Consider the following 56,649-nt stretch of genomic DNA (forward strand, 5'->3'; position numbering starts at 1 on the left):
CGACGAACCCGCCCGATTTGACCGCAATCGGGCGGGTTCGTGGGAGATTGGGGGAGGCTGGGTCAGTCGGCGACGTCGCCTCCGGACACCACGACCTCGGCCACCGTGCGCATCGACATCCGACGGTCCATCGAGGCCTTCTGGATCCAGCGGAACGCCTCGGGCTCGGACATCCCGTACTTCTCCTGCAACACACTCTTGGCACGATCGACCAGCTTGCGCGTCTCCAGCCGCTGGGTGAGGTCGCCGACCTCACGCTCCAGGGCGGCCAGTTCGGTGTAGCGCGAGACGGCCATCTCGATCGCCGGGACGAGGTCGCCCTTGGTGAACGGCTTGACCAGATACGCCATCGCACCGGCGTCCCGGGCCCGCTCCACCAGCTCGCGCTGGGAGAAGGCGGTCAACATCAGCACGGGGGCGAGGCGGGCCTTCGCGATCTGCTCTGCAGCCGAGATGCCATCGAGTATCGGCATCTTCACGTCCAGGATGACCAGGTCGGGCCGGCACTCGTGGACCAGCTCCACGGCCCGCTGGCCGTCTCCGGCCTCACCGACGACGTGGTACCCCTCTTCCTCCAACATCTCTTTCAGATCGAGCCGGATCAGCGCCTCGTCCTCGGCAATGACGACACGGGCGCGGTGGCTGTCCTGCGATGCGGCGGGCGGCTGCGTGGCGGCGGTCACGTCGCTCCTCGATCAGGGAAATGGTGCGGACACGAGGGTACCGAGAGGCGGTATGGTGTTCCTCGTGCAGGGGGCGACCTCGTTTGATACGAGGCGTTCCCAGGTCAGCGCCCCGGTAGCCCAATTGGCAGCAGGCAATGGATTCAAAACCCATACAGTGTCGGTTCGAGTCCGACTCGGGGCACCAACTAGTCCGATCGAGTGAATCGCACTCGAACATCTGAACTAGCGAGTGGCTGCGGCACACCGTGGTTCCATGCATGACCCCGATCTCCGTCGCCAGGCAATCACTCTGCTGCGGGCAGGCGTCTCCAATGCCGACGTGGCTCGCAGGCTGCGTATCCCGCCAGGGACCGTGGGCTCTTGGCTACACACGGAGCGTTTTCGTCACGGCGACCTCCCTGTACGACGCCGGGCCCTTTGCTTCCGTTGTCTGGAACTCGACGTCGATCGCCCGGCATACGCCTACCTGCTCGGCCTCTATCTCGGCGACGGCCACATCGTGGCCGGCCCCCGCGCGTACAGCCTCAGAATCTCCTGCGCCAACGCGTGGCTGGGCCTGATGCGGGAATGCGCCGATGCCATTGCGCGCGTCCTCCCGGGCTCCGCGTCGAACTTCGTACCCCGCCGAGGGTGTACAGACATCAAGCGCTACTCACAACACTGGCCATGCCTGTTCCCCCAGCACGGCCCCGGCCGCAAGCACGAGCGGTCGATCGTCCTCGAATCCTGGCAACAGAACATCGTCCGAGCCGAGCCCTGGGCCCTCGTGCGCGGCCTCATCCACTCCGACGGCTGTCGGAACATGAACTGGACCACCCGCATGGTCGCCGGCGAGCGCAAGCGCTACGAGTACCCGCGCTACCTGTTCACCAACGAGTCCACGGACATCATGCGCATCCTCACGACCACGCTGGACCAACTCGGTGTCGAGTGGAGGTTCGCCCGGCGCAACAACCTTTCGGTCGCCCGCCGTGCCTCCGTCGCACTCATGGACGAACACGTCGGCCCCAAGTACTGACGGCCCGTCACCCAGTGGGTGACGGGCCGTCGGTACTACGACAGGGTCCTACTCGTTGGGCAGATCCCCTATGTGGTGCAGGCGGATCAGGTTGGTCGATCCGGGAACGCCGGGCGGGGAGCCGGCCGTGATCACGACCAGGTCGCCCTTCTTGCAGCGGCCGATCGCGAGCAGTGCCGCGTCCACCTGACGAACCATCTCGTCGGTGTGGCTACACAGCGGCCCGAGGAAGGTCTCCAGGCCCCACGTGAGCGCCAGGCGGCTGCGCACCGCCGGCTCCGGGGTGAAGGCCAGCATCGGGATCATCGAGCGGTACCGGGACAACCGGCGGCCCGTGTCACCGCTCTGGGTGAACGCCACCAGGTACTTGGCGTCCAGTCGTTCGGCGATCTCGATCGCGGCCTTCGCGATCACGCCGCCCTGGGTGCGCGGACCGGCCAGACCGCGGATCTCCTCCTGCATCGCGGAGGAGTCCTCGGCCGCGACCACGATCCGCGCCATGGTCTTGACGGTCTCGATCGGATACTTGCCGACCGAGGTCTCGCCCGACAGCATGACCGCGTCCGTGCCGTCCAGGACGGCGTTGGCGACGTCGGACGCCTCCGCCCGGGTGGGGCGCGAGGCGCTGATCATCGAGTCGAGCATCTGGGTGGCGACGATGACGGGCTTGGCGTTGGCCCGGGCCAGTGTGATCGCGCGCTTCTGCACGATCGGCACGGCCTCCAGCGGCATTTCGACGCCGAGGTCGCCGCGGGCGACCATGATGGCGTCGAAGGCGTGGACGATCTCCTCGAGGTTGTCCACCGCCTGTGGCTTCTCGATCTTCGCGATCACCGGGAGTCGGACGCCGACCTCGTCCATGATCTTGTGGACGTCCTCGATGTCCTTCGCGGCGCGCACGAAGGACAGCGCGATCATGTCCGCACCGAGGTTGAGGCCCCACTTGAGGTCCTCGATGTCCTTCTCGGACAGCGCGGGCACGCTCACGGCCACACCGGGGAGGTTGAGCCCCTTGTGGTCGGAGACCATGCCGCCCTCGATGACGATCGTGTGCACGCGCGGGCCCTCGACGTCGACGACCTCCAGGGTGACCCGGCCGTCGTCGATGAGGATCCGCTCGCCCTTGGTGACGTCGGCGGTCAGCCCCTTGTAGGTGGTGCCGACCTCGTGCTTGTCGCCGGGGACGTCCTCGGTCGTGATCGTGAACTCGTCGCCGCGCTCCAGGAGCACGGGGCCTTCGGCGAAGGTCTCCAGGCGGATCTTGGGGCCTTGGAGGTCGACGAGGATGCCGACGCTGCGACCGGATTCGTCGGATGCCCGACGGACGCGGTGATAGCGCTCCTCGTGCTCGGCGTACGCGCCGTGGCTGAGGTTGAAGCGGGCTACATCCATGCCTGCGTCGACCAGCGTGCGGATCTGTTCATACGAATTGGTGGCAGGGCCCAGGGTGCAGACAATTTTGGCTCGACGCATGGTCAGAGCCTAGTTCCTACCGCCCGGTAAGCCGTACCCGCGTCCGGTATATGGCGCTTTTCCAACATGCGGAAAGGGCGTCGCAACGGCGACGCCCTTTCCTGTTCACGCGACTTTCGTCACATATTCAAACTCGTACCGCGCGATCACACCGCGTCACGCCGGGTCGGTGCGGATCCGCACGGATCCGCACCGGATCCGCGCCCGATCACACCGTGAGCGGCCGATCGGTGGGCCGGATCGGCGTCGGCAGGTTGGTGCCGCCGGTCAGCCACGCGTCCACCGCGGCCGCGCACGAGCGGCCCTCGGCGATCGCCCAGACGATCAGCGACTGTCCGCGCCCGGCGTCGCCGGCCACGAACACGCCGTCCACGTTGGTCGCGAAGCTCTCGTCGCGTGCCACGTTGCCGCGCTCGTCCAGGGCGAGTCCGAGCTGTTCGACCAGCCCGTTGGAGCGGTCGGTCCCGGTGAAGCCCATCGCCAGGAACACGAAGTCCGCCGGGATCTCCCGCTCGCTGCCGGGTACCGGCACGAAGCGGCCGTCCTTGAACTCGACCTCGACCAGCTTGAGCGCCTTGACCCGGCCGTCCTCGCCGGCCACGAACTCCTGGGTGTTGACCGCGTACACACGCTCGCCACCCTCCTCGTGCGCGCTGGCCACCCGGTAGGTCATCGGGTACGTCGGCCACGGCTGCGCGGCGGGCCGCTCCTCCGAGGGCCGGGGCATGATCTCGAGCTGGGTGACCGAGGCCGCGCCCTGGCGGTGCGCGGTGCCCAGGCAGTCGGCACCGGTGTCGCCGCCGCCGATGATCACCACGTGCTTGCCGGCCACGTCGATCGGCGAGGCGACCAGGTCGCCTTCCTGCACCTTGTTGGCGAACGGCAGGTATTCCATCGCCTGGTGCACACCGCCGAGTTCGCGCCCGGGGATGGGCAGGTCACGTGCGGCGGTGGCGCCGGCGGCGATCACCACAGAGTCGTAGCGCCGGCGCAGCTTGGCCGCGTCCAGGTCGGTGCCGATCTGCATGCCGGTGTAGAACTTGGTGCCTTCCGCGCGCATCTGCTCGATGCGCCGGTTGATGTGCCGCTTCTCCATCTTGAACTCGGGGATGCCGTAGCGCAGCAGTCCGCCGATCCGGTCGGCCCGCTCGTACACGGCGACGGTGTGGCCGGCCCGGGTGAGTTGTTGGGCGACGGCGAGGCCGGCGGGGCCGGAGCCGATCACCGCGACGGTCTTGCCGGAGAGCCGGTCGGGCGGTTGCGGGGCGACGTTGTTGTCGTCCCAGGCCCGGTCGATGATCGAGACCTCGACGTTCTTGATGGTGACCGGGGGCTGGTTGATGCCGAGTACGCAGGCGGCCTCGCACGGGGCGGGGCACAGTCGGCCGGTGAACTCGGGGAAGTTGTTGGTCGCGTGCAGTCGTTCGCTCGCGGCCTGCCAGTCGTCGCGCCAGACCAGGTCGTTCCACTCGGGGATGATGTTCCCCAGCGGGCAGCCGTTGTGGCAGAACGGGATGCCGCAGTCCATGCAGCGGCCGGCCTGTTCGGTGATGATCGGGAGCAGTGTGCGCTCCTCGTACACCTCCTTCCAGTCCCGGATGCGCACGTCGACGGGGCGACGCTTGCCGAGCTCTTGGGGCGTGGTCAAAAAGCCCTTCGGGTCAGCCATGAACCGCCTCCATCATCTTCTGGACGATCTCGGTCTCGGTGAGACCGGCTCGCTCGGCGGCGTCCTTGGCGGCGAGCACTGCCTTGTAGTCCCTGGGCAGGATCTTGGTGAAGCGCCGGGAGGCGGCGTCCCAGTCGGAGAGCAGGGTCTCGGCGACGGCCGAGCCGGTCTCCTCGTGGTGCCGGCGCACAACGTCGTGCAGTTCGGCGCTGTCGAGGGCGTCGAGTTCCTCGACGCCGACGAGTTCGGTGTTGATGTTGTTCGGGTCGGCGTCGAGCAGGTAGGCGACGCCTCCGGACATGCCGGCGGCGAAGTTGCGGCCGGTGCGGCCGAGGACGACGGCCCGGCCTCCGGTCATGTATTCGCAGCCGTGGTCGCCGACGCCTTCGACGACGGCGGTGGCGCCGGAGTTGCGTACGCAGAAGCGTTCGCCGACGACGCCGCGCAGGTAGATCTCGCCGCCGGTGGCGCCGTAGCCGATGACGTTGCCGGCGATGATGTTGTCCTCGGCGGCGAAGCCGGCGGAGCGGTGCGGGCGGACGGTGATCCGGCCGCCGGACAGGCCCTTGCCGACGTAGTCGTTGCCGTCGCCTTCGAGGCGCAGGGTGATGCCCTTGGGCAGGAAAGCGCCGAAGGATTGGCCGGCGGAGCCGGTGAGGGTGATGTCGATGGTGTCGTCGGGCAGGCCGGCGCCGCGGTAGCGCTTGGTGACCTCGTGGCCGAGCATCGTGCCGACGGTGCGGTTGGTGTTTTGCACCGGGAGGTTGATGACGACCCGCTCGCCGTTCTGCAGCGCGTCGGCGCTGAGTTGGATGAGTTGGTTGTCCAGGGCCTTGGCCAGTCCGTGGTCCTGCGGGCTGGTGTGGTGCAGGGCCGTGCCCTCGGCGAGCGCGGGCACGTGGAAGAGCGGCGCGAGGTCGAGGCCTTCGGTCTTCCAGTGTCGGATCGCCGCGCTGGTGTCGAGGAGTTCGGCGTGGCCGACGGCCTCTTCCAGGGTGCGGAAGCCGAGTTCGGCGAGCAGTTCGCGGACTTCTTCGGCGATGAACTCGAAGAAGTTGACGACGTGGTCGGCTTGGCCGTTGTACCGCTCGCGCAGCACGGGGTTTTGTGTGGCGACGCCCACGGGGCAGGTGTCGAGGTGGCAGACGCGCATCATCACGCAGCCGGAGACGACGAGGGGCGCGGTGGCGAAGCCGTATTCCTCGGCGCCGAGCAGGGCGGCGACCAGCACGTCGCGGCCGGTCTTGAGCTGGCCGTCGGTCTGCACGACGATGCGGTCGCGCAGGCCGTTGAGCAGCAGTGTCTGCTGGGTTTCGGCGAGGCCGAGTTCCCAGGGGCCGCCGGCGTGCTTGAGCGAGGTGAGCGGGGAGGCGCCGGTGCCGCCGTCGTGGCCGGAGATGAGCACCACGTCGGCGTGTGCCTTGGACACGCCGGCCGCGACCGTGCCGACGCCGACTTCGGCGACCAGCTTCACGTGCACCCGAGCCGCCGGGTTGGCGTTCTTGAGGTCGTGGATGAGCTGGGCGAGGTCTTCGATCGAGTAGATGTCGTGGTGCGGCGGCGGCGAGATGAGGCCGACGCCGGGGGTGGAGTGTCGGGTGCGGGCGACCCACGGGTAGACCTTGTGGCCGGGCAGTTGGCCGCCTTCGCCGGGCTTGGCGCCCTGGGCCATCTTGATCTGGATGTCGTCGGCGTTGACCAGGTATTCGCTGGTGACGCCGAAGCGTCCGGAGGCGACCTGCTTGATCGCCGAGCGCCGCTGGGGGTCGTACAGCCGCTCGGGGTCCTCGCCGCCTTCACCGGTGTTGGACTTGCCGCCGAGCCGGTTCATCGCGATGGCCAGCGTCTGGTGCGCTTCCATCGAGATGGAGCCGTAGGACATGGCGCCGGTGGAGAAGCGCTTGACGATCTCGGAGATCGGCTCGACCTCGTCGATCGGGATCGACTCGCGGGCGCCGGTCTTGAACGCGAACAGGCCGCGCAGCGTCATCAGCCGCTTGGACTGCTCGTCCACGCGCTCGGTGTACTTCTTGAAGATGTCGTAGCGCCGGGTGCGGGTGGAGTGCTGGAGGCGGAAGACCGTTTCGGGGTCGAACAGGTGCGGTTCGCCTTCGCGGCGCCACTGGTACTCGCCCCCGATCTCCAGTCGGCGGTGCGAGGGGGCGATGCCGGTGGGCGGGTAGGCCTTGGCGTGCCGGCGGGCGACCTCCTCGGCGACGACGTCCAGGCCGATGCCGCCGAGCTTGCTGGTGGTGCCGGTGAAGTATTCGGCGACGAAGTCGGCGGCGAGGCCGACGGCTTCGAACACCTGGGCGCCGCGGTAGGAGGCGACGGTGGAGATGCCCATCTTGGACATCACCTTCAGCACGCCCTTGCCGAGTGCCTTGATCAGGTTGCGGATCGCCTGTTCGGGGGCGATGTCGCCGAGGAAGACGCCGTCGCGGACCAGGTCCTCGACGGATTCCATCGCGAGGTAGGGGTTGACGGCGGCGGCGCCGTAGCCGATGAGCAGCGCGATGTGGTGCACCTCGCGCACGTCGCCGGCTTCGACGATCAGGCCGACCTGGGTGCGGGTCTTGGTGCGGATCAGGTGGTGGTGTACGGCGGAGGTGAGCAGCAGCGAGGGGATCGGCGCGTGCTCGGCGTCCGAATGGCGGTCGGAGAGGACCACGATGCGGGCACCGTCGGCGATCGCGCCGGTGGTCTCGGCGCGGATCTCCTCGAGGCGCTTGGCCAGTGCCGCGCCGCCGCCGTCGACGGGGTAGAGCCCGGAGATGGTGACGGCCTTCAGGCCGGGCTGGTCGCCGTCGAGGTTGATGTGGATCAGCTTGGCGAGTTCGTCGTTGTCGAGCACCGGGAAGGGCAGGACGACGTTGCGGCAGTCGGCGGGCTGGGCGTCGAGCAGGTTGCCCTCGGGGCCGACGAAGCTGCCCAGCGAGGTGACCAGTTCCTCGCGGATGGCGTCCAGCGGCGGGTTGGTGACCTGCGCGAAGAGCTGGACGAAGTAGTCGAAGAGCAGTCGCGGCTTGGCGGACAGCGCGGCGATCGGGCTGTCGGTGCCCATCGAGCCGAGCGGTTCGCCGCCGGAGCGGGCCATCGGCGCCAGGATGACGCGCAGTTCTTCCTCGGTGTAGCCGAAGGTCTGCTGGCGGCGCGAGACGGAGGCGTGCGTGTGCACGACGTGTTCGCGCTCGGGCAGGTCCTCGAGGTTGATCAGGCCCGCGTGCAGCCATTCCTGGTAGGGGTGTTCGGCGGCGAGCGCGGTCTTGATCTCGTCGTCCTCGACGATCCGCCGGGCCTGGGTGTCCACGAGGAACATCCGGCCGGGCTGGAGCCGGCCCTTGCGCACGATCCGCGCCGGGTCGATGTCCAGGACGCCGACCTCGGAGGAGAGCACGACCAGGCCGTCGTCGGTGACCCAGTAGCGCGAGGGTCGCAGGCCGTTGCGGTCCAGGACCGCGCCGATCAGGGTGCCGTCGGTGAAGGTGACGCAGGCCGGGCCGTCCCACGGTTCCATCACGGTGGCGTGGAACTTGTAGAAGGCGCGCCGGGCGGCGTCCATCGTGGCGTGGTTCTCCCACGCCTCGGGGATCATCATCAGCACGGCGTGCGGGAGCGGCCGACCGCCCAGGTGGAGCAGTTCCAGCACCTCGTCGAAGGACGCGGAGTCGGACGCCTCGGGGGTGCAGATCGGGTACAGCCGGCTCAGGTCGCCGGGGATCAGGTCGGTGGCGAGCATCGACTCGCGCGCGGCCATCCAGTTGCGGTTGCCCTTGACGGTGTTGATCTCGCCGTTGTGCGCGATGAAGCGGTACGGGTGGGCGAGCGGCCAGGCCGGGAAGGTGTTGGTGGAGAACCGCGAGTGCACGAGGCCGATCGCGGATGCCAGGCGCCGGTCGGACAGGTCCGGGAAGAACGGCTCCAGTTGCCCGGTGGTGAGCATGCCCTTGTAGACGAGGGTGCGCGCGGAGAGCGAGGCGAAGTAGACGTCGACCTCGCGCTCGGCGCGCTTGCGCAGCGCGAACGCGAGCCGGTCCAGGGCGATCCCGGTGACGGTGTCGTCGACGCCGGCCACGAACAGTTGGGCGAAGCGCGGCATGGTCTCGGCGGCCATGGTGCCGACCAGGCCGGGCGTGGTGGGCACCTCGCGCCAGCCGAGCACGCGCAGGTTCTCCTCGGCGGCGATGCGCTCGATGGAGGACTTGGCGCGGCCGGCGTGCACGTCGTCGTCGGGCAGGAAGGCGATGCCGACCGCGTAGCCGCCGGCGGCGGGCAGGTCGAAGCCCGCGCTCTCGCGCAGGAAGGCGTCCGGGACCTGGATGAGGATGCCCGCGCCGTCGCCGGTGTCGGCCTCGGCGCCGGTGGCGCCCCGGTGCTCCATGTTCCGCAGGACGGTCAGGGCCTGGTCGACGATGTCGTGGCTGGGCTCGCCGGTGAGCGTGGCCACGAATCCGACACCACAGGCGTCGTGCTCGTTACGGGGGTCGTACAACCCCTGTGCCGCGGGAATCGCGGAGAAGAGGGGGCCCGGAGTTGCGGGCATGGCAGGAGGCATGGGCGCTCCCGTCGTCGTCGTGGCGTGTGGTGCGCAACAGGGACGACGTTGGCCCTCTGCGATTTCGTGCAGGTTACACGATCAGTACGTGTATCCGGAACCCGGGACAAACCCGTCTCACCATGCGGTCTCCAGGGTGATCCGGCCGGGCTGTCGAGCGCTGCGCCGCGCCGGTCGCCTTGGCATATCAGCTGGCTCATTCCCGACCATCCCGACACCGAAACTGGGTGTCCGACCCGTGGAATCGGTCGTTTCCGGGTGAGGTCGCCGGGCTACGGCCGTGTTACGTATGCCTCACCCGTCACACCTGTCGGCCGATCAGCAGGCCGAGCAGGTAGGTCAGTCCGCCGGCGGCGGCGCCCAGCACCAACTGGCGGGTCCCGCCGAACCACCACGGCCGGGCGGTGACCCGGGAGACCGCGGCGCCCGCGCCGAACAGGCCGAGCGCGGTGAGCAGCAGGGCGGGGGTGAGCGTGGTCGCGCCGAGCAGGTACGGCAGCAGGGGCAGCAGCGCGCCGATCGCGAAGAAGGCGAACGAGGAGCCGGCCGCGAGCCACGGCGAGGGCAGGTCGTGCGGGTCCACGCCGAGTTCCTCGCGGGCGTGGATCTCCAGGGCCAGCTCGGGGTCGCGGGAGAGTTGGCGGGCGACCTCGACGGCCAGGTCCTCGTCCAGGCCCCGGGCGATGTACAGCTCGGCGAGTTCGCGTTGTTCGGCCTCGGGGCTGCGGCACAGTTCGCGGCGTTCCACCTCGACCTCGGCGCGGGCCAGTTCACCCTGGGAGGCGACCGAGGTGTACTCCCCCGCCGCCATCGAGAAGGCGCCGCCGGCCAGGCCGGCCAGGCCGGTGATCACGACGGTCTTGGGCGTGGCGTCGCTGCCGACGACGCCGGCGATCAGCGCGAAGTTGGAGACCAGGCCGTCCATCGCGCCGAACACGGCCGGGCGCAGCCAGCCGCCGCCGATGTCGCGGTGGGTGTGGTCTATGCCGTCCTGGTGTCCGAGGGCCGGGGCACCCGTGCTGTCGGCGGCTGTGTCGGTGGTCTTCAAGGTCGTTCGGCCCTCTCGTCACGCTGGGGCGACGACGCTACCGTTTCGGCCGGACCCGCCGCCGGCCAGGAAAGGCTGTCCGAACCCGGAGAGGCTGCCCGAACCCGCAGGTGGAAGCGGGTCGGGGCAGCCTCGGGTAGAGCGGGGTCAGCCCTTGTCGGCGGGCTTGCGCACGACCGATGCGGCGGGCTCGGCATCCGTGTCCGCGCCGGGGTCGGCGTCGGTCGCGGCCTCGGCCGGCCCACCGGGTTCGTGGTCGGCGCTCTCGGCATCCTTCACGAGCTTCACGGGCTTCGTGGCTTTCGCGTCCGCCGCGTCCTCGGTGCCCCCGGTGTCCTCGGTCGCCTTCGCCTTCTCGGCCTTCTCGGCCCCGTCGGCGTCCTCGTCCTCAGCGTCCTCGTCCATCCCGCGGTCGTGCCCGCGCAGCGTGGCCGGGTCCTCGCGGCCGGGGTGCTTGCGCGCCGAGATCCAGATGTAGGCGAGCGCGCCGGCGAACACGACGATCGAGGTCCAGTTGTTCAGGCGCATGCCCAGCACGTGCTCGGCGTCGTCCACGCGCATGTACTCGATCCAGAACCGGCCCACCGTGTAGCCCGCGACGTAGAGCGCGAAGGCGCGGCCGTGGCCCAGTTTGAACCGGCGGTCGGCCCAGATCACCAGCGCCGCGACGCCGACGCACCACAGCGACTCGTACAGGAACGTCGGGTGGAAGGTGCCGGCCTGGCCGGGGTCGATCACGTTGTGGTCGCCGTCGATCTTCACCGCCCACGGCACGTCGGTCTCGCGGCCGTAGAGCTCCTGGTTGAACCAGTTTCCCCAGCGGCCCACGGCCTGGGCGAGGACGATGCCGGGGGCGAGCGCGTCGGCCAGCGCGGGCAGCGGGATGCCCCGGCGGCGGCAGCCGATCCAGGCGCCCACCGCGCCGAGGGCGATCGCGCCCCAGATGCCGAGGCCGCCCTTCCACACGGCGAACGCCTGCATGGGGTCGCCGCCGTCGCCGAAGTACGGCCCCGGCGTGGTGATGACGTGGTAGATGCGGCCGCCGACGAGGCCGAAGGGCACCATCCACACGGCGATGTCGCCGACCGTGCCGGGGCGACCGCCGCGGGCGACCCAGCGTCGCTCGCCGAGCCAGATCGCGAGGACGACACCGAGGATGATGCACAGCGCGTAGCCGCGCAGCGGGATCGGACCGAGGTCGATCTGGCCGCGGGAGGGGCTGGGAATGAATGCGAGGTCCATGGCGGGTACGACGCTACCGGGTGTGGGGGCGAACGTGTGCGGGCGGGCACATGCGAACGGGCGCGACACCGGAAAATGTGGTGTCGCGCCCGTTCGATGTGCGACGGACGGTGACTACTTGATCGCTGCCAGGATCTGGGCGCGCACCTCGTCGGGGGTGGCCAGGCCGCGACCCTTGACGATCAGGTCGATGGTCTTGCCGTTGATGCCCGCGGTCGGGGTGCCGGTGACCGGGGTGTCGCCGATCTTGGCGTTCTGGAACGCGTCCTCGACCTTGTTGACCCAACCCGCGACGCTCAGGTCGTTGACGCAACTGTCGAAGGTCGGCGAGCGCAGGCCCTCGACCTTGCCCGCGAGGTCGAGCAGGTAGGAGCGGCTGCCGAACTTGTCGTCCAACTCGTCGGGCTGGTTCGCGAAGAGCGTGTCGTGGTACTGCGCGAACTTGCCCGCGGTCTGCGCGCAGCCGGCGGCGTTGGCCGCGTACTTGGAGCCGTTGCCGCCGAGTTTGCCGTCCAGGAAGGACGCGATGTGGTAGTCGATCTTGATGGTGCCGGCGTCGGCCATCTGTCGCAGGGTGGGGCCGAGGGCCTTCTCCACCTCGTGGCAGATCGGGCAGCGGAAGTCCTCGTACATGATCAACGAGGGGGCGTTGGGGTTGCTGCCCACCGAGATGCCCAGGCCGTCCGCGGACAGGTTGGCGGGGGCGCTGAACGGCTTGGCGAGCGCGTCCTTCCAGGGCCCCTTCTTCTTGTTGGTCTTGGACATGCCCACGACCACGCCGATGATGGCGACGACCGCGAGGACGGCCACCACGGCGCCGGCGATGACGATGACGCGCTTGCGCTTGTCGATCGCCTGTTGGCGCGCGCGCTCTTGGGCCATGCGCTCGCGCGCGGTGCGCTTGCCTTCGGAATTCTTCGAGCTCACGTGATCTCAGGGCCTTTCGGTTCCCGGGTTCCGGGGTTCGGGTTCGCGTCCCCGCGGTACTCGTCCGCGTCGGCGTTCCGCTCGTCCTCGTCCTGGTCCGGGTCCTCGTCGTCCGCGTGGTGGTCGAGGTAGGACTGCTCCTCGGGGAACAGCCAGGCGTCCGCGGACAGGCGGGTTCGGGGGAAGACGATCAGCCAGATCGCGAGCAGCATGAAGCCGCAGTCCCGCAGGATCTCCTCGAGGTACGCGGTCTTGTCCGGCTCGACCGGGCCGCCGCCGCCGAAGCAGCCGCAGTCGATCGCCAGGCCGCGGGCCCAGGCCTGGGCGATGCCCGCGATGAACACGAGCAGGAGCAGCGCGGACAAGGACGCGACCAGTCGGGTGCCGAGCCCGATCACCAGGAGCAGGGCCAGGCCCAGTTCCAGGTAGGGCAGGGCGTAGCCGACCGGCTCGACGAGGTTGTCGGGCAGTACGTCGTAGCCCCGGACCGCGTAGGCGGCCTGGTCGGGGTCGAGCGCCTTCTCCCAGCCGGCGTATGCCCAGACGAAGGCCAGGCCCAGTCTGGCGGCGAGGCCGATCCAGGGCGCGATCGCGCGCAGTTTCGCGGGCGGGCCGCCTGTGGCGGTGCCGTTCGCGCCGGCCGTCGTGGTCGTCACAGGGCCACCGGCTCGATCGTTTTGCTTCCCAAGGTCTGACCTCCGTCACGACAGGTGAGGTGCGGGGACCCCGGTCCGGTTCTCCCCCGCACCCCGGACCGGCACATGTCCTGTCTAACCGGCGGAAGGTGCTTGAGGTTCCTCTCCGAGCGCCGCCTTACCACTACCGGGGTTCTCCAGGCGTTGGTCGAGCAGTTCACGAAGGTTGTCGGGCGAACGCATGGCCGAGTTCCCGCTGTCGAGAATTTTTCCGTCCACCGCGATGGCGGGCGTGGCCGAGACGCCGGAGCTTTCGAACGCGGTTTCGGCGGCACTGACCCACGCGGCGTTGGCGTCGGTGTTCACGCACGTGTCGAACGCCTCGCCGCGCAGGCCCGGGACCTGGTCGGCGAGTTCGAGCAGTCGCGCGGCGGTGTAGCCGTCCTCGGATTCCTCGGGCTGGTTGGTGAACAGCACCATGTGGTAGGCGGCGAACTTGCCCGCGTCCACCGAGCAGCGGGCGGCGTTGGCGGCCTTGACGGAGCCGGTGCCGCCGAGTTTGCCGTCCAGGAAGGAGGCGATGTGGTAGTCGACCTTGATCTTCCCGGCCTCGGCGTAGTCGGCGAGCAGTGGGCCGAAGCCGGTCTCGAAGCGCTTGCAGAACGGGCAGCGGAAGTCCTCGAACACGGTGACCGTCACCGGCGCGGAGGCGCTGCCGACCCGGATGACGCCGTCGGGTCGCACGGCGGCGGGCAGCGTGGCCGGGTCGACGGCGCGGATCGCCGACTTGGGGCCGGTCGCCGAGTTGTTCTCGCCGGCGTCGTCCTTGTCGTCGTCGCCGGTGGTGAGCACGACGCCCAGGACCGCGGCCAGGACGGCGGCCACGAGCACGCCGACGACGGCCAGGATGACGGGTGTTCGATTGGTCCTGGGGTTGGCGCTCAACGCGGGTTCCTCCGATGCGGGTGGGGGCGGGCATGGCAACGGCCGCCGCGGGAGTGCTGCGGCGGCCGTCGTCCAGCCGGTTCACATTTTGGCGTGTTTTTACACGGGATGGATGATTTCCGAGGGTGTCAGCGGCGTACGCCCTCGGCGAGGTCGGCGGCGAGGGCGCGGACGGCGTCCAGGCCGGCCTGTTCGTCGGGCGCGTCCAGCAGGGCGCGCACGAACGCGGAGCCGACGATGACGCCGTCGGCGTAGGCGGCGACCTCGGCCGCCTGGGCGGCGGTGGAGACGCCCAGGCCGACACAGACCGGCAGGTCGGTGGTCTTGCGGGTGCGCGCGACCAGGTCGCCGGCCGCGGAACTCACCGAGGTCCGGGCGCCGGTGACGCCCATGACGGACGCGGCGTAGACGAAGCCGCCGCAGTGGCGGGTGGTGTAGGCGATGCGTTCGTCCGAGGAGGACAGCGCCACCAGGAAGATCCGGTCGAGGTGGTGCCGGTCGGTGGCGGCGATCCAGTCGTGCGCCTCGTCCGGGATCAGGTCGGGGGTGATCACCCCGCTGCCCCCGGCCGCGGCGAGTTCGCTCGCGAACCGCTCGACGCCGTAGCGTTCGATCGGGTTCCAGTACGACATCACCAGCGTCGCGGCGCCGGTCTCGGCGACGGCGCGCACGTTGTCGATCACGTGGTGGGTGTTGGTGCCGTGTGCGAGCGCGTGTTCGACGGCGCGCTGGATGACCGGGCCGTCCATCTGCGGGTCGCTGTAGGGCAGGCCGACCTCGATGATGTCGCACCCGCCCTCGACCATCGCGCGCATCGCGGCGGCGGAGCCCTCGACGGAGGGATAGCCCGCCGGGAGGTAGCCGACGAGTGCGGCGCGGTTCTCGGCGCGGGCGGCGGCCAGCACCTTCGTCAGCCTGGTGGTGGTGTCGGTGCCGGTCACGACTGCTCCGCTTCCGCGTCGAGGAGATCGAAGTACTTGGCGGCGGTGTGCATGTCCTTGTCGCCGCGCCCGGAGAGGTTGACCAGGATGGTGGCGTCCGGGCCGAGTTCGCGCCCGACCTCGATCGCGCCGGCCAGGGCGTGCGCGGACTCGATCGCCGGGATGATGCCCTCGGTGCGGCACAGCAGCCGGAACGCCTCCATCGCGGGGGCGTCGTCGATCGGCCGGTAGGTCGCCCGGCCGGTCTGGTGCAGCCACGCGTGCTCGGGCCCGACCGCCGGGTAGTCCAGGCCGGCCGAGATCGAGTGCGATTCCATGGTCTGCCCGTACTCGTCCTGGAGCAGGTAGGTGCGCGCGCCGTGCAGGACGCCGATCGAGCCGCCGGTGATCGAGGCGGCGTGCCGGCCGGTCTCCACGCCGTCGCCGCCCGCCTCGAAGCCGTACAGGCGCACGCCCTCGTCGGGGATGAACGCGTGGAAGGCGCCGATCGCGTTGGAGCCGCCGCCCACGCACGCGCAGACCGCGTCCGGCAGCTTGCCGGTCAGGTCGAGCACCTGCTGTCGGGCCTCCACCGAGATGACCTTGACGAAGTCGCGGACCATCGCCGGGAAGGGGTGGGCGCCGGCGGCGGTGCCGAGCAGGTAATGGGTGTTGTCGACGTTGGCGACCCAGTCGCGCAGCGCCTCGTTGATCGCGTCCTTGAGGGTGCGCGAGCCGATCGAAACCGGGATCACCTCGGCGCCGAGCACGCGCATCCGGGCCACGTTCAGCGCCTGGCGCTGGGTGTCGAGTTCGCCCATGTAGACGACGCAGTCGAGGCCGAGCAGCGCGCACGCGGTCGCGGTGGCCACGCCGTGCTGGCCGGCGCCGGTCTCGGCGATCACCCGGGTCTTGCCCATGCGCTTGGTCAGGATGGCCTGACCGAGCACGTTGTTGATCTTGTGCGAGCCGGTGTGGTTGAGGTCTTCGCGCTTGAGGATGATCCGCGCGCCGCCGGCGTGTTCGGCGAAGCGGGGCGCCTCGGTGATGATGCTCGGGCGCCCGGCGTAGTCGCGCAGCAGGCCGGCGAACTCGGCCTGGAACTCCGGGTCGTCCTTGGCCTTCTCGTAGGCGGCGGTCAGTTCGTCGAGGGCGGCGATCAGTGCCTCGGGCAGGAAACGCCCGCCGAAGACGCCGAAGTGGCCGGAGGGGTCCGGCTGTTGGGCAGTGCTGGACATGCGAGGTCCTTGTCGGTGTGGCATGCCGTGCGGACGGCACGTTGCTGACGGTGGGTCAGGAAACGTGTCGGCGCCATCGGCTGCCCGGCACCTGGCCGGGCTCGCAACCGATCACATAGCGCACCCGGCGGCCGCGGACCCGCCGCGCGGGCGCGCGGCAGCCACGGGGCTTGCAGCCCCTGGCCAGTCGCGGATCCATGCTCATCGCCGCACGCGCTCTCAGCCGCGCCCGTGCCGGATCGCCGGGTGGGCGCCCGCGGCGACCAGGTCGGCGACCGAGCTGCGCGGGTCGCGACCGGTGACCAGGGACTCGCCCACCAGGACGGCGTCGGCGCCGTTGTTGGCGTACGCGATCAGGTCGTGCGGGCCGCGTACGCCGGACTCGGCGATGCGCACGCACGAGTCCGGGATCAGCGGGGCGATCCGGGCGAAGTTGTTGCGGTCCACCTCGAGGGTCTTGAGGTTGCGCGCGTTGACCCCGATCACGGTGGCGCCGGCGTCGAGCGCGCGGGCGGTCTCCTCCTCGTCGTGGACCTCCACGATCGTGGTGAGACCGATCGAGCGGGACCGCTCGATCAGCGAGATCAGCGCGTTCTGCTCCAGGGCCGCGACGATCAGCAGGGCGACGTCCGCGCCGTGTGCGCGGGCCTCCCAGAGCTGATAGCTGGTGACCATGAAGTCCTTGCGCAGGACCGGGATGTCGACCGCGGCGCGGACCGCGTCGAGGTCTTCGAGCGAGCCGCCGAATCGGCGCTGCTCGGTGAGCACGCTGATCACCGAGGCGCCGCCGGACTCGTAGTCGGCGGCCAGGCCGGCCGGGTCGGCGATCGCGGCGAGTGCGCCCTTGGAGGGGCTGGAGCGCTTGACCTCGGCGATGACGGCGATGCCGTCGCCGCGCAGGATGCTCTCCGCGTCGCGGGGTGCCGGCGCCTGGGCCGCGAGTTCCTTGATCTCGTCAAGGGATACGCGGGCCTGTCGTTCGGCGAGGTCGGCGTTGACACCGTCGATGATCTCGTCGAGAACGCTCACGCCCTACATCCCCTCGTTTGTCCGGAGAACCTGCTCCCCCGGCTCTTCGATGGTATAGGCCGATTCGAACAGACCCGTCCACGCCGCACCGCCGAAGAGGTGGGGGCAGCATACGGCGTCGCACGGTGGGTCCGTGCGCACGGTCCGGCCGGCGGAACCGCCGGCGATCACTGTGCGTCAGGGCGCGAGCGCCGCACCGAAGGGCAGGTCGCGGACGATCCAAAAGAGCAGCACGACCACCAGCAGAGCCCGCAGCGGGCGGGGGTCGGCGAGCGCCCGACGCGGGCGCGCGCGGGCGGTGCGCACCGCCCAGCGCAGCCACAACACGCCGATCAGCGGGAACAGCGCGACCGCGAGCGCGTTGTAGCCCAGCGCGGCGGGCAGGTCGAGGTGGGTCAGCGCGTGCACACAGCGCAGGCCGCCGCAGCCGGGGCAGGGCAGGCCGGTGAGCAGCAGGTAGGGGCACGGCGGATAGTGGCCGCTCTCGCGCGGATCGACCAGCCCCACATAGGCGGTCGCGGCACCGAGCAGGGCCAGGCTCACGGCCGGCAGTCCGAGGTTGCGCAGCCGGAAGCCGGTGCTCGGCGCGGGCGGGGCGGGGGTGTTCACCGACCCATTGTGCGGTCCGGACGCACCGTCAGAGGTCACCCAGCGTGTCTTTCCAGCCGAGCAGGAACACACCCACCATCCAGGTGGTCCAGAAGATCACGCCGAGCAGCACCGTGCCGATGGTCCAGTTGCGGGCCCGCAAGGAAGCGAGCCGGGCGCCCGCGACGTCGCCGCGCTGCCAACGCTCGTTGACACTGGTGGCCGCGAGCAGCGCGGGCACGCCCGCCAGGAAGCAGCAGAAGACCGTGGCCACGACCGCCCACGCGAGGTAGTTCTCCGGCGGCCCGGGTGGCGGTCCGGCGGGCGGCGGCGTGGTCGGCGGTCCATAGGGCATGGCGTGCCCGAACGGTCGAGCCGGCGCGTTCCACTCCCGCGTCCGATCCGGCCGCTCCTCACCGCCTCCGGAAGCCCCCGGATAGCCGTAGGCCACATTCCCCCCTAGGCACAACGCCGCACCGGCGAGCCCACCCTAGAACAGCCCCGGGCCCGCCACACCAAACCCCAACCACCGCCCGAGCCAACCGACGCCCGAACCGGCCCGGCAGGCGCTTGAGCCCACATCAGCCCGGCCGGCGCCTGAGGCCAACCCAAGCCAACCGAAGGCCCGAGGTCAGCCGCACATCAGCCCGGCCGGCGCCTGAGGCCGACCCGAACCGACCGAACGCCCGAGGTCAGCCGAAAACCAGCCCGGCCGGGGCCGAACGTCAGCGCCGCGCAGGAGCCGTGCCGAGACCACCCATCCGCATGCCCGCACCGGCGACGCACCCCACCAAAACCACAACCGCACCGACCCAGAACAACATCACGTTGGCCGCGATCATCGCGACGCCGGAGATCGTGCAGCCGATCAGCGCCAGTATGGTCACGGTCCAGGCGGCGGGGGTACTGCCGTGGTTTCCGGCTTGCGACGACATCGCTCAACTCCTTCGGCTTCACATTCACACGCTTGTGCGCGGCTGCCGCGACACCGTCCTGGGCGCCGCGATCACAACCGCGCGAGTCTTATTGTCACCCGTCGAGAGCAGTGCTCAGCGCGTGGGGTCCTCGCCGCGGTCGAGCGCGTTCCACAGATCGGCGTTGCGGACCGGGCCGCGCTTGACGGCGGCCGCCTTGCCGGCGGGGGCCTCGTAGCGGTTGGACATCCCGGGCCAGCGCCGGCCCCGAAGCACCACGAACAGACCGGCCAGCAGGATCAGCGCACCGCCCACGGCCGCGAACCACGGCCAGATCGTGTGGCTGACGTCCACCGCGCGAACCCCCTCGACGGCCGCCTTGCCCGCCGCCTCGGAGTTCACCGCCGAGGTGTCGCCGGCACCTTGCACGGCCAACACCGTGACCCCGAGCCCGGCCAGCGTCACCAGCACGCCGATGACGGTTCGCCCGATCGTGCGGGTGGCGAGCACCGCGAGGCCGCCGGCCAGGCCGAGCAGCGCGAGCGCGGAGCCGGCCTTGTTGATCGTATTGCCGCTCGCGTGCACCGCGATCCGCGAGCCGTGCACCGGCGCGGTGCCCTCGGCCCACGTACGCCCCGCCGCCGAGAGCACCACGGCCGCGCCGACCAGGGCCAGCAGCACCGCGACGGTCAACTCCCGGCGGGCCGCCCTGCGCTCCCGCGACGCCGCCGCGTCCGCCGTATCGCCCGCGCCGGCCGCGGTCGCGGGCTCCGCGATCGCTCGGTCGTCCGTCTCGGTGCCACTGCGCGCTGCGCCGGCCTCGGTCCTCGCGTCGGTCATGTCACCAGCATGACCCACGCCGCCGAACGGCTTGACCCGGGGCGGGTCGGCGCGGTCCCCCTGCCATCCCGGACGAGGCCCGAGCCGGGCCCGAGAACCAGCCCCGGCCGGTTCGAGGACGAACTCCTACCGGGTCCCGAGACCCGCCCTATACCTCGTGCGCCGGCGTCAACGTCCCCGCGATGGCGATCGCGCGCAGCACCGCCGCCGCCTTGTTGCGGCACTCGATGTCCTCGGCCTCGGGCGAGGAGTCGGCCACCACGCCCGCACCGGCCTGGACGTACGCCACACCGTCGCGGATGAGCGCGGTGCGGATCGCGATCGCGGTGTCCAGGTCGCCGGCGAAGTCGACGTAGCCCACACAACCGCCGTACAGCCCGCGCCGGGTCGGCTCGAAGTTCTCGATGATCTCCATCGCGCGCGGCTTGGGCGCGCCGGAGAGGGTGCCCGCCGGGAAGCACGCGGCGAACACGTCCAACGCGGTGCGCTCCGGGGCCAACTCGCCCACCACGGTGGACACGATGTGCATCACGTGGCTGTACCGCTCGACCGACATGAAGTCGATCACCTCGACCGTGCCGGGTGCGCAGACCCGGCCCAGGTCGTTGCGGCCCAGGTCGACCAGCATCAGGTGCTCGGCGCGTTCCTTCGGGTCGGCGAGCAACTCCTCGGCCAGGTCGGCGTCCTGCTGGGGGGTGGCGCCGCGCGGGCGGGTGCCCGCGATCGGGTGCAGCATCGCGCGCCCGTTCTCGACCTTGACCAGCGCCTCGGGGCTGGAGCCGACCACGTCGAAGCCGCCCTCGGCGCCGCCGTCCGGGCCCGGCAGCCGGAACAGGTACATGTACGGACTGGGGTTGGTCGCGCGCAGGATCCGGTACACGTCCAGCGCGCCGGCCTCGGTGGGCATCTCGAAGCGCTGGGACAGCACGATCTGGAACGCCTCGCCGGCCCGGATTTCCTCCTTGGCCGCCTCCACCGCCTTGCGGTAGGCGGGTGAGCCCCACGGGCCGACCGCCTCCGCCGGCGCGGCGCGCTCGAACGAGGCCGCGGCCAGTCCGGTCGGCCGGGCCAGGTCGGCCGTCATCGCGTCGAGCCGGGCCACCGCCGCGTGGTAGGCCTCGTCGACGCCGGACTCGCGGTTGTCGTGGTTGATCGCGTTGGCGATCAGCAACACGCTGCCGTCCACGTGGTCGAGCACCGCGAGGTCGGTGGCCAGGAACATCATCAGTTCCGGCACCCGCAGGTCGTCCACGGTCGCGTCGGGCAGCCGTTCCAGCCGGCGCACCACGTCGTAGCCGAGGTAGCCGACCATCCCGCCGGTCAGCGGTGGCAGTTCCAGGCCCGGGACGCCGTGCGGGGTGTGCAACGCGGCCACGGTGGCCCGCAGTACCTCCAGCGGATCGCCGTCCACCGGCACGCCCACCGGCGGGGTGCCCAGCCAGCGGGCCCGTCCGGCCGCCTCGGTGAGCACCGCCGCGCTGCGCACGCCCACGAACGAATAGCGGGACCACGAGCGGCCGTTCTCGGCGGACTCCAGCAGGAAGGTGCCGGGCCGCTCGGCGGCGAGTTTGCGGTACAGCCCGACGGGGGTGTCGCCGTCGGCCAGGAAGCTCCGGGTGACGGGGATGACCCGCCGGTCGCGCGCGAGCGCCCGGAAGGTGTCGAGGTCGGGGGTGACGGTTCCGGTGGTCATGGCGTGCGCAATCTCCCGGGCAGCGAGGTCGGGCGGAGCCGGGGCCACGCGGGCCCGGGGTCGGCGGCGGTCAGTCGGAGACGGGCAGGACGTCCGCGTCGAAGCACGTGCGGTCGCCGGTGTGGCACGCGGCGCCGGTCTGCTCGACCCGCACCAGCACGGCGTCGCCGTCGCAGTCGAGCGCGACCGAGAGCACCTTCTGCACGTGGCCGGAGGTGTCGCCCTTGACCCAGTACTCCTGCCGGCTGCGGCTCCAGTAGGTGCATCGGCCGGTGGTCAGCGTGCGATGCAGGGCCTCATCGTCCATCCAGCCGACCATCAGCACCTCGCCCGTGTCGCCGGCCTGCGCGACGGCGGCGATCAGGCCGTCGGGGTCGCGCTTGAGGCGTGCGGCGATGGTCGGGTCGAGGTCGGACGGCCGCGCGGGCGGGTGGGTGGCACCGGTCATGCGCGCATTGTCGCAGACCCGCGCGGGCCGACCGGTTCGGTGTTCACAGGCCGGTACGGGCCGTACGCAGGGTGTCGATCGCCGCCGGGTCGCCGTCCAGCTCGACCCGGGCCCGGTCCTTGCGGCCGAACAGGTACAGGAGCAGTTCGCCCGGGTGTCCGCTCAGGGTCACCACGGGCGTGCCCTTGTGGATGGTCCTGGGCTGTTCGTCGGGTCCGGTGTCGGTGCGGCGCAGCGCCACGCCGACCGGGACGCCGCGCAGCGCGATCCGCGAGGAGCCGACGGCCCGCTTCCACAGGATCTCGGTGAGCGCGGGGTCCAGTTCGCGCGGCTCGGCGCCGCCGGGCTGCGCGCGGCGCACGTCCTCCAGGTGGATGAAGTACTCCATCGTGTTGGCGGCGGCGTCCACACCGGGGATGCCGAACACGGACAGCCGCGGCGGGCCGTCGGCGACCAGGCGCACGGTCTGTTCGTACGGCTTGGCCGCCTGCCGCAGCCGGACCTTCTCGGTGTGGCCGGCGAGCGCCTCGAACATGATGCCCGGCGCGGAGTCGGGGCGCCGCTCGCGGATCACCAGGTGCGCCGCGAGGTCGCGGGTGGTCCAACCCTCGCACAGGGTGGGCGCGTCCGGGCCGAGCACGCGCAGGAGTTCGGCGAGCGCGGCACGTTCGGTGCGGGCGTGGGAAGTCGGCATGTGCCGATCCTTCGGCCCGCACCGGGCGCGGTCAAGGGGGCGCGGTCACGGGTGTGCGGTCACACGTGTGGGGTCGGGGCATGCGGTCGGAGCGTCCCGTCGGCGGTGCGGTCACGGCGACGCGGCGATCGGCGCGGAGTCCTTGGGTTGGTCGGTGTTCTGTTGCGTGCTCATCCAGCGCAGCGCGTCCGGCAGGACCGCCTGCCAGGTCTTGAAGTTGTGCCCGCCGGTGGGCAGGAGCAGCGTGTCCACCTTCAGCGGCGGTTTGGCCAGTCGCTGGAACTCCTTGGTGTCGGCCAGGTTCGGCTCACCGCTCTCGCTGCTGGTGAGCAGCAGGCTGACGGGTGGCATCGGCATGTTCTTCAGCCGCCACATCAGGTCGTGCTGGTTGCGGTACGCCTTGCTGCCGCCGTACAGGTCGCCGGTGTCGCCGTCCATCGGCGCGCCGTAGTCGGCGGACAGCGCGACGCCCGCGCCGATCCGGTCCGAGTGCAGCATCGCGAGCTTGGCCGCGCAGTAGCCGCCGGTGGAGTCGCCGAGCATGCCCCAGCCGCGCGGTCCGGGGGCGACCCGGTAGGCCTGGCTGATCGCCTCGGGCAGGTCCTGGCTGAAGAACATGCCCACCTGCGGCCCACCGGGCACGTCGGTGCACTCGGTGTCGCGGGCGACGCCGACGCTCGGTTTCATCATCACGTAGATGGTGGGCTGGACCCGGCCGGCGGCGATCTCGGTGGCGGCGAACTTGGGCAGTTCCAGGCGGGTGACCAGGTTGCGCTCGTTGCCGGGGTAGCCGGTGAGCACGACCACGACCGGGAAGCGCCGGTCCTTGTACTGGGCCTGGAAGTACTGCGGCGGCAGGTAGACCAGCGCGGCCGTGCCCAGCCCGCTGCGTCGCCCTGCCACGTCCACCTGCATGATCTGGCCCGCGGCCTGCGGGTTCTTGCCCTGCGGGACGTCTATCGTCTCGGTCCCGTTCTCCTTGACCAGCTTGGGCACGTCACCGGGACCGTTGGTGCCGAAGTTCACCACCGGCTTGCCGGTGTGCCCGAGCAGGTCGTCCCAGGTCGTGTAGAAGACGAAGTAGCGGTTGCCGATCACCGCGACGGTGGCCATCAGCAGCACCTGCGTGCTCAGCAGGATGCCGACCCGTCCCAGGATCGGCAGTACCCCCTGGCGGGACAACTTCGGCCAGAAGTACACGGCGGCCGCGGCCGCCGCGAAGGCGACGACGCCGAGCAGGATTATCAGTTTGAGGCTGGTCAGGCCCACAGCGGCGTCCTCGGTCCTATGGATCATGGTCAGGGCACGCCCGTGGAGACGAGACCGGCCCGGGGTTTGGTTGCGGATGCCGGCGACACTCCGGCACGGCCGGCGGGGAACGCCCGAAACAGGGTGACATGCGGGAAAGGTGCGGTCCAAGCCGAGCCGGGTGCGTCGATCCTGATCGAACCGAGGTCCGCGCCGGGGAATCCGGGCCGTCCGACGTGCCTTGTACTTTCATTGGACAACCATCCTTCGAGAGCCCCGTTCGCGGCGGCCGGATTCCCGTGAAAGTGAGCCCCGTGGCGGACAAGGTCGTGCTGCGACAAGGACTGCGCGTCATCGGTGTGGCGATCCGCGAGGAACCGCGGATCTTCGCCGCCGCGGTGGGCGCGAGCGCGGTGTACGGCGTGATGACGGTCGGCTCGGCCCTGGTGCTGGGCCGGGTCACCGACGAGGTGATCATTCCCGCGTTCCGGGACGGGCGGACCACGGCCGGTGCGCTGATCGGCGCGTTCGCGGCGGTCTTCGGCATCGCGCTGCTCAAGGCGTTCGGCGTGATCGGGCGCCGCCTGTGGGCGGGTGTGATGCAGTACCGCCTCCAGGCCACCTACCGGCGTCGGGTCACCCGGCAGTACCTGCGGCTGCCGCTCGCGTGGCACCACCGCCACCCCACCGGGACGCTGCTGTCCAACGCGAACGCCGACGTCGAGGCGGCCTGGAATCCGGTCGCGCCGCTGCCGATGGCCACCGGCGTGGTGGTGATGTTGTTCGTCGCGGCGATCTCGATGGTGCTCACCGACTGGGCGCTCGCGCTGGTCGGCTTCGTGATCTTCCCGGCGATCGCCCTGCTCAACGTGATCTATCAGCGCAAGCAGGGCCCGCTGGCGATGCGCGCGCAGGAGTTGCGTGCCGACGTCGCGGAGATCGCGCACGAGAGCTTCGACGGCGCGTTGGTGGTCAAGACGCTGGGCCGCGAGACCGAGGAGACCACCCGCTTCGCCGCCGCGTCGCGCGAGTTGGCCGACGCGAACATCGCGGTGGGCCGGGTGCGGGCGCTGTTCGACCCGATCCTGGAGGCGCTGCCCAGCTTCGGCGTGCTGCTGGTGCTGGTGGTCGGCACAGTCCGGGTCTCGCACGGGGACCTGGCCCCCGGCGACCTGGTCCAGGTGGCCTACCTGTTCACCCTGTTGGCCTTCCCGGTCCGGGCGATCGGCTGGCTGCTGGGCGACATGCCGCGCTCGGTGGTCGGCTTCGACCGGGTCAAGGGGGTGCTGGAGGCCGAGGGCGAGCACGCCTACGGGGCGATCGAGGGCGGCGACGCCTCTGCCGGTCCGGCCCGCCTGCAGGCCCGCGCGGTGCGCTTCGGCTACACCGACGACACCGACGTGCTGCACGACGTGGCCTTCGACGTCGAGCCCGGGCGCACCATCGCGGTCGTCGGCCCGACCGGGTCCGGCAAGTCCACGCTGGTCTCGCTCCTGGTGCGCCTGGTCGACCCGGTCGACGGCGCGATCCTGCTGGACGGCACCGACCTGCGCGACTATCGGCGTGGCGGGATCGCGGCCACCGCGGCGCTGGTGCCGCAGCAGGCGTTCCTGTTCGACGACAGCGTGCGCGACAACATCACCCTGGGCCTGGACCTGGACGACGCGGCGGTGCAGGAGGCGCTGCGGATCGCCCAAGCCGACTTCGTCACCGCGCTGCCCGAGGGCCTGGACACCCAGGTGGGCGAGCGCGGGACCACCCTCTCCGGCGGCCAGCGCCAGCGCATCGCGCTGGCCCGGGCGCTGGTGCGGCGCCCGCGCCTGTTGGTCCTGGACGACGCCACCTCTGCGGTGGACCCGCGGGTGGAGGCGGCCATCCTGCACGGGCTGCGCGACGCGGGCCCCGCGACGGTGGTCGTGGTGGCCTACCGCAAGGCCACCATCGCGCTCGCCGACGAGGTGATCTACGTCGAGGGCGGCCGGGTGCTCGACCGCGGCCCGCACCACGAGTTGCTGGACCGCTCGGTGGGCTACCGCCGACTGGTCAACGCGTACGAGCGCGCCGCGCGCGAGGGCGCGGACGAGGATCTCGACATCGACGTCAGCGAGGCCGAGGAGGCCACGGCTTCATGAGTATCGCCACCGTCACGGCCAAGGCGCCCGAACCCGAGCCGAAGGCCGCGTCGCGGATCGGCGCCGACCCCGCGTCGACCCGGCCGACCGAGTCCGGATGGAGCGTGCTGCGCCGGGGCCTGCGGTTGACCCCGGAGTTCACCGAGGGCTGGATCGTCACGCTGTTGCTGGCCGTGGTGGGCACGGCCGGCCGGATCGTGGTGCCGCTGGCCGTCCAGCAGACCATCGACCGGGGCCTGCGCGCCGACGCCGGCCCGGACCTGACCGTGGTGCGCACGATGGCCGCGCTCGCGGCGCTGGCGGTGGTGGTCACCGCGGTGTCCGCGTACGCGATGAACGTGCGCCTGTACCGCACCAGCGAGCGCGGGTTGTCCACCCTGCGGGTGGCCGCCTTCCGGCACATCCACGACCTGTCCACGCTGCACCAGCAGTCCGAGAAGCGCGGCTCGCTGGTCTCGCGGGTGACCGGCGACGTGGACACGATCAGCCGCTTCATCCAGTTCGGCGGTCTGCTGCTGATCGTCAGCGTCGGGCAGATCGCGCTGGTGACGGTGCTGATGTTCGTCTACTCGTGGCAGCTCACGCTGCTCGTGTGGGTGTGCTTCGCGCCGCTGTACTTCTTCATGCGCGCGGTGCAAAAGCGCATCGCCGCCGCCTACTCGCACGTGCGGGTGGCCATGGGCCGGATGCTCGGCGCGATCGCGGAGCCGGTGGTGGGCGCCGCGATCGTGCGCGCGCACGGCATCGAGGACCGCACCGCGCGTCGGATCGACGCGTCGGTGGACGCGCACCGGGACGCGCAGACCCGCGCCCAGTTGTTCGTCGCGTTGACCTTCCCGATGGGCGAGTTCGTGGTCGGCCTGGCCAACGGCCTCGTGGTGGTGGTGGGTGTGTGGCTGGGCATCGACGGGCAGCTCAGCGTCGGCGAACTGGTCGCCTTCCTGTTCCTGGTCACCCTGTTCGTGGGCCCGGTGCAGATGGGCGTGGAGATCCTCAACGAGGCGCAGAACGCGCTCGCGGGCTGGCGCCGGGTGCTGGAGGTGCTGGACGCGGAGCCGGACATCGCCGACCCGGGCGACGCGGGCGAGGAACTCCCGCGCGGCCCGGTCGAGGTCGCCTTCGACCACGTCTCGTACGGGTACCCGGGCGGGCCGCGGATCCTGCACGACGTGGACGTCACGCTCGCGCCCAGGACGAGGATCGCGGTGGTCGGCGAGACCGGCTCCGGCAAGACCACGTTCGCCAAGCTGCTCACCCGCCTCGTCGACCCGGACGAGGGTCGGGTGCTGCTGGACGGCGTCGAACTGCCCCGGGTGCGCTTCTCGTCGCTGCGCGCCCGGGTGGTGATGGTGCCGCAGGAGGGCTTCCTGTTCGACGCCACGCTGCGCGAGAACGTGCGCTACGGCCGGCCGGACGCGGACGACGCGGCCATTCGCACCGCGTTCACCGACCTGGGGTTGGCCGATTGGTTGGCCGGGCTGGCCGCGGGCCTGGACACCCCCGTGGGCCAGCGCGGCGAGTCGTTGTCGGCGGGCGAGCGGCAACTGGTCGCGCTCGTGCGGGCCTACATCGCCGATCCCGACCTGCTGGTCCTGGACGAGGCGACGTCGGCCGTGGACCCGGCCACCGAGGTACGGATCGGGCGGGCCCTGGACGGGCTGACCCGGGGCCGCACCGCGGTGTTCATCGCACACCGGATGTCCACCGCCGAATCGGCCGACGAGGTGCTCGTGTTCGACGCGGGCAAGCTGGTCGAACGCGGGCCGCACACCCGCCTGGTCGGGGCCGGCGGGATCTACTCGCGGCTGCACGCCTCGTGGACGGCGCAGCAGAAGACGTCGCGCTGAGCCGAGCCCGGTCTTGGGCCGGTCGCCCCCGAGGGTCGGACGGGCCGTGCGGCCCCGTCCGGCCCTCGGGTCCGTTCGCGGTCCCCTGCGGTCCTATCGCAGGGGCGCCGTCAGCTTCTTGGTCTCGTCCACGTAGGACACCAGGCACTGCACCTCGCGGTCGCCACTGATCCAGCCCGATTCCTTCGGGTAGATGTAGAGCCAGGTCAGCTGCTCCGCCTCGGGTTGGCGGGCGATCACGGGTTCGGCGATCGGCTTGCACACCGCGGACGCCTGGGTGTCCATCGCCGCGTCGCCGGGCCAGGTGCCGTCCGGCAGCGCGACGTTCCGGACGTGCTGCCCGTCGTGCGGCGCCGTGCACGCGACCTTGTCCACGTCCGTGCCGACGGCCGCGAACGAAATGCAGTCGCCCGGGCTGAGCGGGACCTTCTTGACCGCGACGCTGCCGTTGGAGTTGGTCGCCTGGGGCGTGACGGCCCGGGTACTCGGCGGCTCGCTCGACGGCGGCTCGGGGGTGTCCGTGGGCGGCGGAGTGCTCGCCGGCGCGCTCGTGCGCCCGGTCGCGGTGTCCGCCGGGCCGGCCTTGTCGCCCTTGTCGTCGTCCCCGCCCAGGCTCAGCACCAGGGCGATCACGCCGCCGGCGATCACCAGCGCGACGACCACCACGATCGCCACCACGCGCCCGCCGCCCCGCCCGCCGGAGGGGCCGCCGGGACCGCCCGGGCCGTAGGGCGGTCCGCCTCCGTACGGTGGGCCGCCACCACCGTACGGAGGGCCGCCGCCGTAGGGCGGGCCGCCGATCGTCGGACCGTCGTAGGGCGACGGCGGGTTCGTGGGCGGCGGCCCCGCGGGGCCGCCGGGATAGCCGCCCGCACCGCCGCCGTACCCGCCCCCGCCGTAGCCGCCGGAACCGTGGTTGCCGCCCGGGTATCCGCCGGGAGTGCTCATCACGTCGATCCCTCCCCCAAGGGCCGGGCGCTCGGGTCAGCGCAGTGGCTTGGTGAGTGTCTGCCCCGACTTGTACTTCGCGATGCAGGTCACCTTGCGGCGACCGATGTCCCACCCCGGCTGCTTGGGGAAGGTGTAGGTGAAGGTGAACTGCGAGGCGTCGGACCGGCCGCTGAGCGCCGTGCTCATCGCGGGCGTGCACTTCGACTCGGTCTGGTCGGTGATCGCCGCCTCACCCGGGTAGGTGCTGCCGGTGAGCTCGTAGGTCAGGAAGACCTCGCCGGTGTGCGTGCTGTTGCAGGACGTCTTGTCGATGGTGCCCGACGTGGCGTCCAGGGTGACGCAGTCGCCCTTGGACAGGTCCACGTACCGGACCTCCGAGGGCAGGTCCGGGTCGGACGTGCCGGACGTGGTCCGCGGCGGGGTCGGGCGGCTGGTGGTCGGGCGGCCGGTGGGGGTGCTCGGCGCGCTCGTGCTGCTCGTCGGCTTGGAACTGGACGAGGTGGTCGCGCTGTTCGTGGGCCCGGCCTTGTCGTCCTTCTTGTCGTCCCCGCCCAGCACCACGACCAGCGTGGCGATGATGCCACCGACCACGACGATCGCGGCGATCACCACGGCGATCAGCGGGCCCTTGCCGGAGCCGCCCTGGTTGGGGCCGGGCGGCATGCCGCCGCCGTAGCCCCCGCCCCCGTAGTTTCCGGGGTACTGCGGTCCGCCGCCGGCCCCCGGGTACTGCGGCGCGCCGCCGTACGGGTTTTGCGGAGGCGGATACTGCTGCCCACCCTGTGGGTACTGCTGCCCGGGGTACGGCTGGTTGCTCGGATAACCCTGGCCGGGTTGCTGCCCGTAGCCGGGGTAGCCCCCCTGTCCGGGTGATGGCGGCATCGTCATGTGCCTAGCCTGCCCGATCGGGTGAACCCACCGCTCGGCCGGGCCCAACTACTTGACTCCGGGTCAGATGATCGTTGTGGGACCGGAATCCTTCCGTGACCCGATTTCGCGTCTGCCGGCCGGAGTCCGCGCCGGCGGCGCCTCACGGTCGGCGGCGAAACGCTCCGCTCACGAGCGCCAGGAGCACCCCCAGGAGCATCGCGCCGCCACCGGCGGCGAACACGACCGAGGGGCCGTGGGCCGACGCGAGCATGCCGCCGACGGGGTACAGCAGCGGGATCAGACCGACCCCGAACAACATCTGGAGCGCGGTCACCCGACCCAGCGCGCCGGGCGCGCACGTGGTCTGCACCAGGGCGCTCCCGGCACCGCCGACCACGCCGGTGCCCACACCCAGCGCCACCGCGCACGCCACGCCCGCTCCCAGGCCGGGCGCGTAGCCCAGGCCGACCAGACTCGCGGCCATCACGACCATCCCCACCGGCAACACGAGCGCCGGGCGCGGCACCCGGCCCGCGACGGTCAGTGCCAGCGCGCCGATCGCCGCGCCGATCCCCCACGCGCCCAGCACCACGCCCATCCCGCCCGGCCCCCAGCCCGCGTCGTCGGCAAGCAGCACGATGCCGATGTTCATCGGGATGGTGAAGCCCAACTCCATCAGCGCGGTGACCGCCAGCAGCGGCCCCAGCACCCGATGCCGGACCACGTACCGCAGGCCCGCACGCAGGCCCAACTCCGGCTCCTCCTGCCCCGGTTCCGCCTCGGGCGCGGGTCCCGGACGAAGCCGCCACAGCAGTGCGAGGGAGAGCGCGAACAGCGCCGCGTTCAGTGTGAAGGCCGCCGTCGCGCCGCCCATCGCCAGCGCCGCGCCGCCGATCGGCGCGGACACCACGGTGGCCACCCGCTGGGACAACGAGCGCATGCCCTGCACCCGGACCAGTTGCGTACGCGTGGTCAACCGCGCCGGCAACGCGCCCACGGCGGGCATGAACAACGCGTCCACCGCGCCGAACAGCAGCGCGATCAGCACCAGCAGCCCGATCCCGGGGCTGCGCGCGAGCACCGCGAGCGCGGCAACCAGCATCACCGCGCAGCGCACCAGGTCGCTGCCGAGGACCACCCGGCGCGGTCCGTACCGATCCGCGATCGCCCCGCCGGGCAACATCAGCAGGGCTCGGGGCAGCGATCCGGCGGCCAGCACCCACCCGGTCTGCGTCGCGTCGCCGCTGCGCACCGCCGTCCAGGACAGCGCCAGGAACCAGATCTGATCGCCGATCAGCGACGCGGTGTAGGCGCCGAGCCAGGCCAGTACGCGCGGGTCGCGATGGGCGAGCCGCGGTGTCGCGCCGGCGGTCCCGGTGATGGCCATGCTCGTCCCCGTTCCCGTGTGTGTGCGGTGCGTGCGGTCTGTGCGGCGCCGACGGCGCGTGGCGGGCGGCGTCCAGGGGCTCCCGCCCCGTCCGCGGATCACAGCCGGTAGGGGAAGCCGCGGTAGTAGATCTCCACGTGTTCCGCGCCGGGTGTCTCGCGGTCGCGGTAGCCGTCCACGAGGTCCTGGATGGCACCCGCGAGTTCGCGCAGTTCGGCGGCGGTCAGCCGGAGCGTGGGGGCGCCGCTGAAGGCCGCGCCGGCCCACTCCGCCCCCCACACCTGCATCTCGTCCAGGAAGCGCCGGTAGCGGTCCTCGGACTGCGAGCCCAGCACCCGCGCGATGCTCGCGGACAGGTCCCGGCCGACCCGGTCCTCGGCGAAGTCGCCGAACGAGAAGGTGAGGTCCTCGACCACCTTCCACCAGCGCTCGCGCCCGTCCTCGGCGTGCTCGGGGTCCTCGACCACGAAGCCGTGGCCGGCCAGCGTGCGCACGTGGTAGCTGACCAGCGCCGGCGTCGCGTCCACCCGCTTGGCCAGCATCGACGCGGTGGCCGGACCGCCGGCGTGCAACATCCGCAGCAGGCTGATCCGCAGCGGGTGGGTGAACACCTTGAGGGTCTGTACGTCCTTGATCATCCGGCGCGCCGGCGGCTGCTCGCTCATGAGCCCACCGTAGATCCGAAGGAATCTTTTCGCAATGAATCTTTCGAAAGAATCCCTTCGCATTCGGTCACGAAAAAGCCGACCGCGGGTGCGGTCGGCTCCTCGTGGCCCGCGCGTGCTCAGCGCACCGAGTGGCCCGTCGCCCGCAGCACGTCCTTGACCTGCGGGATCCGCAACAGGCCGAAGTGGAACACGCTCGCCGCGAGCACCGCGTCCGCGCCCGCGTCCACGGCCGGCGCGAAGTGCTCCAACGCGCCCGCGCCGCCGGAGGCGATCACCGGGATGCCCACTTCGGCCCGGACCAGTCGGGTCAGCTCCAGGTCGTAGCCGTCCTTGGTGCCGTCCGCGTCCATCGAGTTGAGCAGGATCTCGCCCGCGCCGAGCTCGGCCGCCTTCGCGGCCCACCCCACCGCGTCGATGCCGGTGCCGGTGCGCCCGCCGTGCGTGGTCACCTCGAAGCCCGGCGCACCGTCCCGGCGCCGCCGCGCGTCCACCGAGAGCACCAACACCTGCGAACCGAACCGGTCTGCGATCTCGGCGATCAGCTCGGGCCGTTGGATGGCCGCGGTGTTCACGCCCACCTTGTCCGCGCCCGCCCGCAGCAGCTTGTCCACGTCCTCGACCGCGCGCACCCCGCCGCCGACGGTGAGCGGGATGAACACCTGCTCGGCGGTGCGCCGGACCACGTCGTACGTGGTCTCCCGGTTGCCCGAGGACGCGGTGATGTCGAGGAAGACCAGTTCGTCCGCGCCCTCGGCGTCGTACACCCGGGCCATCTCGACCGGGTCGCCCGCGTCCCGCAGGTTTTGGAAATTGACGCCCTTGACCACCCGGCCGGCGTCCACGTCCAGACACGGAATCACCCGTACGGCCAACGTCACGAGGCCCTCCCCCGGTACGCGTCCACCTCGACCTCGACCAGCATCCGCGAGTCGATCAGCCCGGCCACCACGACCATTGTCGCGGCGGGCCGGGTCTCGCCGAACAGCTCGCCGTGCGCGCGGCCCACGTCGTCCGAGTCGCGGGCGTGGGTGATGAACATCCGGGTGCGCACCACGTCCGCGGCGCCGAGCCCGAAGTGCGCCAGCGCGTCCAGCGCGATCGCGAACGCCGCGAGCGTCTGGTGGTGCGGGTCGCCCTCGTGCGCGAGGTTGCCCTCGACGACCGCGGTGCAGCCCGACACGTGCACGTAGTCGCCGACCGCGACGGCGCGCGAGTACCCGAAGGTCTCCTCCCACCGCCCGCCGGACGAATACCGCTCGATATTGCCCGAGTTGTCACTGCCCAAATTGTCACTGCCCGTCACCGGGACACCGCCTCCAACGCCTCTTCGAGGGTGAACGCCTGGGCGTACAGCGCCTTGCCGACGATCGAGCCTTCCACACCCAGCGGCACCAGTTCGGCGATGGCGCGCAGATCCGCCAACGAGGACACCCCGCCCGAGGCCACCACCGGGCGGTCCGTGGCCGCGCACACGTCCTTGAGGAGTTGCAGGTTCGGGCCGGTCAGGGTGCCGTCCTTGTTCACGTCGGTGACCACGTAGCGCGCGCAGCCGTCCGCGTCCAGGCGGGCCAGCGTCTCGAACAGCTCGCCGCCCTCGCGAGTCCAGCCGCGCCCGGCCAGCGTGGTGCCGCGCACGTCCAGGCCGACCGCGATCCGGTCCCCGTGCCGGGCGATCGCCGAGCGCACCCAGTCCGGCGTCTCCAGCGCGGCGGTGCCCAGGTTGACCCGCCGGCAGCCGGTGGACAGCGCCGCCTCCAGCGACGCGTCGTCGCGGATGCCGCCGGACAGCTCGACCTGGACGTCGAGCCGGCCGACCACGTCGGCGAGCAGCTCGCGGTTGCTGCCCTTGCCGAACGCGGCGTCCAGGTCGACCAGGTGGATCCACTCGGCGCCGGCGCTCTGCCAGGCCAGGGCGGCGGTCAACGGGTCACCGTAGGAGGTCTCCGACCCGGCCTCGCCCTTGACCAGGCGGACGGCCTGGCCGTCGGCGACGTCGACGGCGGGCAGCAGTTCGAGGCGGTGGGTCTGGGTCATGACGGTGGGGATCCTCAACAGTTCGTACGGACGATGCGTTCAAGGGCGCGGCGCGAACACGGCACGGCGGGGACTTGCGAAAGAGCGGGCCTACAGGGTCGCGAGCCAGTTGCGCAGCAGTTGCGCGCCGGCCTCGCCGGACTTCTCCGGGTGGAACTGGGTGGCGCTGAGCGCGCCGTTCTCGACGGCGGCCACGAACGGCGTGCCGTGCGTGCTCCAGGTGACGTCCGGCGGGATGTGCGGGCCGTCCTGGACCACCGGCATCTCCCACGTGCGCACCGCGTAGGAGTGCACGAAGTAGTACCGCGTGTCCGGCGTGACATCGCGGAAGAGCACGCTGTCCGCGGGTGCCTCGACGGTGTTCCAGCCCATGTGCGGCACCACCGGGGCGGCGAGGCGCTCGACCGTGCCGGGCCACTGCGCGCAGCCCTCGGTGGCCACGCCGTGCTCGACGCCGCGCGCGAACAGGATCTGCATCCCGACGCAGATGCCCAGCACCGGCCGGCCGCCGGCGAGTCGCTTGTCCACGATGGTGTCCCCGCGGACCGACTTGAGGCCCTGCATGCACGCGGCGAACGCGCCCACGCCGGGCACGAGCAGTCCGTCGGCGTTCAGCGCCGCCTTGTGGTCGGCGCTGATCTCCACGTCGGCGCCCGCGTGCGCGAGCGCCCGCTCGGCCGAACGCACGTTCCCGAAGCCGTAGTCCAGGACGATGACCTTCTTGGGCACGCGGCTATCCGATCTTCAGGACGCCGGCCGCGATCGAGAAGAACGCGCCGACGGCGAGCAGGGCGATCACACTCTTGGGCAGGCCCTGCTTGACGAACGAGATGCATCCGCCGACCAGGAACAGCCCGAAGACGATCAGGACCATCGCGCCGGTGCTCACAGCGCGCCCTTGGTGGAGGGGATCACGCCGGCCCGGCGCGGGTCGAGCACGCACGCGTCGGACAGCGCCCTGGCCAGCGCCTTGAACTGCGCCTCGACGATGTGGTGCGCGTTGCGCCCGTACGGCACGTGCACATGCAGGCAGATCTGCGCCTGGGCGACGAACGACTCCAGGATGTGCCGGGTCAGCGTGGTGTCGTAGTCCGGGCCGATCATCGGCGCGATGTTCTCCGGCTCCGAGTGCACCAGGTACGGCCGGCCGGAGAGGTCCACGGTGACCTGCGCGAGCGCCTCGTCCAGCGGCACCGACGCGTCGGCGAACCGGCGGATGCCCTTCTTGTCGCCGAGCGCCTGGCGGAACGCGGCGCCGAGCGCGAGCGCGGTGTCCTCGATCGTGTGGTGCGCGTCGATGTGCAGGTCGCCGCGGGTCTTGACGGTCAGGTCGAACAGGCCGTGCTTGCCGAGCTGATCGAGCATGTGGTCGAAGAAGCCGACGCCGGTCGCGACGTCGACCTTCCCCGAGCCGTCCAGATCGATTTCGACCTCGACGGAGGTTTCCTTGGTGGCGCGTTCGACGCGACCGATTCTTGCCATGGCGGTGATTCCGACTTTCTCTCAGTCCTTCAGGACGCGGCGCATCGCATCCAGGAAGGCCGTGTTCTCGGCGTCCGTGCCGGCGCTCACGCGCAGCATGCCGGGGACCCCGTTGTCGCGAACCAGGACCCCGTGTTCGAGGATCCGCGCCCAGACCGCGTGCGGGTCCTCGAATCGGCCGAACTGAACGAAGTTGGCGTCCGAGGCGGTCACCTCGCAGCCCAGCGCGCGCAGTTCGACGACCAGCCGGTCGCGCTGCTCCTTGAGTTCGCGGACGTAGCCCAGCAGCGTGTCCTCGAACTCCAGGCAGGCCAGCGCGGTGGCCTGGTTGACCGCCGAGAGGTGGTACGGCAGCCGGACGAGCTGGACCGCGTCGACCACGGCGGCGTCCGCCGCGAGGTAGCCCAGGCGCAGGCCGGCCGCGCCGAACGCCTTGGACATGGTCCGGGTCACCACCAGGTGCGGCCGGCCCGCCAACAGCGGCAGCAGCGACTCGGTGTGCGCGAATTCGACGTACGCCTCGTCCACGATCACCAGCGAGGGCCGCGCGGCCTGCGCGGCGTCGTACACCTTCTCGACCACCTCGCCGGCCAGCGCGGTGCCGGTCGGGTTGTTCGGCGAACACAGGAACACCACGTTCGGGCGGTGTTCGGCGATCTGCGCCGGCGCGTGTTCCGGGTCGATCCGGTAGTCCGCGTCACGCGAGCCGGAGATCCACCCGGTGCCGGTGCCGCGCGCGATCAGCGCGTGCATCGAGTAGGACGGGTCGAAGCCCAGCGCGGTGCGCCCGGGGCCGCCGAAGGCCTGGAGCAGTTGTTGGAGCACCTCGTTGGAGCCGTTCGCCGCCCACACCTGGGCAGGGCTCAGCGGGTGGCCGCCGGTCCGGGTCAGGTAGGACGCGAGCGCGGTGCGCAGCTCGACCGCGTCCCGATCCGGGTAGCGGTTCAGGTCGCGCGCGGCGACCGCGACCCGCTCGGCGATCCGGGCCACCAGCGCGTCCGGCAGCGGATACGGGTTCTCGTTCGTGTTGAGCCGGACCGGGACGTCCAACTGCGGGGCACCGTACGGCGACTGACCGCGCAGTTCGTCGCGGATCGGCAGGCTGTCCAGGTCGGTCACCGGCCCTCCTCCCACGCCGCGAGACCGGCCACCTCGCCGGCCGCGAACCGGGCCCGCACCGCCGCGCCGTGCGCGGGCAGGTCCTCCGCGTCGGCGAGCACGCTCACGTGCTCGGCGACGTCGGCCAGCGCCGCGCGCGAGTAGTCCACGACGTGGATGCCGCGCAGGAAGGACTGCACCGACAGGCCCGAGGAGTGGCACGCGCAGCCACCGGTGGGCAGCACGTGGTTGGACCCGGCGCAGTAGTCGCCGAGCGAGACCGGCGCGAACGCGCCGACGAAGATCGCCCCCGCGTTGTGCACCCGGGCCGCGACGTCGGCCGCGTGCGCGGTCTGGATCTCCAGGTGCTCGGCGCCGTACGCGTCCACCACCCGCAGGCCGTCGTCCACCGAGTCGACCAGCACGATGCCGGACTGGCGGCCGGCCAGCGCCTCGATGACCCGCTCGCGGTGCCTGGTGGCGTCCACCCGTACCTTGAGCTCCTCGACCACCGCGTCGGCCAGCGACGCGGAGTCGGTGACCAGGATCGACGCGGCCAGCGTGTCGTGCTCGGCCTGGCTGATCAGGTCCGCCGCGACGTGCCCGGCGTCCGCCGTGTCGTCGGCGAGCACGGCGATCTCGGTCGGACCGGCCTCCGCGTCGATCCCGATCCGGCCCTTGAGCAGCCGCTTGGCGGCGGCGACGTAGATGTTGCCGGGACCGGTGACCAGGCGCACCGGGGCGCACGAGCCCGCGCCGTAGGCGAACATCGCCACCGCTTGGGCGCCGCCGACCGCGTACACCTCGTCCACCCCGAGCAGCGCGCACGCGGCCAGGATGGTGGGGTGCGGCAGGCCGCCGAAGTCGGCCTGCGGCGGCGAGGAGACCGCCATCGAGGCAACGCCGGCCTCCTGTGCGGGGACCACGTTCATGATCACCGACGACGGGTAGACGGCGTTGCCGCCCGGTACGTACAGCCCGACCCGCTCGACCGGGACCCACCGCTCGGTGACCGTGCCACCGGGCACCACCTGCACGGTGACGTCCCGCTGGCGCTGTTCGCGGTGCACGATCCGGGCCCGGTGGATGGACTCCTCCAGGGCCGCTCGCACCTTGGGCGCGAGCGTGTCCAGCGCCGAGGCGATCGCCTCGGCGGGCACCCGGATGTCGCTCAGCCGCACACCGTCGAAACGCTCGGTGATCTCCACCAGCGCCTCGACGCCGCGATGACGCACGTCCTCGCAGATCGGGCGCACCTTCTCCAGGGCCGCCTCGACGTCGAGTTCGGCTCGGGGCAACACGTCGCGCAGTGCGGCGGGGCTGTCCAGGACAGCCCGCGAGGCGGGACCGCGCAGGTCGATACGGGAGATCACCTGCCCCAGTGTAGAGACGGTGCCGAATCGAACGTCCTCGCGTGTCGGACAGTGAGACACGCGATCATGGGGCACTCAGCAGCCTTCCAGTGTCGGGGGACCACGGATGAGCACACCGCCAGGACATCTGACCGCGATCGAGGCGCGCGTATGGGAGGCGTACCGGCGCGGCGAGCGGCTGGATCTGAGCACGGGTGTACCGGCCGACGACGACCCGCGCGCCGGCGCGGCGTGGGGCGCGGACCGCACCGTCCGGGCCCGGGTGCTGGCCCGGTTGCTGCTCCAGCCGCCGGACGCCGAGCCCGGCCACACCGCGGCGCTGCGGCTGAGCGGGGCCCGGATCGTGGGCGCGCTGGAATTGGGCGGCGCGCGCCTGGACGTGTACGTCTCCTTGATCGACTGCCGGATCGAGGACGAGATCGTGCTGAACGTCGCCTCGACCCGCACGATCATCCTGCGCAACTGCGTGCTCGCCGCGCTGTCGGGGCGCAACATGCGAGTGGACGGCGACCTGTCGCTGCGCTCCTGCGAGGTGGCGGGCGGCCTGCGGATACTGGACGCGCGGGTGGACAACGACCTGCGGATCGACGACTGCGTGATCGGGCCGGATCGGCACGGCGGCGCGCTGCACGGCAACGGCCTCCAGGTCGGCGCGGACACGTCGATGGACAACACGGTCTTCACCGGTCAGGTGAGTCTGTACGGCGGTCGCTTCGGGGGCCGGGTGACGCTGTACGGCTCGACCGTCGACCGCCCGGGCGAGTTGGCGATGGATCTCGGGCGGATCAGGGTGGAGCACTCGCTGCACCTGAGCGTGGGGTTCGCGGTGCGCGGTTCGATCCGGATGAACGACGCGCGCCTGGGTGGCGGCATCGTGCTCAGTCGGGCGGTGGTGTGCGCCGAGCCGGACGAACTGTTGACCATGTGGCGGGTGGCTGCGGAGGGCCTGCACATGGCCCTCGCGCAACCGCCGCGCGGGCGGATCGTGCTGGCCAACGCGACCTTCGGCACGCTGACCGACGCGCCGAACACCTGGCCGGCGCCCGGGGACCTGGACCTGTCCGGGACGCGGTACTCGGTGCTGCGCGCCGAACAGCCGATGAGCGTGGAACAGCGGGTGGACTGGGTCGAGCGCGGCACTCCGGAGTACACCCCGCAGCCGTACGACCAGCTCGCCGGCGTGTACCGGGCGGCGGGCGAGGACGAGGTGGCGCGGACCGTGCTGCTGGCCAAGCAGCGCCGGCGGCGCGCCGGACTGGGCCCGGCGGGCCGGTTGTGGGGCCACGTGCAGGACGTCGCGATCGGTTACGGCTACCGGCCCGCGCGCGCCTTCGGCTGGTTGATCGCGCTGATCGCGGTCGGTACGGCGGTCTTCGCGGCCGACCCGCCCGCGCCGCTCAAGCCCGGCGAGGCGCCGCACTGGAACCCGTTCTGGTACACCCTGGACCTGCTCCTGCCGGTGGTCACCCTGGGCCAGGACGCCGCGTGGAAGCCGACCGGCGCCGGGCAGTGGCTCGCGTACACGCTCATCCTGCTCGGCTGGGTGCTCGCCGGGGCCGCCGCGGCGGGCGCCACACGGGTGCTCAATCGCGCCTGAGATCAATGATCGACGCGGTCCGGCGGTCAGGCCCTACTCTTGGTCACCGTGACCGACCGGCTTCCGCTCTTCCCGCTCAACTCGGTGCTCTATCCGGGTCTGGTGCTGCCCCTGCACATCTTCGAGGAGCGGTACCGCACGCTGGTCCGGGACCTGGAGGTGCTGCCCCAGGCGGAGCAGCGGTTCGGGGTGGTCGCGCTGCGTACCGGGCGCGAGGTGGGCGACATCCAGGGCGATCCGCTCGACGTCCTGCACCCGGTGGGCTGTACGGCGGAGATCGCCACGATCAAGACGCACGAGGACGGCCGCTACGACCTGGTGGCCACCGGGGCGACCCGGTTCCGGCTGGTGTCCGTGGACGACTCGGGTCCGTACCTGTACGCCGAGGTGGAGTACCTGGAGGACCCGGTCGGCGAGCGGGCCGACGTGCTCGGTCTGGCCGCGACCCGGGCGTTCGCCGAGTACCAGCGTCGGCTGCTCTCGGCCCAGCAGCGCACCCCGATGAGCCTGCCGGAGTTGCCGGACGACCCGGTGGTGCTGTCCTACCTGGTGGCCGCCGCGGTGGTGCTCGACCCGCACGACAAGCAGCGGCTCCTGGAAGCCGAGGACGCGACCACCCGGTTGACCGCCGAGGTGGAGCTGCTGCGCCGGGAGGCGGCACTGCTGGACCGGCTGCCGTCGTTGCCGGCGGTCGAGCTGTTGCGGCAGAGCATCGAACCCAACTGACCGATCGAGGGGTCGCCGACATGGCGAAGGGCAGGAGCAAGGGCGGACAGGGCACGCCGGCGACGGTGGCGCTGACCCGCGAGGGCGTCACGTTCAGGGTGCACGCGTACGAGCACGACCCGAACGCGGCGTCCTACGGCGAGGAGGCCGCGTCCGTGCTCGGCGTCCCGACGGAGCGGGTGTTCAAGACGCTGCTGGCGGACGTGGACGGTGCGCTGACGGTCGCGGTGGTCCCGGTGGCGGGCCGACTCGACCTCAAGGCGCTCGCGGCGGCGGTCGGCGGCAAACGCGCGGCGATGGCGGACCCCGCCGCGGCCGAACGGGCCACCGGCTACGTGCTGGGCGGCATCAGCCCACTGGGCCAAAAGCGCCGACACCCCACCGTGCTGGACGACTCCGCCCTCACCCTGCCCACGATCTACGTATCGGCCGGCCGCCGCGGCCTGGAAATCGAACTCGCCCCCACCGACCTGATCCGCCTCACCACCGCAACCACCGCAAGCGTGAGCCGAACCTGACCCCCGACCTGAAACACCGGCCGGGCTGAACCCACCCCATGCGGCGCTCGACCACACCAGCCGCCGGCGCACTCGAGCCAATCAGCCCGGCCGGCGCCTGAGCACACCAGCCCGTGCGGCGCCTGAGCACAAACAGCCCGGCCGGCGCTTGAGGCCAAACAGCCCGTGCGGCGCCTGAGCACACCAGCCCGGCCGGCGTTTGAGGCCAATCAGCCCGGCCGGCGCTTGAGGCCAAACAGCCCGTGCGGCGCCTGAGCACAAACAGCCCGGCCGGCGCTTGAGGCCCAGCGGGCCGCAGGCCGGCCAACCCCGCCCCGGCCGGATTCAGCCCTCGTCCGAGTCCCGCTTGGTCAAATCCACACGCGGCAGAGGCGCAGCCGTGTGCGCCCAAGGAAAACCCTGCCCGCCCGGCGGAGAAGGCGGCCACCCGTACGGCCCCGGACCCGCCACCGGTTCCTCCCGATCCGCCGGCGCGAACCCCGCCGACAACCCCAGAAAGATCACCATCGACGCGATCGGCCACAACAGCAGCACGCCCTTGGCCTTGAGGTCGAGCGGCTGGTCGAACCGCTTGCCCAGCCCGATCCGCCGCACCTGCTCCATGATCCCGTCCGGCCCCAGCCGCACGCCGACCTTGAACGCCAGATAGGACCCGGCCAGCCCGCCGACGGTCAGCGCGAGCGCGGTGGCCACGCCCTGCCGGCGAAAGCGCCAGAACGCGAGCGGCGCCAGCACGATGCCCGCGATCACGCCGCACACCGCGAACCAACCGTCCAGCGCGATCGAGGTCTCGGTCTCCGGTGAGGTCTGGAAGACCCCCTCCTGCGTCGCGAGCAGCGGTACGCGCGGCGTGATCTGCTCCCAGATCAGGCCCACGATCGCCCCCACGACCAGGCACGCCGCGACCACGACGGCGAACGCCACCGCGTCGGCGCGATAGCGCCGCCACAACGTGGGGGGCGCCTCGGGCCCGGGCGCGAAGCCCACGTGCGCGCCCTCGGGCGAGGGGTAGGGGGCGAAATCCCCGGCAGACGTCATCTGGTCAGCGTCCCATGTGCGGATCGAGCCGGCGGGACGACCCCGCGCGGCGGTGTGTCTGGTGGTCGCGGCGACGAGGGCCGGAGCGCTACGCGCGGGTACTGCGCCGGAAGGACCACGTGGCCGACGAGAGCATCACCACGCCGACCGCCGCGCACACCGCGAGGTTGCCCGCCACCGCCGCCCAGTCCGGGTCGCCGTAACTGGCGATGAACGCGTCCACACCGTAGGAGGACGGCAGCACATCGCGGGCCAACACGATCGCGTCGGGCATCCGGTCCTCGGGCAGCACGCCGAGCAGGAGCGCGGCGGACATACCCAGTTGGCCGAGCAGGGTGGCCAGTTCGGGACGCGGCGCGAGCAGGCCGAGCACCGCGCCGATGCCCGCCAGCGCCGCGCCGGACAGCGGCACGACCAGGAGCAGCACCCACAGGTTGGCCAGCGGCAGTTGGAACATGAGCGCGCCGATGACGGCGGTGGCCACGGTGCCGGGCAGCGTGAAGGACGCGTACGCGGCGGCGATGCCCAGCACCACTGCGGCCGGGCGTACCGGCAGGGTCAGGTAGTAGTCGAGCGCGTTGGCCGCGCGCAGGTTGCCGAAGTGCTGGGCGAGCAGGTTGAGCGCCACGAAGGCGACCACGAGCACGCTGGAGCCGGCGACCACCGCCTGGCGCGCGCTGTCGCTGCCGGTGTCCACCACGCCGCGCATCAGGATCATGATGCCGACCGACTGGAACACCGCGACGAACAGCAGCGGGACCCGGGAGACCCGCACCCGGGACAACTGCGCGCGGTAGACGGTCAGCAGCCCCGCGCCGAGCGACGTGGCCGGGGCGGGTACCACCGCCTCGGCCGGATTCGCCGGCACGGCCTCGATGCTCGCTGCACTCACCGGTGTCGACACTCTCATCCCTTGACCAGTCCCTGGTGGCGCCCGCCGAGCGCGAGGTAGACGTCCTCCAGGCTCGGCGTGGACAGCGTGAAGTCGTCGAGCGCCTCGAACGCGGGCCCGGAGGTGACGCCGGCGAGCAGTTCGCGGGCCACCCCCGGTTCCATCCGGGTGCTCCACCGCCTGCCGGTGCGCACCGCGGTCTGCGCGAGCATGCTCACCGCCGGGTCGTCCATCGGCGGGTCGGCCCGCCAGACCAGATCGAGCCGCACCTCGTCGCCGACCATGGCCTTGAGTCCGCCGGGCGTGTCGCACGCGATCACCCGGCCCTCGTCGAGCACCGCGACCCGGTCCAGCACCGTCTCCGCCTCGATCACGTTGTGCGTCACCAGGAGCACGGTGGCGCCCTGTTCGGCCCGGCGGCGATCCACCGCGGCCCACACCGCGCGGCGAGCGACCGGGTCCATGCCGGTGGTCGGCTCGTCCAGGACCAGCACCGGGCGGGCGCCGACCAGCGCGGTGGCAACGCACGCGAGTCGGCGCTGGCCGCCGGAGAGCTTCTTGAGCGGTCGGTCCGCGATCGCACCCAGGTCGAGTTCCTCGAGTACCGCGTCCCGCTCGGCCCGGGCCCGCGCGGCGTCCAGGGCACGCAGCCGGGCGGTGGTCTCGATCGCCAGTGCGACGGTCAACTCGTCCAGCGCGCCGGACTCCTGACCGAGGTAGGCGACCAGCCGGGCGGCGATCTCGGGGCGGCGCACCAGGTCGTGGCCGAGCAGGTCGATCGTGCCGGTGTCCGGTCGCAGCAGGCCGGTGAGTTGGCGGACCAGGGTGGATTTGCCCGCGCCGTTGGGGCCGAGCAGGCCGAAGATCTCGCCGCGGCGCACGTCCAGGTCGATCGCGTCGTTCGCGGTCAGCACGTGCCGGCTCTTCCGACGCCCGGTGCGATATGTCCTGGTCAGCCCGCGCACCGTGAAGCACGGTTCGGCCCTCGCGCGCTCGCCGGGGATGGTCACGCTCCGCTCGTCCGTTCCGGGCAGCTTGTACATCCGACCCCGCGCGTCGTCCTGAAGGTGGTGGAGATGGCGTGCGACCCGCGTCGAGTGCGCGGCCGGGTGACACACGACGAGACGACTCTACGCGGTCCCCTCGCCCGCCCGGCCGCCCGCCTCCTTGGCGAGCAGCACCCGGGCCCGCTGCCACTGCTCGCGCGGGATCACCGCACGCCAGTCGATCGCCGCGAACGCGGCCTCGCGCTCCGGGTCCAGGCGGCGGCCGACCCGGGCGGCGGCCACCTTGAGCAGCGCGAGCGGCCGGCTGGGCAGGCCCACCCGTTCGACCTCCCGTTTGAGGTTGGGCCACCACACCGTCGCCGCGTCGGTCATCTCGTTCTCCGCCGCGCCCAGGCGGTGGAAGGCGGCGAGCCGACCGATCCCGCGCGCGATCACCCACTGCACCAGCGCGGCGAGGCCGAACAGCACCAGCAGCACGATTCCCGCCGGCGGGAACAGGAACAGCAGCGGCAGGCCCGTCACGAGCAGCAGGTACTTGAGCAAAAACACGAACTCCAGCCGGCCCAGCACCACCTTGCCCGCCAGATAGCGGATCAGCAGCGCCGCCTGACGCGGGGTCAACCGGGTGTCCACGTCCGGGTCGAACGCGGTCGCACCACCGGCGGCGGAACGTTCCGCCGCCGCCCGGGACGCGCTGCGAAAGCGTTGTCCGCGCCGCACCGCGCCGAATCCGGCCTTGCCGATCCTGGTCCACTTGGACATCGCGGGTCCTCCGTACGGTCCACTGCCTGACTCGCACGTTAGCGCCCCGCGCGGGCTGCGGTGGCCGGCGCGCGCGGGACGGACGCGTGGGTGAGCCCGTCCCGCTCGGGTACCGTACGGGTTTGACCACAAGCCCCCTAGGAGGCTCTCGACGTGGACGTGTGGCACATACTTCGCCCCTTGATCGTGCTCGTCTCGGTGATCGCCTTCACGGGTCTGGTGACCTGGGGAATGGCTCGCCTGGCCCGCGAAGTACAGACCCGCAAGCCGCTGACAGGACCCCTCTGGTCGATGATGCGGCGCGGCCGTGCGTCGATCGTGGCGACGCTCGGCACCTCGGTCCTGTTGCTCGCCGAACCCGCGGCGGCCCTGCCCGACAAGAGTCGCGGGATGGTCCGGCACATCCTGGTCCTCACCGTGATCGCCGCGTGCGCGTGGCTGATCGTGCACGCGGTCACCCTGCTGGTGAACACCTCGTTCGAGCGCTACGCGGCGAACGCGACGGACACCGGCCGGGTACGCCGGATCCAGACCCAGATCGCGTTGATCCGCCGGACCGCCGTGGCGATCGTGGGCATCATCACCTTCGCGGCGATGATCATGACCTTCCCGGGCATGAAGACCATCGGCACCAGCCTGCTGGCCTCCGCCGGTCTGCTCGGCGTGGTGGCCGGTCTGGCCGCGCAGAGCGCGCTGGCCAACCTGTTCGCGGGACTGCAGATCGCCTTCAGCGACATGGTCCGGATCGGCGACTCGGTCGTGGTCAACCAGGAGATGGGCACGATCGAGGAGATCACCCTGACCTACCTGGTGGTGAACACGTGGGACCAGCGCCGGATCGTTATGCCGGTCTCCTACTTCACCTCCCGGCCGTTCGAGAACTGGTCGCGCACCGACATCCGGATGACCGGCACCGTCTTCCTGCACCTGGACCACTCCGCGCCGGTCGCCGAGCTGCGCGAGGAACTGCATCGCATCCTCAAGGACACCGGGCTGTGGGACGGCCAGGGCTGGAGCCTGTACGTCACCGACACCACGCCGACCACGATCCTGGTCCGCGCCGTGGTGACCGCGCGCGACTCCGACGACCTGTGGACGCTGCGCTGCGAGGTGCGCGAGAAGCTGCTCGACTACCTGCGCTGCGAGCACCCGTACGCGCTGCCCCGGATCGCCACCGCGCCCGCGCCGCTGGGCAACGAGGCGGTCGGCCCGTACAGCGGCAACGGACGCTTCGCCAAGGCCCAGCCGGCCGTGCAGGTGCCCGCGCAGACCGGCCCGCGCAAGTACGTCGACCTGGCCAAGAAGCCTCAGTCGTTGGCCGCCGCGGCGGCCGCGGCCGAGTCGATCTCGCTGAGGAAGTCCGAGGCGATCGCCCAGGCGCGCGAGGCGGCCTCGCGGTCGTAGTCCGGCAGCTCCGGATCGGTGAACAGGTGGCCGGCGCCGCGGTAGCGGTGAATCTCCACGTCCGCGCCGGCCCGGCGCATGCCCAGGTACCACGTGCCGAGCCAGTCCTCGGTCTCGAACGGGTCGGGCTCGGCCACGTGCAACTGCACCGGAACCTCGGTGCGGGCGTCCTCGCGCAGGTCGGAGGTGCCGTGGAACATCAGCAGCCCGGCCGCCGAGGAGTCCGCGAACGCGGCGTTCTGGGCGATCGAGGCGCCGAGCGAGAAGCCCGCGTAGACCAGCCCGGGACCGAGCCCGGCGGCCGCCTTCACGGCTCGGCGGATCAACTCGTCCGCGCCGATCTCGTCCTTGATCTCCATGCCCTCCTCGACCGACTCGGTGCGACGCCCGTCGTACAGGTCGGGCACGGTCACCTCGTGCCCGTCCGCACGCAGCCGCTCGGCCGCGGCGTGTACGGCGGGGCGCAGCCCATAGGCCGAGTGGAACAGCACGATGCGGGCCACGTGGGGGTCCTTCCGGGGACGGGATGCGGGAAACCATCGGACAAAGGGTCAACCGTACCGGGCGCCGACGCCGGGTTCAGCGCATGCTGCGCAGGTCCAGGCGGCGCAGCACCCGGTCGGCGGCGGCCGGGTCTACCCCGCGCCGGCTCCGGGCCGCGATCACCTCGCGGCGCGCGGCGGCGGTCATCTCCGCCTCGATCTCGTGCAGCAACTTGATCCGTCGGGAGCGTTCGACCACCGCGTCGGCCAACTCCTCGGTCGCGCCCTCCGGCCTGAGCTCGGCGAGCATCGCCTTCTGCCGGGCGCGCAGCCGCTGCACCATCTCGTCCGGGAGGTCGCGCTCCTCGTCCAGTTCGCGCAACCGGCCCAGCGCCGCCTTGGTCGCGGCGGCCACGATGGCGCGTTCCTCGCGGCCCTCCGCCTCGTCCTCCTCGGCGACCCCGAGCCGGCGCACCAGCCAGGGCAGGCTGACCCCCTGGAGCAGCAGGGTCACCACGATCACGCAGAACGCGATGGCGATCAGCCGTTGTCGCTCGGGGAACGCCTCGTCGGCGTCGGTGGTCAGCGGCAGCGCGAGCGCCAGCGCGATGGTCACCACGCCGCGCATGCCGGCCCACCACACCACGACGGTCTCGCGCGGGTCCGGGGTCTGCGTCTCGCCGGTGGTCGGCAGTCGGTTGTGCAGCCGTCGGGCCAGCGCCGCGACCGGGAACAACCACAGGCCGCGGATCACGATCAGCACCAGGACCACGGCGCCGGCCTCCCAGAACAGCCGGACCCGGTCGCCGCGCAGGTCGTGGAAGATCTCCCACATCTCCAGGCCGATCACGCCGAACGCGACGCCGGTGACCACCAGGTCGACGACCTCCCAGAACGAGCGCCCGGTGAGCCGGCCGACCACGTTGTCCGCGTCCTCGGCGACCGAGCCCAGGTAGAACGCGGTGGTCAGGACCGCGAGCACGCCGGAGCCGTGCAGTTCGTCGGCGACCACGTAGGCCAGGAACGGCACCAGCAGGGTGAGCAGGGTCTGCAGGGTGGGCTCGTCGAGCCGGCCGAGCAGCAGTCGACCGGCCAGGCCGACCGCGAAGCCGATCCCGACGCCGACCACCGCGGACAGCGCGAACATCCCCACCGCCTCGACCGGCGAGAACGTGCCGCCGACCACGGCCGCGACCGCGACCTGGTAGAGCACGAGCGAGGTGACGTCGTTGAAGAGCCCCTCGCCCTCCAGGATCGACACCAGGCGCCGGGGCAGTCTCAGGCTCCCGGCCACCGCCGTGGCGGCCACCGGATCCGGTGGCGCGACCAACGCGCCCAGCGCGACCGCGGCCGCGAACGGCAGCCCCGGCACCATCGCGTTCGCCACCGCCGCCACCGCGGCCGTGGTGACCAGGACGAGCGCGACCGCGAGCAGCAGGATCGGGCGGGCGTTGGCGGCGAACTCGCGCCAACTGGAGCGCTGCGCCGCCGCGTAGAGCAGCGGCGGCAACAACAGCGGCAACAGCAGGTCGGGATCGATCCGCAGGGTCGGCACGAACGGCAGCCAGCCCAGCAGCACGCCGTACAGGGTGAGCAGCACCGGGAAGGGCAGCCGCAGTCGCCCCGCGAGCGGCACGACCACGACCGTGCCGAACATCAACAGGAACAGCAGCGTGAGCTGACCCACTCCGCCCCCAGACCGATCGACCGCGATTCGATCTTGGAGCGTTCCCCGAATCTCCGCCGATTCACCGATCCGCAGGCATCGGTGTCACGGCGTCGGCACAGGGTGAAGGGGGAGGATCAGCGGTCGGTGACCCGCTCCAGAGTCGCGGTCAGGTCGGCGGGGTAGCCGCTCTCGTACTGCACCCACGTGCCGTCGCCGGGGTGCTCGAAGGCCAGGCTCACCGCGTGCAGCCACTGGCGCTCCAGGCCCAGCCGCTTGGACAGCGTCGGGTCCGCGCCGTAGGTCAGGTCGCCCACGCACGGGTGCCGCAGCGCCGCCATGTGCACCCGGATCTGGTGGGTGCGGCCGGTCTCCAGCTTGATCGACAGCAGGCTCGCGGCGCGGAACGCCTCGATCGTGTCGTAGTGCGTGACGCTGGGCTTGCCGCCCATCACCACGGCCCACTTGTAGTCGTGGGTCGGGTGCCGGTCGATCGGCGCGTCGACGGTGCCGGTGTGCGGGTCCGGGTGGCCCTGGACCAGCGCGTGGTAGCGCTTGTCCACGGTGCGATCGCGGAACTGCTGCTTGAGCAGCGTGTAGGCGCGCTCGGACTTGGCGACCACCATCAGGCCGGAGGTGCCCACGTCCAGGCGGTGTACGACGCCCTGGCGCTCGGCCGCGCCGGACGTGGAGATCCGGTAGCCGGCCGCGGCGAGGCCGCCGACCACGGTGGTGCCGGTCCAGCCGGGGCTGGGGTGCGCGGCGACGCCGATCGGCTTGTCGATCACCACGATGTGGTCGTCGTCGTGCACGATCCGCATGCCGGGCACGGGTTCGGCGACGAGTTGCACGGGCCTGGGCGCCCCGGGCATCTCGACCTCGATCCAGGCCCCGCCGTTCACGCGGTCGGACTTCCCCGCCGCCCGGCCGTCGAGCTGCACCTTCCCGGCGGCGGCCAGCTCGGCCGCCTTGGTGCGCGAGAAGCCGAACATCCGCGAGAGCGCGGCATCGACCCGCTCGCCTTCGAGGCCATCGGGAACGGGAAGAGTACGGATTTCGGGCGAGCCGGGATTGACAGTCACGAGATACGAGTATGCCCGGCGTCCGGGCCGGACTCGACGGCGTGGTCGGCGCCGGCCGGGTCGACGGGCCGCGTGGACTTCGCCTCGGCCGGGTCGACGGCGGCCCTGGTGGCACCGGACGGCGCGTCGGCGACGCCCCTGCTCGTGCCGTTCACGGTCTCGGCCGACGTGTCGGTCGCGGTCTCGGTCGAGCTCTCGGTCTCGGTCTCGGTCGAGCCGGCGGGAGTCGGCTCGGCCGCCGCGTCGTCCTCGCCCGCCGCCTCGCCTGCCGCGTCGTCCTTCTCGTCGCCCTCCCGGGTGCCGTCCGGCTGCAGGCCCAGGAAGGACAGCAGCACGATCAGGCAGCCGCCGACCACGATCGCCGAGTCGGCCAGGTTGAAGATCGCGAAGTGCTTGGGCGCGATGAAGTCCACGACGTGGCCCTCGAACACGCTGGGCGCCCGGAAGATCCGGTCGGTGAGGTTGCCGAACGCGCCGCCGAGCAGCAGGCCCAGCGCGATCGCCCACGGAAGGCTGTTCAGCTTGCGCGCGAGCCGCAGGATCACCACGACCACGGCGCCGGCGATCACCGTCAGCACGATGGTCAGGCCCTGCCCCATGCCGAACGCCGCACCCGCGTTGCGGGTGGCCCGGAACTGGAGCCAGTCGCCGAAGATGTCGATCGGCGCGTGGTACTCGAGTTTCGCCACCACGATCAGCTTGGTGATCAGGTCGAGGGCGTACGCGAAGCTCGCCACGCCGAGCAGGACGAGGATGTATCGACGGGTGCGCGAACCGGCGGGCGCGGTCGGCTCCTCGCCGCCCGCCCCGCTCTCGGTCGCCCCGGTGTCCGGCTCCTGTGCGAGGGCCTGCGACTCCGCGTCATCCCGTCGTTCCGCTCCGGTGCCGATGGCTCGCTCCAGTCCTTCGGCGCGCCGCCGGCCGCGTGGGCGTTACCGGCGTTCTTCGCGCTGTTTGCAGGTCACACACAGGGTCGCACGCGGGAACGCCTGCAGGCGTGCCTTGCCGATGGCCGAACCACACGACTCGCAGGCCCCGTACGTGCCGTCGGCCAGGCGGCGCAGCGCCTTCTCCGACTGGAGCAGCATGCCACGCGCGTTGTTGGTCAGGGACATCTCGTGCTCGCGCTCGAAGTTCTTGGTCCCGGTGTCCGCCTGGTCGTCGCCCGCGCCCTCGCCGGAGTCGCGCAGCAGATCGGCGATGCCGTTCTCGGAGACCGCGATCTCGGCCCGAAGCTCGTGCGCGGTCTCGATCAGCCCCTCGCGCACCTCGCGCAGTTCCGCGTGCTCCCACGGGTCCTCACCGGGTCGCACCACATAGACCGTCGGTTCATGGAACCCGTCGGGCGGCGTCGCCAGCGTGGTCGTGGCCGTTGCAGTCACGTGTGCAGGTGCCTTCACGGTGCGTCCCGTTCCTCCCCGTACCGAGGCTCGCGGCGTCGCCGTCGTGGTCGCACGACGCGTCCGCCCGCCAGTCGCCTTCTCTGTATCCGTCATGGTCACGGCCCCCTTGTTTCGCTTAGGGATGGGTCGCCCCGGACAACCGGACGCGCCGTCCCGTCACTGATTGCGCCGGGGCGGCGACGTAAATCGGTTGTGCCCAGACGCAACCACGCTTATCCCTCTTCTACGTGTCCCGTTCGTTACCGGTTCCCGAGCGGATCGTTATGCACCCGGGGGCGGGTGAAGTCGGAGGCACGACGACCCGTTCGGGTCGTACAATCCGCAGAGCGAGACGGTGTCGATGGGGACGAGTAGCGCCGCACGCAGCCATCAGCGATCCGGGGACGGTGTGAGCCCGGGGGTGTGCGCGACGTGAAGATCACCCCGGAGCTGTCGGAGGAAAGGTCGATGCGATCCCGGATCGGCCCGTAGAACCGGCCCTCGCACACACGAGTGGGTTGTGCCCGCCCCCGCGGCGCGCGGCCAAGAAGGGTGGTACCGCGGGACCGGCGCACGGCGGTCTCGTCCCTTCGGTAGGCACGCATCACAGCCCGCGGAAGGAAGCCACATGTACCGCCCGGTACCGGCGCAGGTCGACCTGCCCGCCATGGAGCACGAGGTCCTCGCGTTCTGGCGGGACAACGACATCTTCGAGCGCTCCCTCGAACAGAACGCCGACGGCCCGCGCTGGGTCTTCTACGAGGGCCCGCCGACGGCCAACGGCATGCCGGGCGCGCACCACATCGAGGCGCGCGTGTTCAAGGACGTGTTCCCGCGCTACCGCACCATGCGCGGCTACAACGTGCCGCGCAAGGCCGGGTGGGACTGCCACGGTCTGCCGGTCGAACTGGCCGTGGAGAAGCAGCTCGGCTTCTCCGGCAAGCCGGACATCGAGCGGTACGGGATCGCCGAGTTCAACGCGAAGTGCCGCGAGTCGGTGATGACCCACGTGGGCGCCTTCGAGGACCTGACCACCCGGATGGGCTACTGGGTCGACCTGTCCAAGGCGTATCGGACGATGGATCCCGAGTACGTCGAGTCCGTCTGGTGGTCGCTCAAGCAGATCTTCGACAAGGGCCTGCTGACCCAGGACTACCGGGTCGCGCCGTGGTGTCCGCGCTGCGGCACCGGGCTGTCCGACCACGAGCTCGCCCAGGGCTACGAGACGGTCGTGGACCCCTCGGTCTACGTACGCTTCCCGCTCACCTCCGGGCCGCTGGCCGGGCAGGCCGCGCTGCTGGTGTGGACCACCACGCCGTGGACGCTGGTGTCCAACACCGCCGCCGCGGTGCACCCGGACGTGACCTACGTGGTGGCCACCGACGGCGAGGAGCGCCTGGTGGTCGCCGAGCCGCTGGTGGCGAAGGCGCTCGGCGAGGGTTGGGTGGCCACCGGCGAGCGCTTCACCGGCCGGGAGATGGAACGCTGGGCCTACCGGCGTCCGTTCGACCTGCTGCCGCTGGAGGACGCGAACTTCGTCGTGCTCGCCGACTACGTCACCACCGAGGACGGCTCGGGTGTCGTGCACCAGGCGCCCGCCTTCGGCGAGGACGACCTCAGGACCTGCCGGGCGTACGGGCTGCCGGTGGTCAACCCGGTCCGCCCGGACGGCACCTTCGAGCCGGACCTGCCGCTGGTGGGCGGGCAGTTCTTCAAGAAGGCCGACGAGGCGCTGGTCGCCGACCTGCGCGAGCGCGGGCTGCTGTTCCGGCACCTGGAGTACGAACACAGCTACCCGCACTGCTGGCGCTGCCACACCGCGCTGCTGTACTACGCGCAGCCGTCCTGGTACATCCGCACCACCGCGGTCAAGGACGCGCTGCTGCGCGAGAACGAGCGCACCAACTGGCACCCGGACACGGTCAAGTGGGGCCGCTACGGCGACTGGCTGAACAACAACATCGACTGGGCGCTGTCCCGGAACCGCTACTGGGGCACGCCGCTGCCGATCTGGCGGTGCGACGAGGATCACCTCACCTGCGTCGGCTCACTGGGCGAACTGTCCGAATTGACCGGGCGCGACCTGTCCGGCCTGGACCCGCACCGGCCGTTCATCGACGAGGTGGTCTTCGACTGCCGGGCCAAGAGCGGCGACGGCGCGACGTGCGGCGGGCGGGCCGTCCGGGTGCCCGAGGTGATCGACGCCTGGTACGACTCGGGCTCGATGCCGTTCGCCCAGTTCGGCTATCCGTACCGCAACCGCGAGTTGTTCGAGCAGTCCTACCCGGCGCAGTTCATCTCCGAGGCGATCGACCAGACCCGCGGCTGGTTCTACACGCTGATGGCGGTCGGCACGCTCGTGTTCGACCGGTCCTCCTACGAGAACGTCGTGTGCCTGGGGCACATCCTGGCCGAGGACGGCCGGAAGATGTCCAAGCACCTGGGCAACACACTCGAGCCGATCCCGCTGATGGACCGGCACGGCGCGGACGCGGTGCGCTGGTTCATGGCCGCCGGCGGATCGCCCTGGTCGGCCCGCCGGGTCGGGCACGGCACCATCCAGGAGGTGGTCCGCAAGACGCTGCTGACCTACTGGAACACGGTCAGCTTCCAGGCCCTGTACGCGCGCACCGGCGGCTGGACGCCGAGCGCGAGCGACCCGGCCCCGGCCGAGCGCCCGCTGCTGGACCGGTGGTTGCTCTCCGAGCTGAACACCCTCGTGGGCGACGTGGACGCGGCCCTGGAGGCCTACGACACGCAGCGCGCGGGCAAGGCGCTCACCGCGTTCGTGGACGACCTGTCGAACTGGTACGTGCGTCGGTCCCGGCGGCGCTTCTGGAACGCGGAGCCGGCTGCCCTGGCCACGCTGCACGAGGCGCTGGAGACGGTCACCCGATTGATGGCGCCGCTGGTGCCGTTCATCACCGAGCGGGTCTGGCAGGACGTGGTCCGTCCGGTCACCGCGGACGCGCCCGAGTCGGTGCACATGGCCGCGTGGCCGACCGCGGATCCGGCGCTGGTGCACCCGGAGTTGGGCCGGCAGATGACGCTGGTGCGGCGCCTGGTCGAGCTGGGCCGGGCCACCCGCGCGGACTCCGGGGTCAAGACCCGGCAGCCGCTGGGCCGCGCGCTGATCGGCGCGGCGGGCTGGGAGGAGTTGTCCGGGGAACTGCGCGAGCAGATCGCCGAGGAGCTCAACGTGGTGTCCGTCGCGGCGCTGTCCGAGGCGGGCGGCGACCTGGTCGAGTACAGCGCCAAGGGCAACTTCCGCGCGCTGGGCAAGCGGTTCGCCAAGCGCACCCCGGTGGTGGCCGCGGCGATCGCCGCCGCCGACGCCGGGACGCTGGCCGCGGCGCTGCGCGCGTCCGGCACCGCCGTCGTCGTGGTCGAGGGCGAGGAGGTCGAGGTGGTGGCCGAGGAGGTCATCGTCACCGAGACCCCGCGCGAGGGCTGGACGGTGGCCGGCCAGGACGGCGCCACCGTCGCGCTCGACCTGACCATCACGCCCGAGCTGCGGCTCGCGGGCCTGGCCCGCGACGTGGTCCGGCTGATCCAGGAGGCGCGCAAGAACAGCGGCCTGGAGGTGTCCGACCGGATCCTGGTGTGGTGGGCCGCGGACGAGTCGGAGGAGACCACGTCGGCGCTGCTCGCGCACGGCGTCCAGGTCGCCGACGAGGTGCTGGCGACGCAGTTCACCCAGGGCTCGCCGGAGGACGAGGAGTTGTTCGAGCACGGCGACCCCGCGCTCGGTCTGCGGTTCTGGTTGCGCAAGGTGTGAGCCGACGGGCGGGGCGGCCCCGGCCGCCCCGCCCGAACCATCCCGAGTCGCCCGAAACGCCCCGAAAACCCGAGAAGCGCCCGTCCCCCCGGAGGGGGCGGGCGCTTCTCGGATGTGCCGACCGACGCTCAGTGGCCGGTCAGTTGTCGGGGTCCTCGTCGATCAGGAACCCGCGCATCGGCGACGGCTGCTGCATCTGCTGCGGCTGCGGGGCCTGCGGACGCACCGGCGACATCTGCTGCGTCATGGCCGGGCTCATCTGCTGCCCGATCGACGGCGTCATGGCCGGCGACATCGACGAAGGCTGGGACATCGACTGCGACATCGGTACCGGCGCGGACGACATGGCCGGCGGCAACGAGGCCGTGGCCGGCGTACGCGGCGGCGCGAGCGAGTCGTCGGCCTGCGACTCCAGCTGGCGGAGCTGGCTCTCCAGGTACGACTTCAGGCGCGTGCGGTACTCGCGCTCGAACGCGCGCAGGTCGTCGACCTTGCGCTCGAGCGTGGCGCGGGCGCTCTCCAGCGAGCCCATCGCGACGCGGTGCTTCTCCTGCGCGTCCCGCTCGAGGGCGTCCGCCTTGGAACGCGCGTCGCGCTCCATGCCCTCGGCGCGGGTGCGCGCCTCGCCCACTATCTTGTTCGCCTCGGAGCGGGCCTCGGCGATCGCCTGGTCCGCCGTCTGCTGCGCCAGCGCGAGCACCCGGGCGGCACTGTCGCCACCGGGGTTGCCCATCTGCTGCTGCGGTCCACCGGGACCGAGCTGCGGCGGGCCGCCCTGCAACTGGTGCTGCTGAAGCTGCTGTTGGTGCTGCGGCGGGCCCTGGAGCTGGTGTTGCCCGCTCATGCCGGAATTGCCCATCCCGGGGCCGCCCTGCAGCTGGTGCTGGCCGCCCTGGAGCTGGTGCTGCTGCTGACCGGGCAGCTGGTGCTGACCGCTCTGCATGCCGGGGCCGCCCTGGAGCTGGTGCTGCGGCGGGCCCTGGAGCTGGTGCTGACCGCTCATGCCGGGACCGAGCTGCTGCGGTCCCCCCATGGGGTGCTGCTGCGGTCCACCGGGACCGAGCTGCTGCGGGCCGCCCTGCATCTGGTGCTGGCCGCCCTGCATCCCCTGCGGTCCACCCATCTGGGGCGGCGGGGGAACCGGGGTCGGCCCGGATATGGCTGCCGGGACGGGTGCGTCGGGGCGCTCGCGCTCCTTGCGCTGTTGAGCCTGCTGCTGACTCTGCGCGGCGGCACGGGTCGCCGCCGCGAGTTTCGCTCGCAGGTCCTCGTTTTCCCGGAGAAGTCGGGTCAGTTCGCCCTCGACCTCATCGAGGAACGCATCGACCTCGTCCTCGTCATAGCCCTCACGGAGACGGACGGTCGTGAACTGCTTGTTACGCACGTCTTCGGGGGTCAACGGCATCTCTTCACCTCAGCGTGATCGTCGGCATCGGACAGACGGTACCGCTTACAGCCTGCCCACGACGGAGATCAGGATGTAGACGATGATCATCAGTACGAAGAAGGACAGGTCGAGTGCTACACCCCCGAGGCGCAGCGGAGGAATGAACCTGCGCAGCAACTTCAACGGTGGATCGGTGATGGAGTACGTCGCCTCCAGCAATACCACCATGGCCCCGCGCGGCTCGTACGACCGCGCGAACTGGAACACGTAGTCCATCACCAAGCGGAAGAACAACACGATCAAAAAGCAGTAGAGCACGATGCGGATGATCTCCAGCGCGATGCTCATGTACCTGCCCCCTCGTGTGCCGTCCTTCTGGTCAGGACCGCACCTAGCCTCAGTTTTCGCACACCTCAGCTCTGATTGAAGAACCCGCCCTCGGCGATGCGGGCCTTGTCCTCGGCTGTCACATCGACGTTAGCAGGCGACAGGAGGAAGACTTTTTGGGTGACCCGCTCGATGCTGCCGTGCAGACCGAACACGAGACCGGCGGCGAAGTCCACCAGGCGCTTGGCGTCGGTGTCCTCCATTTCGGTCAGGTTCATGATCACGGGCGTGCTCTCGCGAAAGTGCTCGCCGATCGTGCGGGCTTCGTTGTAGGTACGCGGGTGCAGCGTCGTGATGCGGTAGGGCTCACGTTCGCTGACGACTTTGTGTACGGTCACCGGTGTGCTGCTCTCGGGACGGCGTTCGGGCATGGCGGACACTGTTGCGCGGTGTTCTTCAAGGCGGCCTTCGTCGCGAAGGGCCCCCGCTTCGCGAAGGGCAGTAGCTCCACGAACGAGATCCTCGCGACGTTCCCGCGATTCCCCACGCGGTTCGCGTACTTCACGTGGCTCCTCACGACGCTCGTCCCGCCGCTCCTCGCGACGATCGGTGCGCTCGACCCGGTCGCGGCCGTCCTGGCCGATGTCGTCCTCATCGTAATCGTCATACTCGTAGACATCGTCCTCCACGAGGCCGAGGTAGACCGCCATCTTGCGCATTGCGCCGGCCATGTTCCGCTTCCTCCGGTCTCACGGTGGATCGGCTGAGGTCACCGTGGGTCGTGCGATCCACTTCACGGCGACGCTACCGGAGGGAAGGCCGGACTCCGAGCACCGCAGTACCGATGCGTACATGTGTCGCCCCAGCCTCGATGGCCGCTTCGAGGTCGTTGCTCATCCCCGCGGAAACCATGTTCGCAGTCGGATGGGCTTCGCGTAGGCGGGTTGCG

The 56,649-nt window shown here is 71.3% G+C and carries 53 protein-coding genes, 1 tRNA gene and 1 pseudogene (1 of these 55 only partly in view); 9 read left to right on the plus strand and 46 right to left on the minus strand.

Features of this window, described 5'->3' with window-relative positions; all coding sequences use genetic code 11:
- Window positions 1–62: 62 nt before the first annotated feature.
- Window positions 63–683 (minus strand): ANTAR domain-containing response regulator, encoded by a 621-nt coding sequence (locus ACIRL2_RS11420; protein ID WP_395862527.1) that lies wholly within the window; start codon window positions 681–683, stop codon window positions 63–65.
- A gap of 109 nt (window positions 684–792) precedes the next feature.
- Between ACIRL2_RS11420 and ACIRL2_RS11425 the strand changes: the two genes are divergently transcribed.
- A tRNA-Leu gene (locus ACIRL2_RS11425) sits at window positions 793–870 on the plus strand.
- Window positions 871–939: 69 nt separating this feature from the next.
- Entirely contained in the window at window positions 940–1,704 is a 765-nt protein-coding gene (locus ACIRL2_RS11430) for a helix-turn-helix domain-containing protein (RefSeq protein WP_402231706.1), read from the plus strand.
- 48 nt (window positions 1,705–1,752) lie between these two features.
- On the opposite strand, the gene pyk is transcribed toward ACIRL2_RS11430, so the two are convergent.
- The 20 genes from pyk to ACIRL2_RS11530 form a co-directional block, all read right to left on the minus strand.
- On the minus strand, window positions 1,753–3,177 hold the full coding sequence (gene pyk, locus ACIRL2_RS11435; protein ID WP_395862523.1) for a pyruvate kinase: 1,425 nt from the start codon (window positions 3,175–3,177) through the stop codon (window positions 1,753–1,755).
- A 208-nt stretch (window positions 3,178–3,385) separates the two neighbouring features.
- Window positions 3,386–4,846, minus strand: a complete 1,461-nt coding sequence (locus ACIRL2_RS11440) for a glutamate synthase subunit beta (protein ID WP_395862522.1) — start codon at window positions 4,844–4,846, stop codon at window positions 3,386–3,388.
- Window positions 4,839–9,389, minus strand: a complete 4,551-nt coding sequence (gltB, locus tag ACIRL2_RS11445) for a glutamate synthase large subunit (protein WP_402231709.1) — start codon at window positions 9,387–9,389, stop codon at window positions 4,839–4,841. The genes ACIRL2_RS11440 and gltB overlap by 8 nt, the downstream gene beginning before the upstream one ends.
- A 313-nt stretch (window positions 9,390–9,702) precedes the next feature.
- On the minus strand, window positions 9,703–10,449 hold the full coding sequence (locus tag ACIRL2_RS11450) for a VIT1/CCC1 transporter family protein (RefSeq protein WP_402231711.1): 747 nt from the start codon (window positions 10,447–10,449) through the stop codon (window positions 9,703–9,705).
- A gap of 147 nt (window positions 10,450–10,596) precedes the next feature.
- The gene (lgt, locus tag ACIRL2_RS11455; protein ID WP_395862518.1) at window positions 10,597–11,691 is read right to left on the minus strand and encodes a prolipoprotein diacylglyceryl transferase; all 1,095 of its coding nucleotides are present in this window, start codon (window positions 11,689–11,691) and stop codon (window positions 10,597–10,599) included.
- A gap of 114 nt (window positions 11,692–11,805) precedes the next feature.
- Complete coding sequence (locus ACIRL2_RS11460; protein ID WP_395862516.1) at window positions 11,806–12,618, minus strand: DsbA family protein; 813 nt, start codon at window positions 12,616–12,618, stop codon at window positions 11,806–11,808.
- Entirely contained in the window at window positions 12,615–13,274 is a 660-nt protein-coding gene (locus ACIRL2_RS11465) for a MauE/DoxX family redox-associated membrane protein (protein ID WP_402231713.1), read from the minus strand. Before ACIRL2_RS11465 ends, ACIRL2_RS11460 begins: the two co-directional genes overlap by 4 nt.
- 114 nt (window positions 13,275–13,388) lie before the next feature.
- A complete protein-coding gene (locus ACIRL2_RS11470; RefSeq protein WP_402231715.1) occupies window positions 13,389–14,198 on the minus strand; it encodes a DsbA family protein in 810 nt (269 codons plus the stop codon).
- A 128-nt stretch (window positions 14,199–14,326) separates the two neighbouring features.
- Window positions 14,327–15,139 (minus strand): tryptophan synthase subunit alpha, encoded by an 813-nt coding sequence (trpA, locus tag ACIRL2_RS11475; protein ID WP_395862510.1) that lies wholly within the window; start codon window positions 15,137–15,139, stop codon window positions 14,327–14,329.
- A complete protein-coding gene (gene trpB / locus ACIRL2_RS11480; protein WP_395862509.1) occupies window positions 15,136–16,356 on the minus strand; it encodes a tryptophan synthase subunit beta in 1,221 nt (406 codons plus the stop codon). Before trpB ends, trpA begins: the two co-directional genes overlap by 4 nt.
- 55 nt (window positions 16,357–16,411) lie before the next feature.
- A complete protein-coding gene (gene trpM / locus ACIRL2_RS11485; protein WP_402231989.1) occupies window positions 16,412–16,579 on the minus strand; it encodes a tryptophan biosynthesis modulator TrpM in 168 nt (55 codons plus the stop codon).
- Window positions 16,576–17,385: an indole-3-glycerol phosphate synthase TrpC gene (gene trpC, locus ACIRL2_RS11490; RefSeq protein ID WP_395862507.1), complete on the minus strand. Its 810-nt coding sequence runs from the start codon at window positions 17,383–17,385 to the stop codon at window positions 16,576–16,578. Before trpC ends, trpM begins: the two co-directional genes overlap by 4 nt.
- Window positions 17,386–17,562: 177 nt before the next feature.
- Complete coding sequence (locus ACIRL2_RS11495; RefSeq protein WP_395862505.1) at window positions 17,563–17,994, minus strand: DUF2752 domain-containing protein; 432 nt, start codon at window positions 17,992–17,994, stop codon at window positions 17,563–17,565.
- 28 nt (window positions 17,995–18,022) lie between these two features.
- Complete coding sequence (locus tag ACIRL2_RS11500; RefSeq protein WP_395862503.1) at window positions 18,023–18,328, minus strand: CD225/dispanin family protein; 306 nt, start codon at window positions 18,326–18,328, stop codon at window positions 18,023–18,025.
- A 370-nt stretch (window positions 18,329–18,698) separates the two neighbouring features.
- Entirely contained in the window at window positions 18,699–18,908 is a 210-nt protein-coding gene (locus ACIRL2_RS11505; protein ID WP_395862501.1) for an HGxxPAAW family protein, read from the minus strand.
- A gap of 114 nt (window positions 18,909–19,022) precedes the next feature.
- Window positions 19,023–19,727 (minus strand): TIGR02234 family membrane protein, encoded by a 705-nt coding sequence (locus ACIRL2_RS11510; protein WP_402231719.1) that lies wholly within the window; start codon window positions 19,725–19,727, stop codon window positions 19,023–19,025.
- 148 nt (window positions 19,728–19,875) lie between these two features.
- Window positions 19,876–21,420: an anthranilate synthase component I gene (locus ACIRL2_RS11515; RefSeq protein WP_395862497.1), complete on the minus strand. Its 1,545-nt coding sequence runs from the start codon at window positions 21,418–21,420 to the stop codon at window positions 19,876–19,878.
- 70 nt (window positions 21,421–21,490) lie between these two features.
- Window positions 21,491–21,868 carry a phosphoribosyl-AMP cyclohydrolase gene (gene hisI, locus ACIRL2_RS11520; RefSeq protein ID WP_355537328.1) on the minus strand — a complete coding sequence of 126 codons (378 nt, stop codon included), beginning with the start codon at window positions 21,866–21,868 and terminating at the stop codon, window positions 21,491–21,493.
- A gap of 43 nt (window positions 21,869–21,911) precedes the next feature.
- Window positions 21,912–22,562, minus strand: coding sequence for a TIGR03085 family metal-binding protein (locus ACIRL2_RS11525; protein ID WP_402231720.1), 651 nt, complete (start codon window positions 22,560–22,562; stop codon window positions 21,912–21,914).
- A 111-nt stretch (window positions 22,563–22,673) separates the two neighbouring features.
- On the minus strand, window positions 22,674–23,831 hold the full coding sequence (locus tag ACIRL2_RS11530; protein WP_402231722.1) for an alpha/beta hydrolase: 1,158 nt from the start codon (window positions 23,829–23,831) through the stop codon (window positions 22,674–22,676).
- 293 nt (window positions 23,832–24,124) lie between these two features.
- On the opposite strand from ACIRL2_RS11530, the gene ACIRL2_RS11535 reads away from it, so the two are divergent.
- Both ACIRL2_RS11535 and ACIRL2_RS11540 read left to right on the plus strand, forming a co-directional pair.
- Window positions 24,125–25,942, plus strand: coding sequence for an ABC transporter ATP-binding protein (locus ACIRL2_RS11535; RefSeq protein ID WP_402231724.1), 1,818 nt, complete (start codon window positions 24,125–24,127; stop codon window positions 25,940–25,942).
- On the plus strand, window positions 25,939–27,789 hold the full coding sequence (locus ACIRL2_RS11540) for an ABC transporter ATP-binding protein (RefSeq protein ID WP_395862490.1): 1,851 nt from the start codon (window positions 25,939–25,941) through the stop codon (window positions 27,787–27,789). Before ACIRL2_RS11535 ends, ACIRL2_RS11540 begins: the two co-directional genes overlap by 4 nt.
- A 93-nt stretch (window positions 27,790–27,882) precedes the next feature.
- On the opposite strand, the gene ACIRL2_RS11545 is transcribed toward ACIRL2_RS11540, so the two are convergent.
- The 12 genes from ACIRL2_RS11545 to hisD all read right to left on the minus strand — a co-directional run bounded on the left by ACIRL2_RS11545 (window position 27,883) and on the right by hisD (window position 37,652).
- Window positions 27,883–28,737 carry a septum formation family protein gene (locus ACIRL2_RS11545; RefSeq protein ID WP_395862488.1) on the minus strand — a complete coding sequence of 285 codons (855 nt, stop codon included), beginning with the start codon at window positions 28,735–28,737 and terminating at the stop codon, window positions 27,883–27,885.
- Window positions 28,738–28,773: 36 nt separating this feature from the next.
- On the minus strand, window positions 28,774–29,628 hold the full coding sequence (locus tag ACIRL2_RS11550; protein ID WP_395862486.1) for a septum formation family protein: 855 nt from the start codon (window positions 29,626–29,628) through the stop codon (window positions 28,774–28,776).
- Window positions 29,629–29,770: 142 nt separating this feature from the next.
- On the minus strand, window positions 29,771–30,997 hold the full coding sequence (locus ACIRL2_RS11555; RefSeq protein WP_402231727.1) for an MFS transporter: 1,227 nt from the start codon (window positions 30,995–30,997) through the stop codon (window positions 29,771–29,773).
- Window positions 30,998–31,095: 98 nt separating this feature from the next.
- A complete protein-coding gene (locus ACIRL2_RS11560) occupies window positions 31,096–31,662 on the minus strand; it encodes a helix-turn-helix domain-containing protein (protein WP_395862483.1) in 567 nt (188 codons plus the stop codon).
- 119 nt (window positions 31,663–31,781) lie between these two features.
- Complete coding sequence (hisF, locus tag ACIRL2_RS11565; protein ID WP_395862481.1) at window positions 31,782–32,543, minus strand: imidazole glycerol phosphate synthase subunit HisF; 762 nt, start codon at window positions 32,541–32,543, stop codon at window positions 31,782–31,784.
- On the minus strand, window positions 32,540–32,968 hold the full coding sequence (locus ACIRL2_RS11570) for a RidA family protein (protein WP_395862479.1): 429 nt from the start codon (window positions 32,966–32,968) through the stop codon (window positions 32,540–32,542). The genes hisF and ACIRL2_RS11570 overlap by 4 nt, the downstream gene beginning before the upstream one ends.
- Window positions 32,965–33,699 (minus strand): bifunctional 1-(5-phosphoribosyl)-5-((5-phosphoribosylamino)methylideneamino)imidazole-4-carboxamide isomerase/phosphoribosylanthranilate isomerase PriA, encoded by a 735-nt coding sequence (priA, locus tag ACIRL2_RS11575; protein ID WP_395862477.1) that lies wholly within the window; start codon window positions 33,697–33,699, stop codon window positions 32,965–32,967. Before priA ends, ACIRL2_RS11570 begins: the two co-directional genes overlap by 4 nt.
- A 90-nt stretch (window positions 33,700–33,789) precedes the next feature.
- On the minus strand, window positions 33,790–34,428 hold the full coding sequence (gene hisH, locus ACIRL2_RS11580; RefSeq protein ID WP_395862475.1) for an imidazole glycerol phosphate synthase subunit HisH: 639 nt from the start codon (window positions 34,426–34,428) through the stop codon (window positions 33,790–33,792).
- Between the two features lie 4 nt (window positions 34,429–34,432).
- Complete coding sequence (locus ACIRL2_RS11585) at window positions 34,433–34,588, minus strand: hypothetical protein (RefSeq protein ID WP_170222315.1); 156 nt, start codon at window positions 34,586–34,588, stop codon at window positions 34,433–34,435.
- A complete protein-coding gene (hisB, locus tag ACIRL2_RS11590; RefSeq protein WP_395862473.1) occupies window positions 34,585–35,181 on the minus strand; it encodes an imidazoleglycerol-phosphate dehydratase HisB in 597 nt (198 codons plus the stop codon). The genes ACIRL2_RS11585 and hisB overlap by 4 nt, the downstream gene beginning before the upstream one ends.
- A 21-nt stretch (window positions 35,182–35,202) precedes the next feature.
- Window positions 35,203–36,300: a histidinol-phosphate transaminase gene (locus tag ACIRL2_RS11595; protein WP_395862471.1), complete on the minus strand. Its 1,098-nt coding sequence runs from the start codon at window positions 36,298–36,300 to the stop codon at window positions 35,203–35,205.
- Window positions 36,297–37,652, minus strand: coding sequence for a histidinol dehydrogenase (gene hisD / locus ACIRL2_RS11600; protein WP_402231731.1), 1,356 nt, complete (start codon window positions 37,650–37,652; stop codon window positions 36,297–36,299). Before hisD ends, ACIRL2_RS11595 begins: the two co-directional genes overlap by 4 nt.
- Window positions 37,653–37,758: 106 nt before the next feature.
- Here hisD and ACIRL2_RS11605 point away from each other — a divergent pair, with 106 nt between their 5' ends.
- Genes ACIRL2_RS11605 through ybaK form a run of 3 tightly spaced genes read left to right on the plus strand, consistent with a single transcriptional unit; the run spans window position 37,759 to window position 40,493 of the window.
- Complete coding sequence (locus ACIRL2_RS11605) at window positions 37,759–39,249, plus strand: oxidoreductase (protein ID WP_402231733.1); 1,491 nt, start codon at window positions 37,759–37,761, stop codon at window positions 39,247–39,249.
- A gap of 39 nt (window positions 39,250–39,288) precedes the next feature.
- Window positions 39,289–39,975: an LON peptidase substrate-binding domain-containing protein gene (locus tag ACIRL2_RS11610; protein WP_402231735.1), complete on the plus strand. Its 687-nt coding sequence runs from the start codon at window positions 39,289–39,291 to the stop codon at window positions 39,973–39,975.
- 20 nt (window positions 39,976–39,995) lie between these two features.
- Window positions 39,996–40,493, plus strand: a complete 498-nt coding sequence (gene ybaK / locus ACIRL2_RS11615; protein ID WP_402231736.1) for a Cys-tRNA(Pro) deacylase — start codon at window positions 39,996–39,998, stop codon at window positions 40,491–40,493.
- 324 nt (window positions 40,494–40,817) lie between these two features.
- Here ybaK and ACIRL2_RS11620 read toward each other — a convergent pair whose 3' ends face one another.
- The 4 genes from ACIRL2_RS11620 to ACIRL2_RS11635 form a co-directional block, all read right to left on the minus strand.
- On the minus strand, window positions 40,818–41,531 hold the full coding sequence (locus tag ACIRL2_RS11620; RefSeq protein WP_395862461.1) for a hypothetical protein: 714 nt from the start codon (window positions 41,529–41,531) through the stop codon (window positions 40,818–40,820).
- An 88-nt stretch (window positions 41,532–41,619) separates the two neighbouring features.
- Window positions 41,620–42,423 carry an ABC transporter permease gene (locus ACIRL2_RS11625; RefSeq protein ID WP_402231738.1) on the minus strand — a complete coding sequence of 268 codons (804 nt, stop codon included), beginning with the start codon at window positions 42,421–42,423 and terminating at the stop codon, window positions 41,620–41,622.
- A gap of 14 nt (window positions 42,424–42,437) precedes the next feature.
- Window positions 42,438–43,466: an ABC transporter ATP-binding protein gene (locus tag ACIRL2_RS11630; RefSeq protein ID WP_395862458.1), complete on the minus strand. Its 1,029-nt coding sequence runs from the start codon at window positions 43,464–43,466 to the stop codon at window positions 42,438–42,440.
- A gap of 87 nt (window positions 43,467–43,553) precedes the next feature.
- A complete protein-coding gene (locus tag ACIRL2_RS11635; RefSeq protein ID WP_395862456.1) occupies window positions 43,554–44,192 on the minus strand; it encodes a hypothetical protein in 639 nt (212 codons plus the stop codon).
- Window positions 44,193–44,351: 159 nt separating this feature from the next.
- Between ACIRL2_RS11635 and ACIRL2_RS11640 the strand changes: the two genes are divergently transcribed.
- Window positions 44,352–45,596, plus strand: coding sequence for a mechanosensitive ion channel family protein (locus ACIRL2_RS11640; RefSeq protein WP_395862794.1), 1,245 nt, complete (start codon window positions 44,352–44,354; stop codon window positions 45,594–45,596).
- Here the strand turns inward: ACIRL2_RS11640 and ACIRL2_RS11645 are convergent.
- The 5 genes and pseudogenes from ACIRL2_RS11645 to ACIRL2_RS11665 all read right to left on the minus strand — a co-directional run bounded on the left by ACIRL2_RS11645 (window position 45,500) and on the right by ACIRL2_RS11665 (window position 50,208).
- Window positions 45,500–46,099, minus strand: coding sequence for a dienelactone hydrolase family protein (locus tag ACIRL2_RS11645; protein ID WP_402231739.1), 600 nt, complete (start codon window positions 46,097–46,099; stop codon window positions 45,500–45,502). The two genes, ACIRL2_RS11640 and ACIRL2_RS11645, sit on opposite strands and share 97 nt — an antisense overlap.
- Before the next feature lie 76 nt (window positions 46,100–46,175).
- The gene (locus tag ACIRL2_RS11650; RefSeq protein WP_402231740.1) at window positions 46,176–47,765 is read right to left on the minus strand and encodes a Na+/H+ antiporter; all 1,590 of its coding nucleotides are present in this window, start codon (window positions 47,763–47,765) and stop codon (window positions 46,176–46,178) included.
- A 116-nt stretch (window positions 47,766–47,881) separates the two neighbouring features.
- The gene (locus tag ACIRL2_RS11655; protein WP_395862450.1) at window positions 47,882–48,826 is read right to left on the minus strand and encodes an RluA family pseudouridine synthase; all 945 of its coding nucleotides are present in this window, start codon (window positions 48,824–48,826) and stop codon (window positions 47,882–47,884) included.
- Between the two features lie 284 nt (window positions 48,827–49,110).
- Window positions 49,111–49,728: pseudogene (gene lspA, locus ACIRL2_RS11660) on the minus strand (signal peptidase II); the annotation flags it as partial.
- A gap of 30 nt (window positions 49,729–49,758) precedes the next feature.
- On the minus strand, window positions 49,759–50,208 hold the full coding sequence (locus tag ACIRL2_RS11665; RefSeq protein WP_395862449.1) for a TraR/DksA family transcriptional regulator: 450 nt from the start codon (window positions 50,206–50,208) through the stop codon (window positions 49,759–49,761).
- A gap of 628 nt (window positions 50,209–50,836) precedes the next feature.
- Here ACIRL2_RS11665 and ileS point away from each other — a divergent pair.
- Window positions 50,837–53,986 carry an isoleucine--tRNA ligase gene (gene ileS, locus ACIRL2_RS11670; RefSeq protein WP_395862447.1) on the plus strand — a complete coding sequence of 1,050 codons (3,150 nt, stop codon included), beginning with the start codon at window positions 50,837–50,839 and terminating at the stop codon, window positions 53,984–53,986.
- A 139-nt stretch (window positions 53,987–54,125) separates the two neighbouring features.
- Here ileS and ACIRL2_RS11675 read toward each other — a convergent pair whose 3' ends face one another.
- From ACIRL2_RS11675 to ACIRL2_RS11690, 4 genes are all read right to left on the minus strand, one after another.
- Window positions 54,126–55,391: a DivIVA domain-containing protein gene (locus ACIRL2_RS11675; RefSeq protein ID WP_395862445.1), complete on the minus strand. Its 1,266-nt coding sequence runs from the start codon at window positions 55,389–55,391 to the stop codon at window positions 54,126–54,128.
- Window positions 55,392–55,436: 45 nt separating this feature from the next.
- The gene (locus ACIRL2_RS11680) at window positions 55,437–55,721 is read right to left on the minus strand and encodes a YggT family protein (protein ID WP_020552920.1); all 285 of its coding nucleotides are present in this window, start codon (window positions 55,719–55,721) and stop codon (window positions 55,437–55,439) included.
- 65 nt (window positions 55,722–55,786) lie between these two features.
- On the minus strand, window positions 55,787–56,431 hold the full coding sequence (locus tag ACIRL2_RS11685; protein WP_026218733.1) for a cell division protein SepF: 645 nt from the start codon (window positions 56,429–56,431) through the stop codon (window positions 55,787–55,789).
- Between the two features lie 73 nt (window positions 56,432–56,504).
- A protein-coding gene (locus ACIRL2_RS11690) for a YggS family pyridoxal phosphate-dependent enzyme (protein ID WP_395862443.1) crosses the window boundary here: on the minus strand, window positions 56,505–56,649 show its end. Its footprint extends 581 nt past the window's final position; the window shows 145 of its 726 coding nt (coding positions 582–726); its start codon lies off the right edge, out of view — the gene reads right to left on this strand; the stop codon is at window positions 56,505–56,507.

The organism is Embleya sp. NPDC127516 (assembly GCF_044765325.1).
Classification (GTDB): domain Bacteria; phylum Actinomycetota; class Actinomycetes; order Streptomycetales; family Streptomycetaceae; genus Embleya.

Excerpts from the sequence above, each read along its gene's own strand:
- ACIRL2_RS11430 (WP_402231706.1), top strand. The coding sequence starts at position 940 with ATGCATGACCCCGATCTCCGTCGCCAGGCAATCACTCTGCTGCGGGCA.
- pyk (WP_395862523.1), bottom strand. The coding sequence starts at position 3,177 with ATGCGTCGAGCCAAAATTGTCTGCACCCTGGGCCCTGCCACCAATTCG.
- ACIRL2_RS11440 (WP_395862522.1), bottom strand. The coding sequence starts at position 4,846 with ATGGCTGACCCGAAGGGCTTTTTGACCACGCCCCAAGAGCTCGGCAAG.
- gltB (WP_402231709.1), bottom strand. The coding sequence starts at position 9,389 with ATGCCCGCAACTCCGGGCCCCCTCTTCTCCGCGATTCCCGCGGCACAG.
- lgt (WP_395862518.1), bottom strand. The coding sequence starts at position 11,691 with ATGGACCTCGCATTCATTCCCAGCCCCTCCCGCGGCCAGATCGACCTC.
- trpB (WP_395862509.1), bottom strand. The coding sequence starts at position 16,356 with ATGTCCAGCACTGCCCAACAGCCGGACCCCTCCGGCCACTTCGGCGTC.
- ACIRL2_RS11500 (WP_395862503.1), bottom strand. The coding sequence starts at position 18,328 with ATGCCCTATGGACCGCCGACCACGCCGCCGCCCGCCGGACCGCCACCC.
- ACIRL2_RS11505 (WP_395862501.1), bottom strand. The coding sequence starts at position 18,908 with ATGTCGTCGCAAGCCGGAAACCACGGCAGTACCCCCGCCGCCTGGACC.
- ACIRL2_RS11510 (WP_402231719.1), bottom strand. The coding sequence starts at position 19,727 with ATGACCGACGCGAGGACCGAGGCCGGCGCAGCGCGCAGTGGCACCGAG.
- ACIRL2_RS11515 (WP_395862497.1), bottom strand. The coding sequence starts at position 21,420 with ATGACCACCGGAACCGTCACCCCCGACCTCGACACCTTCCGGGCGCTC.
- hisI (WP_355537328.1), bottom strand. The coding sequence starts at position 21,868 with ATGACCGGTGCCACCCACCCGCCCGCGCGGCCGTCCGACCTCGACCCG.
- ACIRL2_RS11525 (WP_402231720.1), bottom strand. The coding sequence starts at position 22,562 with ATGCCGACTTCCCACGCCCGCACCGAACGTGCCGCGCTCGCCGAACTC.
- ACIRL2_RS11540 (WP_395862490.1), top strand. The coding sequence starts at position 25,939 with ATGAGTATCGCCACCGTCACGGCCAAGGCGCCCGAACCCGAGCCGAAG.
- ACIRL2_RS11545 (WP_395862488.1), bottom strand. The coding sequence starts at position 28,737 with ATGAGCACTCCCGGCGGATACCCGGGCGGCAACCACGGTTCCGGCGGC.
- ACIRL2_RS11550 (WP_395862486.1), bottom strand. The coding sequence starts at position 29,628 with ATGACGATGCCGCCATCACCCGGACAGGGGGGCTACCCCGGCTACGGG.
- ACIRL2_RS11555 (WP_402231727.1), bottom strand. The coding sequence starts at position 30,997 with ATGGCCATCACCGGGACCGCCGGCGCGACACCGCGGCTCGCCCATCGC.
- ACIRL2_RS11560 (WP_395862483.1), bottom strand. The coding sequence starts at position 31,662 with ATGAGCGAGCAGCCGCCGGCGCGCCGGATGATCAAGGACGTACAGACC.
- priA (WP_395862477.1), bottom strand. The coding sequence starts at position 33,699 with ATGACCCAGACCCACCGCCTCGAACTGCTGCCCGCCGTCGACGTCGCC.
- hisB (WP_395862473.1), bottom strand. The coding sequence starts at position 35,181 with ATGGCAAGAATCGGTCGCGTCGAACGCGCCACCAAGGAAACCTCCGTC.
- ACIRL2_RS11605 (WP_402231733.1), top strand. The coding sequence starts at position 37,759 with ATGAGCACACCGCCAGGACATCTGACCGCGATCGAGGCGCGCGTATGG.
- ybaK (WP_402231736.1), top strand. The coding sequence starts at position 39,996 with ATGGCGAAGGGCAGGAGCAAGGGCGGACAGGGCACGCCGGCGACGGTG.
- ACIRL2_RS11620 (WP_395862461.1), bottom strand. The coding sequence starts at position 41,531 with ATGACGTCTGCCGGGGATTTCGCCCCCTACCCCTCGCCCGAGGGCGCG.
- ACIRL2_RS11630 (WP_395862458.1), bottom strand. The coding sequence starts at position 43,466 with ATGTACAAGCTGCCCGGAACGGACGAGCGGAGCGTGACCATCCCCGGC.
- ACIRL2_RS11635 (WP_395862456.1), bottom strand. The coding sequence starts at position 44,192 with ATGTCCAAGTGGACCAGGATCGGCAAGGCCGGATTCGGCGCGGTGCGG.
- ileS (WP_395862447.1), top strand. The coding sequence starts at position 50,837 with ATGTACCGCCCGGTACCGGCGCAGGTCGACCTGCCCGCCATGGAGCAC.
- ACIRL2_RS11675 (WP_395862445.1), bottom strand. The coding sequence starts at position 55,391 with ATGCCGTTGACCCCCGAAGACGTGCGTAACAAGCAGTTCACGACCGTC.
- ACIRL2_RS11680 (WP_020552920.1), bottom strand. The coding sequence starts at position 55,721 with ATGAGCATCGCGCTGGAGATCATCCGCATCGTGCTCTACTGCTTTTTG.
- ACIRL2_RS11685 (WP_026218733.1), bottom strand. The coding sequence starts at position 56,431 with ATGGCCGGCGCAATGCGCAAGATGGCGGTCTACCTCGGCCTCGTGGAG.